The organism is Pseudomonas sp. GW823-FHT01D03 (assembly GCF_058798255.1).
Window position 1 is genome coordinate 3370137 of record NZ_JBXAKK010000001.1, and the last position, 57671, is coordinate 3427807.

At 61.0% G+C, this 57671-nt stretch carries 35 protein-coding genes and 2 riboswitches (2 of these 37 cut by a window edge); of the genes, 12 read left to right on the top strand and 23 right to left on the bottom strand.

The features are described 5' to 3' along the window. On the top strand, nucleotides 1-264 hold the 3' portion of the coding sequence (locus AC1RBR_RS14615) for a thioredoxin family protein (RefSeq protein ID WP_492565154.1). It extends 165 nt beyond the left edge of the window; the window shows 264 of its 429 coding nt (coding positions 166-429); its start codon lies beyond the left edge, outside the window; its stop codon occupies nucleotides 262-264. Between the two features lie 166 nt (nucleotides 265-430). Here AC1RBR_RS14615 and AC1RBR_RS14620 read toward each other — a convergent pair whose 3' ends face one another. The 6 genes from AC1RBR_RS14620 to cobW form a co-directional block, all read right to left on the bottom strand. Then, complete coding sequence (locus AC1RBR_RS14620) at nucleotides 431-1990, bottom strand: TerC family protein (protein WP_492565156.1); 1560 nt, start codon at nucleotides 1988-1990, stop codon at nucleotides 431-433. A 415-nt stretch (nucleotides 1991-2405) separates the two neighbouring features. Continuing rightward, entirely contained in the window at nucleotides 2406-4052 is a 1647-nt protein-coding gene (locus tag AC1RBR_RS14625; protein WP_492565158.1) for a phospholipase D-like domain-containing protein, read from the bottom strand. Between the two features lie 172 nt (nucleotides 4053-4224). Further along, a complete protein-coding gene (locus tag AC1RBR_RS14630) occupies nucleotides 4225-4779 on the bottom strand; it encodes a vWA domain-containing protein (protein WP_460352400.1) in 555 nt (184 codons plus the stop codon). A gap of 104 nt (nucleotides 4780-4883) precedes the next feature. After that, on the bottom strand, nucleotides 4884-5882 hold the full coding sequence (locus AC1RBR_RS14635; protein ID WP_492565160.1) for a magnesium chelatase ATPase subunit I: 999 nt from the start codon (nucleotides 5880-5882) through the stop codon (nucleotides 4884-4886). Between the two features lie 143 nt (nucleotides 5883-6025). Then, nucleotides 6026-9874: a cobaltochelatase subunit CobN gene (gene cobN / locus AC1RBR_RS14640; protein ID WP_492565162.1), complete on the bottom strand. Its 3849-nt coding sequence runs from the start codon at nucleotides 9872-9874 to the stop codon at nucleotides 6026-6028. A 3-nt stretch (nucleotides 9875-9877) separates the two neighbouring features. Beyond that, entirely contained in the window at nucleotides 9878-10948 is a 1071-nt protein-coding gene (gene cobW / locus AC1RBR_RS14645; RefSeq protein WP_095136192.1) for a cobalamin biosynthesis protein CobW, read from the bottom strand. 98 nt (nucleotides 10949-11046) lie between these two features. After that, nucleotides 11047-11259, bottom strand: a riboswitch (cobalamin riboswitch). A 1094-nt stretch (nucleotides 11260-12353) separates the two neighbouring features. Next, nucleotides 12354-12575: riboswitch (cobalamin riboswitch) on the top strand. Between the two features lie 122 nt (nucleotides 12576-12697). Here cobW and AC1RBR_RS14650 point away from each other — a divergent pair. The 4 genes from AC1RBR_RS14650 (at nucleotide 12698) to cobM (ending at nucleotide 14844) form a co-directional block, all read left to right on the top strand. Then, nucleotides 12698-12895, top strand: coding sequence for a CbtB domain-containing protein (locus AC1RBR_RS14650; protein WP_095136197.1), 198 nt, complete (start codon nucleotides 12698-12700; stop codon nucleotides 12893-12895). Nucleotides 12896-12906: 11 nt separating this feature from the next. Next, nucleotides 12907-13605 (top strand): CbtA family protein, encoded by a 699-nt coding sequence (locus AC1RBR_RS14655; RefSeq protein ID WP_027613714.1) that lies wholly within the window; start codon nucleotides 12907-12909, stop codon nucleotides 13603-13605. Further along, nucleotides 13602-14015: a cobalamin biosynthesis protein gene (locus AC1RBR_RS14660; protein WP_041072679.1), complete on the top strand. Its 414-nt coding sequence runs from the start codon at nucleotides 13602-13604 to the stop codon at nucleotides 14013-14015. Before AC1RBR_RS14655 ends, AC1RBR_RS14660 begins: the two co-directional genes overlap by 4 nt. Before the next feature lie 82 nt (nucleotides 14016-14097). Then, complete coding sequence (gene cobM, locus AC1RBR_RS14665; RefSeq protein ID WP_492565165.1) at nucleotides 14098-14844, top strand: precorrin-4 C(11)-methyltransferase; 747 nt, start codon at nucleotides 14098-14100, stop codon at nucleotides 14842-14844. A gap of 173 nt (nucleotides 14845-15017) precedes the next feature. Here the strand turns inward: cobM and nfuA are convergent, their stop codons facing one another. The 3 genes from nfuA to AC1RBR_RS14680 all read right to left on the bottom strand — a co-directional run bounded on the left by nfuA (nucleotide 15018) and on the right by AC1RBR_RS14680 (nucleotide 19164). Beyond that, on the bottom strand, nucleotides 15018-15602 hold the full coding sequence (nfuA, locus tag AC1RBR_RS14670; protein WP_003225494.1) for a Fe-S biogenesis protein NfuA: 585 nt from the start codon (nucleotides 15600-15602) through the stop codon (nucleotides 15018-15020). A gap of 57 nt (nucleotides 15603-15659) precedes the next feature. Beyond that, a complete protein-coding gene (locus AC1RBR_RS14675) occupies nucleotides 15660-16685 on the bottom strand; it encodes an acyltransferase family protein (protein WP_492565167.1) in 1026 nt (341 codons plus the stop codon). A 184-nt stretch (nucleotides 16686-16869) separates the two neighbouring features. Further along, the gene (locus tag AC1RBR_RS14680; protein ID WP_492565169.1) at nucleotides 16870-19164 is read right to left on the bottom strand and encodes a fatty acid cis/trans isomerase; all 2295 of its coding nucleotides are present in this window, start codon (nucleotides 19162-19164) and stop codon (nucleotides 16870-16872) included. Between the two features lie 156 nt (nucleotides 19165-19320). On the opposite strand from AC1RBR_RS14680, the gene metH reads away from it, so the two are divergent. Then, a complete protein-coding gene (gene metH, locus AC1RBR_RS14685; protein WP_492565171.1) occupies nucleotides 19321-23031 on the top strand; it encodes a methionine synthase in 3711 nt (1236 codons plus the stop codon). Between the two features lie 49 nt (nucleotides 23032-23080). On the opposite strand, the gene AC1RBR_RS14690 is transcribed toward metH, so the two are convergent. Continuing rightward, nucleotides 23081-30097, bottom strand: coding sequence for an NEL-type E3 ubiquitin ligase domain-containing protein (locus AC1RBR_RS14690; RefSeq protein WP_492565173.1), 7017 nt, complete (start codon nucleotides 30095-30097; stop codon nucleotides 23081-23083). Nucleotides 30098-30274: 177 nt separating this feature from the next. Here AC1RBR_RS14690 and AC1RBR_RS14695 point away from each other — a divergent pair, with 177 nt between their 5' ends. Then, nucleotides 30275-30493 carry a DUF2970 domain-containing protein gene (locus AC1RBR_RS14695; RefSeq protein WP_095136213.1) on the top strand — a complete coding sequence of 73 codons (219 nt, stop codon included), beginning with the start codon at nucleotides 30275-30277 and terminating at the stop codon, nucleotides 30491-30493. A gap of 6 nt (nucleotides 30494-30499) precedes the next feature. On the opposite strand, the gene AC1RBR_RS14700 is transcribed toward AC1RBR_RS14695, so the two are convergent. Further along, nucleotides 30500-31573: an ABC transporter substrate-binding protein gene (locus AC1RBR_RS14700; RefSeq protein ID WP_492565175.1), complete on the bottom strand. Its 1074-nt coding sequence runs from the start codon at nucleotides 31571-31573 to the stop codon at nucleotides 30500-30502. A gap of 523 nt (nucleotides 31574-32096) precedes the next feature. On the opposite strand from AC1RBR_RS14700, the gene AC1RBR_RS14705 reads away from it, so the two are divergent. Together AC1RBR_RS14705 and AC1RBR_RS14710 are read left to right on the top strand one after the other, a co-directional pair. Further along, complete coding sequence (locus tag AC1RBR_RS14705) at nucleotides 32097-33755, top strand: nitrite/sulfite reductase (protein ID WP_095136217.1); 1659 nt, start codon at nucleotides 32097-32099, stop codon at nucleotides 33753-33755. Further along, nucleotides 33739-34233 carry a DUF934 domain-containing protein gene (locus tag AC1RBR_RS14710; protein ID WP_047598609.1) on the top strand — a complete coding sequence of 165 codons (495 nt, stop codon included), beginning with the start codon at nucleotides 33739-33741 and terminating at the stop codon, nucleotides 34231-34233. The genes AC1RBR_RS14705 and AC1RBR_RS14710 overlap by 17 nt, the downstream gene beginning before the upstream one ends. A gap of 23 nt (nucleotides 34234-34256) precedes the next feature. Here the strand turns inward: AC1RBR_RS14710 and AC1RBR_RS14715 are convergent, their stop codons facing one another. Further along, nucleotides 34257-39023, bottom strand: a complete 4767-nt coding sequence (locus AC1RBR_RS14715; RefSeq protein ID WP_492565177.1) for an NEL-type E3 ubiquitin ligase domain-containing protein — start codon at nucleotides 39021-39023, stop codon at nucleotides 34257-34259. A 244-nt stretch (nucleotides 39024-39267) separates the two neighbouring features. Then, entirely contained in the window at nucleotides 39268-40299 is a 1032-nt protein-coding gene (gene sohB, locus AC1RBR_RS14720) for a protease SohB (protein ID WP_095136223.1), read from the bottom strand. 204 nt (nucleotides 40300-40503) lie between these two features. On the opposite strand from sohB, the gene AC1RBR_RS14725 reads away from it, so the two are divergent. Beyond that, complete coding sequence (locus AC1RBR_RS14725) at nucleotides 40504-41214, top strand: histidine phosphatase family protein (protein ID WP_492565179.1); 711 nt, start codon at nucleotides 40504-40506, stop codon at nucleotides 41212-41214. A gap of 63 nt (nucleotides 41215-41277) precedes the next feature. Continuing rightward, a complete protein-coding gene (locus AC1RBR_RS14730) occupies nucleotides 41278-41595 on the top strand; it encodes an SCP2 sterol-binding domain-containing protein (RefSeq protein WP_108592320.1) in 318 nt (105 codons plus the stop codon). A gap of 234 nt (nucleotides 41596-41829) precedes the next feature. On the opposite strand, the gene AC1RBR_RS14735 is transcribed toward AC1RBR_RS14730, so the two are convergent. The 10 genes from AC1RBR_RS14735 to AC1RBR_RS14780 all read right to left on the bottom strand — a co-directional run bounded on the left by AC1RBR_RS14735 (nucleotide 41830) and on the right by AC1RBR_RS14780 (nucleotide 56024). After that, nucleotides 41830-43404 carry an ABC transporter ATP-binding protein gene (locus AC1RBR_RS14735; protein ID WP_492565182.1) on the bottom strand — a complete coding sequence of 525 codons (1575 nt, stop codon included), beginning with the start codon at nucleotides 43402-43404 and terminating at the stop codon, nucleotides 41830-41832. A 1-nt stretch (nucleotide 43405) separates the two neighbouring features. Beyond that, a complete protein-coding gene (locus AC1RBR_RS14740; protein ID WP_492565183.1) occupies nucleotides 43406-44428 on the bottom strand; it encodes an ABC transporter permease in 1023 nt (340 codons plus the stop codon). After that, the gene (locus AC1RBR_RS14745) at nucleotides 44428-45492 is read right to left on the bottom strand and encodes a microcin C ABC transporter permease YejB (protein ID WP_007967873.1); all 1065 of its coding nucleotides are present in this window, start codon (nucleotides 45490-45492) and stop codon (nucleotides 44428-44430) included. The genes AC1RBR_RS14740 and AC1RBR_RS14745 overlap by 1 nt, the downstream gene beginning before the upstream one ends. Next, entirely contained in the window at nucleotides 45479-47329 is a 1851-nt protein-coding gene (locus tag AC1RBR_RS14750; protein ID WP_492565185.1) for an extracellular solute-binding protein, read from the bottom strand. The genes AC1RBR_RS14745 and AC1RBR_RS14750 overlap by 14 nt, the downstream gene beginning before the upstream one ends. 224 nt (nucleotides 47330-47553) lie before the next feature. Next, nucleotides 47554-50196, bottom strand: coding sequence for a TonB-dependent receptor (locus tag AC1RBR_RS14755; RefSeq protein ID WP_492565187.1), 2643 nt, complete (start codon nucleotides 50194-50196; stop codon nucleotides 47554-47556). A gap of 116 nt (nucleotides 50197-50312) precedes the next feature. Further along, the gene (locus AC1RBR_RS14760) at nucleotides 50313-50816 is read right to left on the bottom strand and encodes an RES family NAD+ phosphorylase (RefSeq protein ID WP_027613695.1); all 504 of its coding nucleotides are present in this window, start codon (nucleotides 50814-50816) and stop codon (nucleotides 50313-50315) included. Further along, nucleotides 50813-51289 (bottom strand): antitoxin Xre/MbcA/ParS toxin-binding domain-containing protein, encoded by a 477-nt coding sequence (locus AC1RBR_RS14765; RefSeq protein ID WP_492565189.1) that lies wholly within the window; start codon nucleotides 51287-51289, stop codon nucleotides 50813-50815. The genes AC1RBR_RS14760 and AC1RBR_RS14765 overlap by 4 nt, the downstream gene beginning before the upstream one ends. A 269-nt stretch (nucleotides 51290-51558) precedes the next feature. Continuing rightward, nucleotides 51559-54480 (bottom strand): TonB-dependent receptor domain-containing protein, encoded by a 2922-nt coding sequence (locus AC1RBR_RS14770; RefSeq protein ID WP_492565190.1) that lies wholly within the window; start codon nucleotides 54478-54480, stop codon nucleotides 51559-51561. 90 nt (nucleotides 54481-54570) lie between these two features. After that, the gene (locus tag AC1RBR_RS14775) at nucleotides 54571-55518 is read right to left on the bottom strand and encodes a FecR domain-containing protein (protein WP_492565192.1); all 948 of its coding nucleotides are present in this window, start codon (nucleotides 55516-55518) and stop codon (nucleotides 54571-54573) included. After that, nucleotides 55515-56024 carry a sigma-70 family RNA polymerase sigma factor gene (locus AC1RBR_RS14780; RefSeq protein WP_492565194.1) on the bottom strand — a complete coding sequence of 170 codons (510 nt, stop codon included), beginning with the start codon at nucleotides 56022-56024 and terminating at the stop codon, nucleotides 55515-55517. Before AC1RBR_RS14780 ends, AC1RBR_RS14775 begins: the two co-directional genes overlap by 4 nt. Before the next feature lie 294 nt (nucleotides 56025-56318). Between AC1RBR_RS14780 and AC1RBR_RS14785 the strand changes: the two genes are divergently transcribed. Then, nucleotides 56319-57671, top strand: partial view of a hydrogenase maturation protein gene (locus tag AC1RBR_RS14785; RefSeq protein ID WP_492565195.1) — the 5' portion only. 366 nt of this gene lie beyond the right edge of the window; 1353 of the gene's 1719 nt are visible here — the first part of the coding sequence; its start codon is at nucleotides 56319-56321; its stop codon lies beyond the right edge, outside the window.

The window sequence follows — 57671 nt, forward strand, 5'->3', positions numbered from 1 at the left end:
ATCTACATGCTTAACACCCGTGAGTCGCCGCGCCATCCGCTGGTTACCGGCACGCCGACGGTGCTGTTCTACAAGAACGGCAGGCTGGTGAAAAAACTCAAGGGCATCGGCACAGAGGAAACACTGGCGGCGGATTTTGCCCGGCATATTGGCAGGACCAGGGCGCCGGTGGTGCAGCAGAAATCACGGCATGACCTGCCGTGGTTGCGCCGCACATTGAGCAGGCTCTGCACAATCACGCGTGCGCATCGGCGGGTGATTTGAGGCAGTGCATTTCCCGTAATCGTTGCGGCGTATGACGCATCGCTTTCGCGGGCAAGTCCGCTCCCACAGGGGGCAACGTTGTTCACACATTTCGTGTACGACGCGTGCACTGTGGGAGCGGGCTTGCCCGCGCAGGGGTCGGCACCGTCAGCGCAAGGCTGCTGCCTTACGCAGAATCGCGCACCAGCAACACCCGCGTCACTCGTCGTTCCTCAACGGCTTTGACGGTCATTTGCCAGCCTTCGTACTGCAGCCGGTCGCCCTTCATCGGCAAGCGATCCAGCAGGCTCATCACCAGTCCGGCCAAGGTCTGATAGTCCTCGGTCGGTTCGGCGCCGAACCCGGTGCGCTGGCGAACACGCGTCAGGTTCAATGCGCCGCTGACGACAAAACCGCCCTGCTCCTCGATCACGTCCGGGCCTTCGATTTCGCTGGCATCGGGCAGTTCGCCGGCAATCGATTCGAGGATGTCGGTCATGGTCAACACGCCGACGAAGTCACCGAATTCGTTGACCACGAAGGCGATGTGAGTCGACGCCGCTCGCATTTGCTCCAGCGCATTGAGGATCGAATAGCTGTCGAGCAGGTTGATGGTCTTGCGCGCCAGGTGCTCCAGATTCGGCTCGGTACCGGCCAGGTACTCCTTGAGCAACTCTTTCTTGTGCACGAAGCCCAACGGTTCATCCACCGCGCCGTTGCGAATCAGCGGCAGACGCGAATACGACGAGTGCATCAATTTTGTGCGAATCGTTTCGGCGTCGTCGGCCAGATCGATGGTGTCGACGTCCGCGCGTACGGTCATCAGATTACGAATCGGCCGCTCGGCCAGTTGCAGCACGCCACTGATCATCACTCGCTCGCGGCGGTCGAACAGCTCCGCACTCGGGGCTTCGCCGTCATCCAGCAGGTCAGAGATTTCCTCGCCGACCTCCTCCGCCTCCAGCCTGCGCCCGCCCAGCAAACGCATCACCGCATGGGCCGTGCGCTCACGTATGGGGCGCAGGCCTTGCATCGAACGTTTGCGTCGGGCCCGGGCGATCTGGTTGAACACCTCGATCAGAATCGAGAAACCAATCGCCGCATACAGATAGCCTTTCGGGATGTGGAAACCCAGGCCTTCGGCCGTCAGGGCGAAACCGATCATCATCAGGAAGCCCAGACATAGCATGATCACCGTCGGGTGCGCATTGACGAAGCGGGTGAGCGGCTTGCTGGCGACGATCATCAGACCGATGGAAATGATCACCGCGATCATCATCACCGCCAGTTCATCAACCATGCCGACGGCGGTGATTACCGCGTCCAGCGAGAACACCGCGTCGAGCACCACGATCTGCGCCACGATCGGCCAGAACAGCGCGTAAGCGGCGTTGGTCGAGCGCTGGCCGACGTGGCCTTCGAGTCGTTCGTGCAGCTCCATGGTGGCCTTGAACAACAGGAACACACCACCGAACAGCATGATCAGGTCACGGCCGGAGAAGCTCTTGTCGAATACCTCGAACAATGGCTGCGTAAGAGTGACCAGCCAGGAAATACTCGCCAACAGGCCCAGGCGCATGATCAACGCCAGCGACAGGCCGATGATTCGCGCACGGTCGCGCTGATGCGGCGGCAGTTTGTCCGCCAGGATCGCGATGAACACCAGGTTGTCGATACCCAGCACCAGTTCCAGCACGATCAGAGTCAACAAGCCTAACCAGGCCGTGGGATCCGCTAACCATTCCATAAAATGTCTCGATCTCTCTTCAGTGAATTCAGGCTGCCGGGCACGGCAAAGTGCAACGCGAAGGCTCTGAAGCCGCGTTGTCAACGATAGACGGGTGTCGGAAAACCGGATGCTGCGAGTGCGTCAAGACCGCGCCATGGCGCGTGGAGAAGGTACGACTGGGAGGCTCCAAGAGGGTGTTCATGCAAATCCTGAATGAAAAATGGCCTTGGAGCGTACAGGCTCAAGGCACATTTTCTACAGCGGCAAATCATTTCAAAATCTGTAAGAGCACAAGAAATGTGATTTTCCTGCAGGCCCTTTCGCGAGCAAGCCCGCTCCCACAGGGGCTATTCGTCGGACGCAGGTTCTGACTTCAAAGAAGGTCCAATGTGGGAGCGGGCTTGCTCGCGAAGGGGTCATCAAACACACCACATCATCGCCCGGCAAAACGCAAGCGCGACAACTGCCGCAGATCCCCCTCTACGTAATAATCATAAGTCCAGCTGTCATCCACCGCCAACGGACTCACCTGTTTCAATTCAAGCTTCTTTGCAAAATAGCGAAAGCGGTAATGCTCGTAGAACCGCAACAATTCCAGGCCATAACGATCAGCCAGATCGGTGTCGCCACGAATGATCAGGAAGTTCTCGTCATTGCCGTTACTGGCCGAGGTGCTGAAGTTGTGGCTACCACTGATAATCGTCGGGGTATCGCTGGTGAAATCGCTGACCACCGCTTTGGTGTGCACCAGCAGGTTACCCTTCTGGCCTTTCATGTTTTCCTTGAGCCAACCTTCCAGACCGGTGTTCAGCAATGCCGTAGCGGCGAATTCGGCGGAGCGATCGGCGTGAAATCCGGTTATACGGCTCGCGGTGTTTTGCAGACCGTAACGCAGGATGTCGTCATGCGGTTTGCCGAGCAGCGCGTTGAGAATCGCATCCGGCAGGCTGAACGCGGTGACGAACAACACGTCCTTTTTCGCCGCCTCGATGATCTCGACGAACTCGCGCAAATCAGCCCCGCCGCGACGTGGCGAGAACCCGGCGAACAGCGGCTGCGCGGAGTCCATCGGATTGTGCTCGGTGATCCAGTTGCGCGTCGCTCCGACGTCGGCGGGATTGGCCCAAACCTCTTCGAACGTTTGCAAATACCGCGTGGCAATCGTCTCATCGTCGAGCGTATGCACCACATTGGCCTGGCGATAAACACCATTGGCGGTGAAATTGGTGCTGCCGCACAGCACGGCCTGCGGTTGACGCTGACCCGCGCCATCGACACGGCTGAGGACGATGAATTTGTTGTGGAAAATATTGTGAGTGACCCGGCCACGTTTGTTCGCCTCAGGCAACCTGGCAAGGTTCGCTTCGTTGAAGGTTGTGCCAGGGTCATCAGGCTGGGCGTGATACAGCACGCGCACCTGAACCCCACGGGCGAACGCAGCGTTCACTGCATCGACAATCGCCTGCAACTGATACTCGTAGATCGCAATGTCCAGCGCCCACTGCGCGTCCACCGCACGTTCGATAAAACCCAGCAATCGCTCCAGCAGTCCGTTCTCCAGCCACAGGCGCGCCGCGTCGGGCCAGGCTTCGATGGGCAGATTTTTGTTGGCGCTGATCTGCGCGTCGAGGTCGGGAAATTTGCGCTGGAAGGCCTGACTGGCGGCCACGGCACGGTTGAAGATCACGCTCTGGTTGGCCGGATGACCGTCGTCACTGGTGATGCTCAGCTCCAGTGATTCGCCAAGTTGTGGCGCGTCTGCCGTGCCGTAGGCCAGATGCACGCGATAGTGCATCGTCGTGCCCGGATTGACCGCGTAATCGGCCCAGCGAAATTTCTGCAGCGGCGCTTTATCGCTGGGCGTGGCGTGATACTGGAGGAACGTGTGTGCCTTGCCGGGAAACGTCAGGCTGTTGAACAGAAACAACCACGGTTTGTCGCCCTGCTGCTTTTCGATGGCAAACCCGAGCAAGCCTTTACGCCGCGGCTCAGCCAGATCCATGGCCAGCAGCACGCCATTGGTGCCGGCGTAGGCTTTGACGCGGAAATCGTCCTGAGGATTGGCGACCAATACCCGCATGGTTCACTCCTTGTGATTGGGCTGGGGTGGAGCATAGAGCAGCGCTGCAAGTTTGGATGATATCCGTTTGAACCGAGGTGACCTCTTCGCGAGCAAGCCCGCTCCCACAGGTAAAGCAGCGTTCACATTCCTTGTGAGAGCGAGACTGCTCGCGAAGAGGCCCGCTCAGACTTCACACATCATCGATATGCCGATATTCCGCATTCAGCGCCGTCGCTAATTCCCGCGCCCGTGCCAGGCGGATCGGCCCGCGCTCAATGTCGATCAACAATCCCGGACACTCCAGCGGCGGTATCGACGGCAAGGCTTTCAAACGCCCATCCGTCACCACCAGCACGCGCTGCTGCTCGGCCGGGAAGCGCTTTTGTCGTTGGGTCAGCCATTGCTGTGCCTGCGTCAAAGCTGCCACTAGCGGCGTTCCACCGCCCGCCCCTAGTGCCTCCAGCCAGGTGCGCAAGCCACTCGACGCCTTCAACCCCTGCACCTGCCATTTCGGCGCGCTGCCGCTGGCGGTCAGCAGGGCCAGTCGCGCCCGTTGCCGATAAGCATCATCGAACAATTGCGCGAGCAAGCCCTTGGCATCGCTCAGCGCCTGATGCCGACGCGTCGAAGCCGAGGCATCGACGATCACCAGCCACAATTCATGGGGAGTACGAGTGCGCAACTGGAACTGCAGATCTTCGCGAGTCTGCGGCCGACCGTTGAGCAGCGTGCCCGGCCAGTTCACCAGACCGCTGCGCACAGCGTGGCGCTGGCCCTGGCGTCCGTGGTCGAGACGTCCGGCGCGGGGTCTGGCATTCGCCCCCGCGTCGGATCGGGGACGAATGCCGGTTACTTTTTTGGCCAGCTCGGAACTTCGCGACGGGCACCGGTGGCCAGTGCCGGGGCGGGCATATCACCCCACTGCCCCTGGCCCTCGCTTGAGTCGGCTTGCGTATTGGCCGAATTCTGCGCGGGTGGCTGCGGACTGGAAGAAGAGGACTCTCTACGGCGATGACGCAGGGCGAATTCCGCGACCGCGTCGATATCCTGCTCGGCAATCGCTGCCGCGCCGCGCCATGCCGCGTGCGCACGGGCCGCACGCAGCCAGACCAGATCGGCACGCAAGCCATCGACACCCGCCGCAAAGCAACGCTCGGTGATGCTCGCCAACGCGTCGTCATCCAGCGCAATGCTCGCTAACAGGATGCGCGCCTGCTCGCAGCGTTCGCGCAGCGCCTGTTGCTGTGCTTCCCACTGCGCGCAGAACGCCTGGGGACCGCTGTCGAAATCCAGTCGGCGGCGGATGATCTGCCCGCGCTCGGATGGCGCGGTGTTGCCGCTGAGGGCGACGTTCAGACCGAACCGGTCAAGCAGTTGCGGACGCAGTTCGCCCTCTTCCGGGTTCATCGTGCCAATCAAGACAAATCGCGCCGAATGCCGATGGGAGATGCCGTCGCGCTCGATCAGGTTGGTGCCGCTGGCTGCCACATCGAGCAGCAGGTCCACCAGATGATCGGGCAGCAGGTTCACTTCATCGACGTAGAGCACACCGCCGTCGGCCTTGGCCAAAACACCGGGAGAAAACTGCGCCCGCCCTTCACTCAGTGCCGCGTCGAGATCGAGGGTGCCGACCAGACGTTCTTCGGTGGCGCCCAGCGGCAGCGTGACGAACTGACCGCTGGCGAGCAGATCGGCCAAGCCACGGGCCAGGGTAGATTTGGCCATGCCGCGTGGGCCTTCGATCAACACGCCACCGATTTTCGGGTCGATGGCGGTGAGGCACAGGGCGAGTTTCAGGTCATCGGCGCCGACCACGGCGGAGAGCGGGAAATGCGGGGTGTCGGTCATCTTCAATACTCGGTCATGGTCGGTGTGAATTCATTTCAATGTAGGAGTGAGCCTGCTCGCGATAGCGGTGGGTCAGCGACAAATAGGTTGGCTGATACACCGCTATCGCGAGCAGGCTCACTCCTACAAAATGTTGTGGTGTGTCAGGTGTCTTCTTCTATATCCAACAGCAGGTTTTCCAGGGCCTCTTTATAGGCCCCGGGTTCCTGCCACATCCCGCGCTGCTGCGCTTCGAGCATGCGCTCGGTCATGTCGCGCAGCGCGTGCGGATTGTGTTCACGAACAAAATCGCGGGTCGCCGGATCAAGCAGATAGGCGTCCGCCAGCAACGCGTACTGATGATCATCGATCAGTTGCGTGGTGGCGTCGAAAGCGAACAGGTTATCGACTGTCGCCGCCAGTTCGAAGGCGCCTTTATAGCCGTGCCGTTTGACCCCGTCGATCCATTTCGGATTGGCCGCCCGCGAGCGGATCACCCGATTGAGCTCTTCTTTCAGGGTGCGGATTTTCGGCAGATCCGGCTGGCTGTGATCGCCGTGATAACTCGCCGCCGCTTCGCCACGCAGGGTTTCCACCGCCGCGAGCATGCCGCCCTGGAACTGGTAATAGTCGTTGGAATCGAGCAGGTCGTGCTCGCGGTTGTCCTGATTCTGCAACACCGCCTGCACCTGGCTCAGGCGCTGAACGAACTGCTCGCGGGCGGCGGTGCCTTCGTCAGAACCGCCGTAAGCGTAGGCACCCCAGTTCAGGTAGACCTCGGCCAGATCTTCGCGGCTCTGCCACAGACGCCCATCGATGGCGCCCTGCACACCCGCGCCGTAAGCACCGGGTTTGGCACCGAAGATCCGCCAGCCGGCCTGGCGCCGCGCCGCGTCGGCATCCAGCCCCGATTGCAAAAGCGCCTCGCGCTCGGCACGCACTTTCGCGGCCAGCGGATTGAGGTCATCCGGTTCGTCCAGCGCCGCCACCGCTTGCACGGCCGCGTCGAACAAGCGAATCAGGTTGGCAAAGGCATCGCGGAAGAAGCCCGAGACCCGCAGCGTGACATCGACCCGTGGTCGGTCGAGCAGGCTCAGCGGCAGAATCTCGAAGTCATCAACGCGCTGACTGCCGGTGGCCCATACAGGACGCACGCCCATCAACGCCATGGCCTGGGCGATGTCATCACCGCCGGTGCGCATGGTCGCGGTGCCCCACACCGAGAGGCCGAGCTGGCGCAGGTGATCGCCGTGATCCTGAAGGTGCCGTTCGAGAATCAGCGTGGCGGACTGGAAACCGATGCGCCACGCGGTGGTGGTCGGCAGGTTACGCACGTCCACCGAGTAGAAATTGCGCCCGGTGGGCAGCACGTCGAGACGACCACGGCTGGGCGCGCCGCTTGGGCCGGCGGGGACGAAGCGGCCGTTCAGGGCGTCGAGCAGGCCACGCATTTCAGCGGGGCCGCAGGCGTCGAGGCGTGGGGCGACGACTTCGCACAGATTTTCAATGATTGCACTGACTTCAGCCCCCCTCGGTTCCTGTAGGAGTGAGCCTGCTCGCGATGGCGTCAGGTCAGGCAATTCAGTGTTGAATGACACACCGCTATCGCGAGCAGGCTCACTCCTACAAGGGGCGTGCAATGTTTCGGAGATCAGGTGGGTGGCGAACAGTTCGAGGCGTTCGCGGGTATCGCCGGCAGTGCGCCAGACTTCGTCGCTGACGCTTTGCAGCTCCGGCGGGCGCGGGCCGTTCCACGGGTCGGCAAGTGCGCAATCCAACGGATCAAACCCCAGCTCGAAGGCCTTGGCCAACGCCCGCAGCAGACTCGACTGCGCGCCCTTGCCGTCGCCACGCGGGATACGCAGCAAGGCCAGTAGCGTGTCGATGCGCAAACGTCCGGTCGGCGACTCGCCAAAGATGTGCAGGCCATCGCGGATCTGCGATTCCTTCAGGTCACACAGATAGGTGTCCAGACGCGGCAGCCAGATCGCGGCATCGGCGTCGCTGTCCAGACCGGCGTCGAGTTGCAGTTCGCGGTCGATCTGCGTCTCGCGCACCAGTTGCAGAATGTCACGCTGCAGCTCTCGCGCACGACGCGGATCGAGCAACTGAGCCTCGTAATATTCGTCGGCCAACAGTTCCAGATTGCGCAGCGGCCCGTAGGTTTCGGCGCGGGTCAGCGGCGGCATCAGGTGGTCGATGATCACCGCTTGCGTGCGCCGTTTGGCCTGGGCGCCCTCGCCCGGGTCGTTGACGATAAACGGATAGATGTTCGGCAGCGGCCCGAGCAATGCGTCCGGCCAGCAATTCTCCGAAAGCCCCACGCCCTTACCCGGCAGCCATTCGAGGTTGCCGTGCTTGCCGACGTGAATCACCGCGTGGGCACCGTAGGTGTTGCGCAGCCAGAAATAGAACGCCAGATAGCCGTGCGGCGGCACCAGATCCGGGTCGTGGTACACCGCACTCGGATCGACCTGATAACCGCGCGCCGGTTGAATGCCGACGAAGGTCAGGCCAAAGCGCAGCCCGGCGATCATCATCCGCCCGTCGCGGCACATCGGATCGTTTTGCGGCGCGCCCCAGCGTTCCAGCACTGCCGCGCGATTGGCCTGCGGCAGCGCATTGAACATCGCCAGATAGGCATCCATCGCCAGGCTTTGCTGGCACGGACGCAGGTCGATGCTGTCGAGGTCGTTGCTGACGCCGCCGAGCAATTGCTGGATCAGCTCAGTGCCGCTGTCCGGCAACTCAGCAGTCAACGGCAAGCCCTCGGTCTGCAACGCGCGCAGGATATTCAACGCCGCCGCCGGCGTATCGAGACCGACGCCATTGCCGATACGACCATCGCGGGTCGGGTAGTTGGCGAGAATCAGCGCGACGCGTTTTTCCGCGTTCGGCAGCCGCGCCAGATCGCTCCAGCGCCGGGCCAGCTCGGCGACAAAATCCATGCGCTCGGGTTGCGCCCGGTAGCAGACCACGTCGGACTGGCTGCGCTCGCTGCGCCAGGCCAGATCCTTGAAGCTGATCGGCCGGCTGATGATGCGCCCGTCGAGTTCCGGCAAAGCGATGTGCATCGCCAGATCTCGCGGGCCAAGGCCCTGCTCGCTGGCGCGCCAACCGGGTTCGTTGTCCTGGGCGCAGATCGCCTGAATCACCGGAATATTGCGCCGGAACGGGCGCAGATGCGGCGCTTCCGGGCTGGATTGCGCGAACCCGGTGGTGTTGAGAATCACCGCTGCCTCGACCTCGTCCAGCCAGTCCTCGACCACACTGAGGCAGCCGGATTCTTTCAGGCTGGCGACGGCAATCGGCAACGGATTGAGCCCTGCCGCCTGCAAGCGCTGGCAGAACACATCGATGAACGCGGTGTTGGCCGCCTGCAAATGCGAGCGATAAAACAACACCGCCGCGACCGGTTGACCGAGCAGCCATTCGGCTTGCCAGTCGCTCAGTGCGGCGGTGTTTTTCTGTGGGTGGTAAATCGCCGTACGCGGCAGCGCTTGCGGTTCGCCCCAGGCGTAGTCGCGCGCCAGCCAGCGGTTGGCCAGACAATGAAAGAAATCCAGCGCATTGCCCATGCCGCCCTGACGCAGGAACTGCCAGAGGCGGTCGCGATCTTCGGTGGGCACAGTGCTCAGGTCGCTGAGTTCCGGATCGGGACGATCATCGCCCGGCACCAGAATCACCTGCACCCCGCGCTCGGCCAACTCCACCAGACGCTCGACGCCATAACGCCAATAGGCAATGCCGCCGTGCAACGAAATCAGAATGACCTTGGCGTGACGCAGCACTTCATCGACATACAAATCGACCGAAGCATGATTCTGCACCTGCATCGGATTGGCCAGACGCAGGCTCGGATAATCCTCGGGCAACTGCTGCGCAGCTTCGGCGAGCAGCGCCAGGCTGGAGTCGCCGCTGCACAGGATCACCAGCTCGGCGGGGGTTTGTCCAAGGTCGGCGATGTTGTCATCCGACACAAAACCGCCGGGCTGGGTCCTGAGCAGGTGCATGGCTTAAACGCTGAGCGCGGCGCGCAGTTGCGCTTCGAGTTGCGCGGCGTCGAGTTCCTGACCGATCAGCACCAGACGGGTGACGCGCGCTTCGTCAGCGCCCCACTGGCGGTCGAAGTGCTTGTCGAAACGCGTGCCCACGCCCTGAATCAACAGGCGCATCGGCTTGTTCGGAATCGCCGCGAAGCCCTTCACGCGCAGGATGCCGTGCTGCACAACCAGTTGCGTCAGCGCGTCGAGCAGCAGGCTTTCGTCGGCTTGCGGCAGTTCGATCGAGATCGAATCGAAGGCGTCGTGATCGTGGTCATCGTGGTCGTCATCACCGTCATGGTGGTGATCGTGATGGCTGTGCCGGCTGTCGATATGTTCTTCGGATCCGGCGCCCAGACCAATCAACACGTCCAGCGGCAGGCGACCGTTGCTGGCTTCGATGATTTTTACTGCCGGCGGCAGTTCTTCGGCGACTTCAGCTCGCACGCGAGCCAGATCTTCGGCGCTGGTCTGGTCGGCCTTGTTGAGGATCACCAGATCGGCGCTGGCCAGTTGATCGGCGAACAGTTCGTGCAGCGGCGATTCGTGATCCAGATTCGGATCGAGTTTGCGCTGGGCATCGACCTGATCCGGGAACGCAGCGAAGGTGCCAGCGGCCACGGCCGGGCTGTCGACCACGGTGATCACCGCATCCACGGTGCAGGCGCTGCGGATTTCCGGCCACTGGAAGGCTTGCACCAATGGTTTTGGCAGAGCCAGACCGGAGGTCTCGATCAGGATGTGATCGAGATCGCCGCGACGGGCGACCAGTTCACGCATCACCGGGAAGAACTCTTCCTGCACCGTGCAGCACAGGCAGCCGTTGGCCAGTTCGTAGACGCGGCCGGTGGCTTCTTCTTCGGTGCAGCCGATGGTGCATTGCTTGAGGATTTCACCGTCGATGCCCAGCTCGCCGAACTCGTTGACGATCACCGCGATGCGACGGCCCTGAGCGTTGTCGAGCATGTGCCGCAGCAAGGTGGTTTTGCCCGAGCCGAGGAAACCGGTGACGATGGTGACGGGGAGTTTGGCCAGTGTTTTCATCGGATGCCCTTTGGCAAGGTGGCGGGCATGCGGGACGAGATCCGCTGCGAGCGTGCGCGCGGAAGAATTCGCCACCGGATCACCCCGCCCGGTTGTAGTGAGAAATCTGTCACGAGGCAGGTCTCCTGGCTGACGGTGTTCAGGCCTTGCGCCTGGCGTTCGTTGCGCCTTCCCGCGGGCTCAGTGGATTGAGCTGGCAGTGGCGTGGCAACGAACTTCACCGTTCACAGTTGCGGGGGCAGCCGCGGCTTTGACCGCGTTCCCTTCTTAGCTTCGGCGTGGGCCGAAGAACCTCGAAAGCGCAAGGCTACGCATCGGTTGGTGACCGGTCAATGGTTGGATTGGGGGCATATCCGTTGCTGCGGGGGTTGCTGATTACGGTTTCGCCATTGCGGCGGGTCACTTTTGCCAGACTTCGGGTTACGGGGTTTGGTTTTTTTGGATTGGGGGCATATCCGTTTCTGCGGGTGTCGCCGCTGGCGGTTTCGCCGTTGCGGCGGGTCACTTTTGCCAGACTTCGGGTTAAGGGGTTTGGTTTTTTTGGATTGGGGGCATATCCGTTTCTGCGGGTGTCGCCGCTGGCGGTTTCGCTCTTACAGCGAGTCACCTTTTCCAAACGCCGAAAAGGTAACCCAAAAGGCTTTGCCCCGGCGTACGGCACTTCGCTGAGGCTCAGTGTTCCCTCGCTACGGTGTCCATCAGGGGGCATCGCCTACGGTTTGCTTCGCTGCACCTCCTCTCGATGTATGCGGCTTCGCCGCATGGCGCTGCGCGCCTGCCCCTGATGGACACCTTCGCTCGGCCTGCCGAAGGGGCAAAAAATCAAAAGCCACATCAAAAGCCAGAGCCAAAGCAGGTCAAAAGATCGCAGCCTTCGGCAGCTCCTACATGGGATTGGGTGTGTTCAGTTGGAGTTTGGTTGGCTGGCAGGCCGCCTTCGCGAGCAAGCCCGCTCCCACAGTTGGAATGGGCGTGTTCAGTTGGAAATTGGTCGGCTCGCAGGCCGCCATCGCCAGCAGGCTGAAAGCGTGCACCCCATGCGGCGAAGCCGCCCCACTCAACACGATGAGCGTTAGCTCGAGTAAAGCTTTTGATCTGAAGGCCCGTCGGCAGGCTGAGTGGAGGGATTTATCCGGGGGTGGGAGCGCAGCGACCGTTTGGCGCAGCCAAACACAGCGAGAGGAGGTGCAGCGAAGCAAACCGTAGGCGCTGCCCCCCGGATGAATCCCGCAGCGAAGGAACCCGAGCCTAGGCGAGGGCCGAACGTCAGGGCAAAGACCTTTTGGTTACTTTTGGGGCGTTTGCCAAAAGTGACCCGCCGTAAGGGCGGAACCCTAAGAGGCCATTACCGCAGCAACGGATATGCCCCCAATCCCAATTGACTCAAATCCTCCCCTCATGCTCTCCTACACAACTTGTTACGGGTGCCCTTCACAGGGTGAAACGGGAAACCGGTGAATCATGTGCTTTACTCAAAGCCATGTCAGTCCGGTGCTGCCCCCGCAACGGTAAGCGAGCGAAGCGTCAAATCCACTGTGCCATTACGGCATGGGAAGGTGATGCTTGCAGGTCGGCCAGACGCCAACCCCTCGTGAGCCCGGAGACCGGCCCGCAACACACAGTGCGCAGTTTGCGTCGCTGAACATAACAAACCCGCGGTGGGCGGGCGCTGTTCGAACCTCTGCGTGCCCGACTCGCAGGGGTTTTCATGCGCTCTGTTGACCCGCTGACACTCCAGAGGGAAGCGCCATGTCGATCATCAGCAGCACCGGCAGCAACACCGATAAAATCTCCAGCACCAGCACATTGAGCCAACGCCTGACCGCCGCGATTTTCGCGTCGATCCTGGGTGCCGGCCTCGTTTACTTCGCCGGTTTCTCGCACATCGAAGCGGTGCACAACGCCGCTCACGATACCCGCCACAGCGCCGCGTTTCCGTGCCACTGAGACCTGCCGACATGATCAAGCGTATCGCGCAAACCGCAGGTTTCACCGGCCTGCTGGCCGCCCTGCTGCTGACCTTGCTGCAAAGCTTCTGGGTCTCGCCGCTGATTCTGCAGGCCGAAACCTTCGAGAAATCCGAACCTGTGGCCGTTCACGAACACGCCGCCGGCACCGCCGCTCACACCCATGACGCCGAAGCCTGGGAGCCAGAAGATGGCTGGCAACGTGTGGTCTCGACCACCGGCGGCAATCTGGTGGTGGCAGTCGGGTTCGCCCTGATGCTCGCCGGCCTGTACACCCTGCGTGCACCGACCAAAACCTCGCAAGGCCTGCTCTGGGGCCTGGCCGGTTACGCGACCTTCGTGCTCGCACCGACCCTGGGCCTGCCGCCTGAACTGCCGGGCACCGCTGCAGCCGATCTGGCGTCGCGGCAAACCTGGTGGATCGGCACCGCCGCTTCCACCGCTGTTGGCCTGGCGTTGATTGTGTTCAGCCGCCACTGGTTGATGAAGCTGCTCGGCGTGGCGATCCTCGCCGTGCCGCACGTGATCGGCGCACCGCAACCGGAAGTGCATTCGATGCTCGCCCCGGAGGCGCTGGAAGCCCAGTTCAAAATCGCTTCGCAGTTGACCAACGTGGCGTTCTGGCTGGCCCTGGGCCTGATCAGCGCCTGGTTGTTCCGCCGCAAAAGCGATGGTCAATACCACGCATGACCGATGACCGCGCAGCGCCGACCTTTGTGGTCGGCCTGGGCTGCCAGCGCGGCTGCCCGGTCAGCACGCTGCGCGCGTTACTCGATCAGGCGTTGCAGGCGCATCGCATCGAGCTGGAAGCGGTCAAGGCCCTGGCCAGCATCGATCTCAAACGCGATGAACCCGGTTTGCAGGAACTGGCCAGCCAGTTGGCGTTGCCGCTGTTGTATTTCAGCAGCGATGAATTGGCCAGTTACCAGCAGCGACTCAGCCATCACTCCCAAATCGCCTATGAGCGCACCGGTTGCTACGGCGTGGCGGAGAGTGCCGCGCTGGCCCTTGCCGAGCAGTTGATTCAGGCACCGGCAAAACTACTGATTTCCCGGCAGAAATACGCTCAGGCGACACTGGCATTGGCCGGCGCTGCGTAAAATCCCGATAATCCCCCCTGTTTGATCATGAGCAATCTTCATCTGAAGTGTTGCCCTGCCCCGTTTTTCACAGGATTTCTTCATGACCGTCTACTTCATCGGCGCCGGCCCAGGCGACCCGGAACTGATCACCGTCAAAGGCCAGCGGTTGATCCGCAGCTGCCCGGTGATCATCTACGCAGGCTCGCTGGTGCCGGCCGCGGTGCTGGAGGGGCATCAGGCCGAAACCGTGGTCAACAGCGCCGAACTGCATCTGGAGCAGATCATTGAATTGATCACAACCGCCCATGCCAATGGCCAGGACGTGGCGCGGGTGCATTCGGGTGATCCGAGCCTGTATGGCGCGATTGGCGAGCAGATTCGTTATCTGCGTGAGCTGAATATTCCGTTTGAGATCATTCCCGGCGTGACCGCGACCGCAGCGTGTGCGGCGTTGCTTGGCGCGGAACTGACACTACCGGACGTGTCGCAAAGCGTGATTCTGACCCGTTATGCGGACAAGACCGCGATGCCGGCGGGTGAGGAACTGAGCAGTCTGGCGCAGCATGGCGCGACCATGGCGATTCATCTGGGGGTCAATCATTTGCAGAAAATCATCGCCGAACTGCTGCCGCATTACGGCGCGGATTGCCCGATTGCGGTGATTCACCGGGCGACATGGCCGGATCAGGACTGGGTAGTGGGGACGCTGGAGGATATTGCCGAGAAGGTAGCGGCCAAAGGGTTTCGGCGTACGGCGTTGATTCTGGTGGGACGGGTGTTGGGCAGTGAGGTGTTTAGCGAGTCGTCGCTGTATCGCGCGGGGCATGCGCACCTCTACAGACCCTGAAGCAATTGTGGCGAGGGAGCTTGCTCCCGCCGGATCGCGGAGCGATCCCAAAATCAGCCAATCCATTCATCACGGGTAAATGCATTATCCGGATTGTGACTGCTTTGCAGTCAAGCGGGAGCAAGCTCCCTCGCCACAGCACCGTTTTTTTATGTTCGCAGTGAACACCTTACTCAGTAGTAGGCATTTTCTTTCTGCGTGTGGTCGGTCACGTCGCGCACACCTTTGAGCTCTGGAATACGTTCGAGCAAGGTGCGCTCGATGCCTTCCTTCAGGGTCACATCGGCCTGGCCGCAGCCTTGGCAACCACCACCGAACTGCAACACGGCGATGCCGTCCTCGACCACATCGATCAGGCTGACCTGACCACCGTGGCTGGCCAGCCCCGGGTTGATTTCGGTTTGCAGGTAGTAATTGATGCGCTCGTTGACCGGGCTGTCGGCATTGACCATCGGCACTTTGGCGTTTGGCGCCTTGATGGTCAGCTGGCCGCCCATGCGGTCGGTGGCGTAGTCGACGACGGCATCGTCGAGAAACGCTTCACTGAACGAGTCGATGTAGGCAGTGAAGCTTTTCAGCCCCAGCGCGGTATCTTCAGGTTTTTCTTCGCCCGGCTTGCAGTAGGCAATGCAGGTTTCGGCGTACTGGGTGCCAGGCTGGGTGATGAAGACGCGGATGCCGATGCCCGGGGTGTTCTGCTTGGAGAGCAGATCGGCCAGGTAATCGTGGGCGGCGTCAGTAATGGTAATAGCGGTCATGGAAACTCCTCGCAGGCTTGGGCGCAGTTTACGCCAATCATTGCGCCGGACAAAGTCCTAGTATTTTTGTCGGGAAAGATTCTCGACAGGTGCGCGCATCGGTTCGCCATCGATCCGCGCTTTAAGCCACTGATAGCTGCGCTTTTCCACCCATTCGTAGCTCAACCATGACCCCACGCCAATGGCCAGCGCACAGATGATGAACATCAGATATGGGTTGATCCCGTAGTGCCGCGCTATAAAACCGCCAACCGACAGTACCAGCACGTGCATCAGGTACACCGAATAAGAACAGTCACCGAGCAGCTTCATCACCCGACTGCACTCGACGTAGCGCTCCAGCGCCATGCAGGCCATCACCAGCACCGCACTCGGCACACCCCAGTTCAACAGCCTTGGCGCTGGCGCCAGGTGATAGATCGCCAACAATGCTGCGCCTATCGCCAACAGCGGCAGCCACAGGCCGGCGCCAATCCAGCCCCGGCGGTAGAGCACGCCGATGCCGATCCCCAGCAAGAACTCGTAGACGATATCGGAACGGTAAAACTCGTTGAGCCAGCCGAACGCCTGACATGCTGAAAACAGCAACGCGGCGACCACCAGCAAGCGCACCTGCCAGCGGAACACCAGCGCACACGCAAACAACACATAGAAGAGCATTTCGTAATTGAGCGTCCAGCCGACATTCAGCGTCGGATAGATCCCATAGCCGCCGGGGTTTTGTGCAGGGATGAATAACAGCGACGCGAGGAAATGCGCCCAGTCCACCGTCTGATCCGGCAACAGCGGCTGGGCGAAGACCACCAGCAACGCCATCAGCAGCGTGTACAGCCAGTACGCGGGGACAATCCGTGACAGCCGATACAACAGGAATTGCCCCGGCCGCAGAATCTTGTCCTCGGTGGACAGGAAAATCACCAGACCGCTGATGACAAAGAAAATATCGACGCCGACCGCGCCTTTATCGATGAAGAACTGCCCGACCGGGCCGCGGGCCTTGAAGTCGAAGAAAATCTGCATGAAGTGGTGGCAAACCACCGTCCACGCGGCAAGCGCCCGCAGGGCCTGCACTGAAATCAACATGATCGGCTCCTGTCCACAACTCTCAAAACCACCACCGCCCCCTTGTAGGAGTGAGCCTGCTCGCGATGACGGCATGTCAGGCGACAACCATTCTGAATGGACTGACGCCATCGCGAGCAGGCTCACTCCTACAGGGAATGTGCGGTGTTGCTTGGAATTGGGACAGCAGGTTGGTCTCAAACGATCAAAGATTCTCGTAGCGGTTCATGTCCAGCACGCCCTCTTCCACCGGGTCGGTTTCGTGGAGGTATTGGCTCAGGTCGTGGAAATAGAACCAGAATTGCGGATGACTGCGACGGATCCCCCAGCGTTCGACGATTTTCTCGAAACGATCGGCATCCTTGGCATTCTCCATGGCATCGACAAATTCCGATACTTGCTCGGCCGGAATGTTGAAGATGAAGTTCGGATAGCTGCTGAGTACGCCCGGGTAAATGGTCAAGGTGTCCAGCCCTGGCTGATAGCGCAGCGACTCGCCCAACAGGAACGCTACGTTGCTGTGCGCGCGATTGCGCAGCAGGCTGTACATCTCGCGTTTGCCGCTGCGAGATTCGATGCGCAGCATGGTTGCTTCCGGCAATTGGTCGATCACCTTCAAACCGGCGGCCGGACGCGAGGTCAGGCGACTCAGCGCCTGCTCGGCGTTCTGTAGCGCCGGGTCGATATTCGGTCGCGAGCAATAGGCGCCGTCACAGCGATTGATCGGATCCGGCCGCGCATTCAGGTCGCCGTAACGCGCCAGCAACTGTATGGCGAAGTCGTATTTCGGGTCCTTCGGATCGAGTTTCAGCGCGGTCGGTTTGTCGTCGTCGATCGCCTCATAGTCGAGCCACATCTTGAACTGGCCGCTGCTTTGGTACCAATCGTCGAGGTAGTCCTCGCGGGAATCGGCCGGCATCAGGCGCAGGAAGTTCTGCTCGGCGCCGTTGCGGATCAGGTCGAAATACAGACGAGTCTGCGCCTGATGGGAGACGTTGCCGAACACATCGAAGTTGACCGCCAACTGATAATAGGTGCGCTCCAGCAGTGGATAGTCGAACAGCCACATGGTCTGTGGCACTTCGCCGATCAGGCCTTTGGTCACCGACGCACTGTCGAAGTGGCGGAAAATGCTCAGCAGCGCGTTGTCGTTGCCGGCCCACAGGGTTGACCAGCTCGGAGCCGGCAGTTCGGCGTAACTGTCGCGGCGCAGGGCTTCGTATTCGTTGCGCTTGTTACGGTAGTTGTGCCACAGGCTCAGCACACTGCCGACGTCGTCGTTCTGCCCGGGCATTGCCAGCAACGGCGTGGCCTGGCCGCGATAGTTGGGATCGGTGATGTACAGATCGTGTTCCGGAGCCTGGAACAGCGCCCAGAAGTTATCGCGGATCACATCCGTCGCAATCTGCCCACGGCACACCGGACCGCGAATAAAGGTGCGGACGAAGTATTCAGCGTTATCGAGCATGAACTGATAACGCGCCTGCGCCGGAATCGCCTCGAAGGTGGCGAACGGGTTGGCCCGGCTCTGCGGGCCGTAACCCGGCAGCGCGTTGACCTGCCAGTTGCCGCTGTAGAACAGACTCCTGACCCGCGCCATCTTCGCCGCACTCAGCGGATAGGTGATGTGGGTCTTGTGCACGATCACCCCTTGCACCGGCCACAAGCGGTAATACACCTGAGTGCCCGGATCGTCATTCGGGCGGCGGGTGGCGATCAGGTCGATCGGCTGCCCTGTCGGCGTGCGCGAACGCACCCACTGGAAGTAGTGCCCCGGCTCACCGTCCTTGAAATAGATATGCGCGAGGAACCAGTGTTCGAACAGCCAGCGCCCGACCAGACTCTGTCGCGCGCCCGGCGCATTGAGCAGGTTTTCCCACTGGACGATTTGCAGCGCTTCCTTGGCGCTCGGCGCCAGCCCCTGCTCGTCGATCGGCGCACCGGACGCCAGCCAGCGCTGCAGGGTCTGGTATTGCTGATCGGTCAGCCCGGTCACCGCCAGCGGCATGCCTTCTTTCGGGTGGGCGCCGGCATAGCCGTCAAACTCGGCGGGCATCGCGCACATGTTTTCCCGTTGCAGGCCGAGGACGATGTCTTCCGGCAGCTTGGCGTTGGGGGTCAGCGGGGTTTTGTGGCCCAGTTCCAGCATCCGCGCCATCAGCGCCGCCTGGCTGCCCTGAGCGTCGAGTACCGAATAAAAGCCCTTCTGCTGCCAGGCACGTTTGCCGAAAGCGTCGTAGAACAGCCGAGTAGTCGGCGCCGCCTGAGTGCGTTCGCCGTCGTAGACCGGCATCTTGCTCGCGCCCCGCCCTGCGCCTTCACCGCTGCCCAGATTGAGCTGGCACGCCGAGTCATAGCAGGCGTGGCAGGCCACACACTTCTCGGTGAAGATTGGCTGGATATCACGCGTATATGAAATAGAAGGTGAGATCGCGGGTTCCTGCGCAACGGCGCCCCAGCTTAAGAACAGCAAGAAAATGCTGATGACGCGGTACGACATGCCCATGATCCCGATCGTGAAAAAAACGCCCGCGATTCTACAGTATGACGCTCGTACCAACATGAACGATATTCATGCAAAAGCAGCACGTGCTCCAAAAGCGCACAGGTTTGTTATGATCCCGGCCCTTCGTCATGGTCTTTTCGAGTAGTCCCAATGTCCGATCGCAGCGTCCGCCTTCAAGCTCTCAAGCAAGCCCTCAAAGAGCGCATCCTGATTCTCGACGGCGGCATGGGCACGATGATCCAGAGCTACAAGCTCGAAGAGCAGGATTATCGCGGCAAACGCTTCGCTGACTGGCCGAGTGATGTCAAGGGCAACAACGACCTGCTGGTGATCACTCGTCCAGACGTGATCGGCGGCATCGAAAAGGCTTATCTGGATGCCGGCGCCGACATTCTGGAAACCAACACCTTCAACGCCACACGCATTTCCATGGCCGATTACGGCATGGAAGAGCTGGCGTACGAATTAAACGTAGAAGGCGCACGCCTGGCGCGCAAGGTGGCCGACGCCAAGACCGCCGAGAACCCGGACAAGCCGCGTTTCGTCGCCGGCGTGCTCGGCCCGACCAGCCGCACCTGCTCGCTGTCGCCAGACGTGAACAACCCCGGCTACCGCAACGTCACTTTCGATGAACTGGTGGAGAACTACACCGAGGCCACCAAAGGCCTGATCGAGGGCGGCGTTGACCTGATCCTGATCGAAACCATCTTCGACACGCTCAACGCCAAAGCCGCGATCTTCGCCGTGCAAGGGGTGTTCGAAGAGCTGCACATCGAACTGCCGATCATGATTTCCGGGACCATCACCGATGCCTCCGGCCGCACCCTGTCGGGCCAGACCACCGAAGCATTCTGGAACTCGGTGGCCCACGCCAAGCCAATCTCGGTCGGTCTCAACTGCGCGCTCGGCGCCAGCGAGCTGCGTCCATACCTGGAAGAGCTGTCGAACAAGGCCAGCACTCACGTTTCCGCGCACCCGAACGCCGGCTTGCCGAACGAGTTCGGCGAGTACGACGAACTGCCGGCGCAAACCGCCAAGGTCATCGAAGAATTCGCCCAGAGCGGGTTCCTCAACATCGTCGGCGGTTGCTGCGGCACCACCCCGGGCCACATCGAAGCCATCGCCAAAGCCGTGGCCGGTTACGCACCGCGGCAGATTCCGGACATCCCCAAGGCCTGCCGCCTGTCCGGTCTCGAGCCGTTCACCATCGATCGCAGCTCGCTGTTCGTCAACGTTGGCGAGCGCACCAACATCACCGGTTCCGCCAAGTTCGCCCGTCTGATCCGTGAAGACAACTACACCGAAGCCCTGGAAGTCGCCCTGCAGCAGGTCGAGGCCGGCGCGCAGGTGATCGACATCAACATGGACGAAGGCATGCTCGATTCGAAGAAGGCCATGGTGACCTTCCTCAATCTGATCGCCGGTGAACCGGACATCTCCCGCGTGCCGATCATGATCGACTCGTCGAAATGGGAAGTCATCGAAGCCGGTCTGAAGTGCATTCAGGGCAAGGGCATCGTCAACTCGATCAGCATGAAAGAAGGCGTCGAGCAGTTCATCCATCACGCCAAACTGTGCAAACGCTACGGCGCGGCGGTGGTGGTGATGGCGTTCGACGAAGCCGGCCAGGCCGACACCGAAGCGCGCAAGAAAGAAATCTGCAAACGCTCCTATGACATTCTGGTCAACGAAGTCGGCTTCCCGCCGGAAGACATCATCTTCGACCCGAACATCTTCGCCGTGGCCACCGGTATCGAAGAACACAACAACTACGCTGTGGACTTCATCAACGCCTGTGCCTACATCCGCGACGAGCTGCCGTATGCGCTGAGCTCCGGCGGCGTGTCCAACGTGTCGTTCTCGTTCCGTGGCAACAACCCGGTGCGCGAGGCGATTCACTCGGTGTTTCTGCTGTACGCGATCCGCGCCGGCCTGACCATGGGCATCGTCAACGCCGGTCAGCTGGAAATCTACGACCAGATCCCGCAGGAGCTGCGCGACGCCGTCGAAGACGTGATCCTCAACCGCACGCCGGAAGGCACCGACGCCCTCCTCGCCATCGCCGACAAATACAAGGGCGACGGCAGCGTCAAGGAAGCCGAGACCGAAGAGTGGCGCAGCTGGGACGTCAACAAGCGTCTGGAGCATGCGCTGGTCAAGGGCATCACCACCCACATCGTCGAAGACACCGAAGAGTCGCGCCAGTCGTTCGCCCGGCCGATCGAAGTCATCGAAGGCCCGCTGATGTCCGGCATGAACATCGTCGGCGACCTGTTCGGCGCCGGCAAAATGTTCCTGCCGCAGGTGGTGAAATCCGCCCGCGTAATGAAGCAGGCCGTGGCGCATTTGATCCCGTTCATCGAACTGGAAAAAGGCGACAAGCCGGAAGCCAAGGGCAAGATCCTGATGGCCACGGTAAAAGGCGACGTGCACGACATCGGCAAGAACATCGTCGGCGTGGTGCTGGGTTGCAACGGCTATGACATCGTCGACCTCGGCGTGATGGTTCCGGCGGAGAAAATCCTCCAGGTCGCCAAGGAAGAAAAGTGCGACATCATCGGCCTGTCTGGCCTGATCACCCCGTCGCTGGACGAGATGGTCCACGTTGCCCGTGAAATGCAGCGTCAGGATTTCCATCTGCCGCTGATGATCGGTGGCGCGACCACGTCCAAGGCGCACACCGCCGTGAAAATCGAGCCGAAGTACAGCAACGATGCAGTGGTCTACGTCACCGACGCCTCGCGCGCGGTGGGCGTGGCGACGCAGTTGCTGTCCAAGGAACTCAAGGCCGGTTTCGTCGAGAAGACCCGTCTGGAATACGTCGATGTACGTGAGCGCACCGCCAACCGCAGCGCCCGTACCGAACGCCTGAGCTACGCGGCGGCGATCGCCAAGAAGCCGCAGTTCGACTGGGCCAGCTACACGCCGGTCAAACCGACCTTCACCGGCACCCGCGTGCTGGACAACATCGACCTCAACGTTCTGGCCGAGTACATCGACTGGACGCCGTTCTTCATCTCCTGGGACCTGGCCGGCAAATTCCCGCGCATCCTCGAAGACGAAGTGGTCGGTGAAGCCGCCACCGCGCTGTACAAGGACGCGCGCGAGATGCTCACCAAGCTGATCGACGAGCAGCTGATCAGCGCCCGTGCGGTGTTCGGTTTCTGGCCGGCCAATCAGGTGCATGACGACGACATCGAACTGTACGACGATGACGGCAAGCCAATGGCGCGCCTGCATCACCTGCGCCAGCAGATCATCAAGACCGACGGCAAACCGAACTTCTCGCTGGCCGACTTCGTCGCACCTAAGGACAGCGAAGTGACCGACTACGTCGGTGGTTTCATCACCACCGCCGGCATCGGCGCCGAAGAAGTCGCCAAGGCCTATCAGGACGCTGGCGACGATTACAACTCGATCATGGTCAAGGCACTGGCCGACCGTCTGGCCGAGGCTTGCGCCGAATGGCTGCACCAGCAAGTGCGCAAAGAGCACTGGGGTTACGCCAAGGATGAGGCGCTGGACAACGACGCGCTGATCAAAGAGCAGTACTCCGGTATCCGTCCGGCACCGGGTTATCCGGCCTGCCCGGATCACACCGAGAAGGCCACGCTGTTCACCCTGCTCGATCCTGAAGCCAGCGAAATGCGTGCGGGCCGCAGCGGCGTGTTCCTCACCGAGCATTACGCGATGTTCCCGGCGGCAGCGGTCAGCGGCTGGTACTTCGCCCATCCGCAGGCGCAATACTTTGCCGTGGGCAAGGTCGACAAGGACCAGGTGCAGAGCTACACCTCGCGCAAAGGTCAGGAGCTGAGTGTGACCGAGCGCTGGCTGGCGCCGAATCTCGGTTACGACGAATGACCGCAACGGTCAGCCCCCGGACCTGCCGGGGACTGACCATTCACCGGGTTTACGCGCCTGACAATTGCCCGGAGGTTCCGGGCAATTGTGCGTTGCCGGCAGACAAACCGATCCGTTCAATCTCCTGTCGCGACAATTCGATGAGCCTGGCATTTCGCGCCGCCGCCTGATCGAACAGCCTGCTCAGATACAGCGGATCGTCAGCACTCAGACCTTCGTCATCGCCCTCCTCCAACAACTGCGTTTCATCCATTTGCCTGAACGCTTCAGGCTGCTGCTCCTTGAGATAATCCAGCCAGAAATCGCGCTGAATCAGGTCCTCCAGAAATCTCTCGGAGCGTTCCGCGCTGACCACCTCGGCCCGCGCATTGACCAACTGCTGCGGGGTGACACCGGAGACAAATTTCATGTTTTTCGGCTGCCCGGGCAACTCCAGTCCATCGTCCCAGCCCCCGGTCAGACCGATCCGGTAACCGAGGCGAACTTCGGCTTCGTCGAAACCACTGCGCGCAGCCGCCGCTTTTGCCAGTTCATCGACCTTGTCCAGCCGGAACAGCTGCCGCGACAGCGACAACAAGGCCTCACCGCGGATGCCCGGGCGGCCGGCCGGTAAATCGAGCAAGGCGTTGTAAGTGAAGACCTTGCTCTCCAGACCACTGAACGTAAGGATGCGCCCGTCCACGCAAGTCCCGTGTGTGGCCGAGCCGGCGAAAATCACCTCGCGCAGCTCACTGTTGGCGGCCGCCGCTTCCATGACCATCCACACGCGTCGGGTCAGATCGGCGTTGGCTACGCGAAACTCCTGGGTGTCCTGCAACCGGTCAAGCAAATGGAAGAATGCCGCGCTATCCGGTTCGGCAGCGAGTTGATCCCAGAGCCTGTCGCGTGCCAACGCCTGATCCGCCGGCAGATTCGCCAGCCACGGCGCTTTCTGTTGCGCATGGGCCTGTTCGCCCGGGAGGGTTTCGTCGGACTCGATGCTGTCGGTGGTTTCACTGAGCCCGCCGGCAACGTCGTCAGCCATTTCCTCCAGATCGGAACTGGAAAAACCGAGCACTCGCAGGCGATTACCCGCAGCCTGATAGGTTCTGAGCCTTTCAAGCGACTCCTCCGACAGGTTGTAGTTGTCAGTCAGGTCGGTGCCGTCCATCAGCTCATCGTGCTGACCGTCCAGCGCCTGCTCGGGGATGGCGGTGATGTCGTTGCGACTGAGGTTGAGTGTCCGCAGGTGCTGCGCATCCAGCGTCCCGGCCGGCCATTCGGCCAGGTTGTTATTACGCAGATCCAGACTTTGCAAATGCTCGAAGTAGCTGGCGTCGAACGCCTCGAGATGGTTGTAGCTCAGGTCCAGTGTTTGCAAATGCTGCAGACCGGACAGCGCGGCATACAGCGGCTCGGTGTCAGTGAAGTTGTTGCTGGCAAGCTCGAGTCGCTCGAGCTGCGGCATTTGCCGGACGCCATCAGGCAGCGCGGTGAGTTCATTGCCACTGAGGGCCAGATCGCGCAGGTGAGTGAAGGACTTGAGAAAGCCGTTGCTGCCTTCGGCCGTCACTCGTGTGCCTGTCAGGTTCAAGCTGCTGACATGCCCGAAGTCCTCGGGCAGCGGCGGCAGATCGCCCAATTGCAGGCCGTTGAGATCCAGCACCGCATCGCCCCCGACAGTCGATAACCTTGCGCGCCAGCACGTCAGAATGCGCCACGCCGCCAGGCTGCGCGATTGCGAGGAGATGACCCAGTCAACGCCACGGGTTTCCCGGGTATACAGCCAGCCATTGAGTCGGCGAACGAGGGTTTCAAAGGTCTGGCTCCAGCCCGCGATCCGCTCGCCGATCTGCACATCAGTCGCACCCTCGGTACGCAGCGCCTCGATCACCTGCATGGCTTGTTCATCGGTAAGGGCCGGCTGCACTCGCTGCAGGTTCTGGCGCATCCGTGTCAGCCCGGTACTGACAGGTGCCTGCGTCAGCGGCAGCAACTGGCGGGCCACTGACAAACCGTTCTCCGCCGGCGGAAAAGTCGCCGGCACCGGCTGCCGGGCAAACGCATCCAGCGCGCCGGCAGGCAGGCCGAGGGTGTGCTCGAGCCGCAGTTGCCCCAGACGCAATTCAGCCGACGCCGCTGCGGTCAGCGGCGCACCGGTCAGGTTGATATTGAGCAGTGCAGTGCTCTCGAGTACGGCAGGCGGCAACGTGCTGATACGGGTATCGCGCAGATCCAGCCACCACAGTTGCGGCAGACCTTCGGCCCCTGTCGGCCACTGTTGCAGGTGCGTTGCCTGCAGGTCGAGGGCCTTTAAACGTTGCAGGCTGTCGACGTTCAGTTCGTTCAGCGGATTGTTCCGCAGATTCAGCTGTTCGAGCGCAGGCAATTCACTCAATCCGCTCTCCAGGCCTGAAGCGTCGGTCAACTGATTGTCGGCCAGATCCAGGTGCACCAGGCGCGAAAGGCTCTGCGACTCGATCGGCCATTCGTGCAAGGCATTGTCACTCAGATCAAGGGTTCGCAATTCGCTGAACGCACTGAGGAAACCGCGCATCTGCGCGGCCGCAACGCGCTGGCCGTTGAGCAGCAGCGTGCGTACATGCGCAAATGCGTCAGCGGGTAACGCCGGCAGGTCGCTGAGCATCAGCCCCGACAAGTCCAGAGTCGAAGCGCTGATGGTCGCGCCATAGCGCTTGAACATGCCCTTGCGCCAACTGGTTTTCAGGACATGGGCCAGGTTTGATCGCGCGACAAGTTCGCGCAGCGATTCTGCCGACACCACCACGCGCTGCTGCCACTGATTGAGTTGGCTATCCAGCGCGGCATATTGATCGCTCAAGGCATTGATGGCGGTGAAACGCTGCTGCTCATCCGGCCATTGCTCGAAGAAGCGATTGAACACCCCCTCCGGCGATTGATTCACGCCCTCGCCCAGGCGCCGCAACTCGCCGCGGCAATAATCCCTGACCATCGTCTCTCGATCGATCAGGTGTTCCGGATGGGTCTTGACGTATTCGTACACGCCAGTGAAGTTTTCCCGGGAGAATCTTGACCAGTCCAGCGACAGCCCCGACCAGAGTTTTTCATGGCCCTGCAGCAGTGCTGCCGGCACGGTGCTGATCCCCGTGTCTCTGAGGTTCAGACGTTCCAGGGCCGGTAACTCCAGCACCCCCGCAGGCCAGTCGAACAATGAGTAGGCGACGATTTCCAGGGTGCGCAGATTACGCATGCCGCTGACATCGAAGGCCAGCGGCTGATAGCTCGAGGTGCTGACGCTCAATGCTTCAAGACGGGTCAGTTGAGCCAGGCGTGCCGGCATGTCAGCGGCAAAGGGCATTGCACTGTAAAGCGTCAGGTCAGTGAACTCCGGCATGTTCTGCAACGCCACCGGCACGTTGGTAAATGTTTCAGCGGTGGCATTGATGCGCAGCGCCTTGAGCCTGGGGAAACTGCCCAACAGTTCATCGACGTTGGCATCGGTGATGCACCGCCCCCTGACTCGCAGATCGCGCACATGCGAGAAGTCCGCCGTCAGCACCGGCAACGGGTCATCGCAGATCAGATCGAGGCGTGCCGCACTCACGTGACTATCGGCCAGCGGCGAATTGCGCCAGCTCTGCTTGAGGCTGCGCACCACGCTGGATCGGCCGCCGATCATCGACTCCAGCGTCGACTCAGGGGCCGGCACACCTTCCCATTGCGCCAGCGACGATTCGAGTTCCTGCCATTCACGCAGGCGCCTTTGCAACAGCTCGTAGATCTGTGCGTCAGTGCGGCCGGTTGCCAGTTGTTTGAGGATGAACCCGCCCGCTTGCTGATCGGTAAGCGCCGGGTACACGTCCTGCACGCGCGTCACCAGCAACGGGTTGACGCCTTCGCCGCGACCGCTGGCGTAATAACCGAGCCCGTGCTGGCGTACCCGCACCGGCGCCTTGAAGCGTTGCTTGTGGCCATGGCGTCTGCTCGCCAGTCGAGCCAGTTCGGCACGGTGTCGGGCCACATACCGGATCAGTGCCCGACGCAGTCCGGCGCTACGCGCAACCTGGGTAAAACCCAGGGCCTGTCGCGACTGGTCGGGCAAGGCATGGAGGATTGAGGCAAAAAAGTTGTCGCCGTGACGCGGAATGCTGTTCAGCTCTTCGGCGCGCTCGTTGTACGCCTGATAGACCGGCCCGCGCTTGACGAGATACTTGGTTTGGCCGGCACTATCGCTGCCGACACTGTCAATCAACGGCCCGTCGAGGCTACCTTCGCGCACCTCAAGACGCACTTCGTCCGACCAGCCCGGCAGTCGTTCCAGGGCGCGCAAGGCCAGCCATTGGCTTTCGCTGCCACCCGAATTCTCCATGTGCAGGCCGGCGACCGCGTGGTTGAAGCGGCGTTGCCGGGCAAATTCACGGGAGATTTCCAGCAGCCGCAACGGCACCCGCTTACCGCTTTGCAGGCGCGCCAGCTCCTCGGCGTTCGCCTCCAGCAGCACGCGGATTGCCGCCGAGCTGCCCAACCCCGGTGTCGCGGCTTGTAGCCTGGCGATTCGCCGGTCGTTCAACGCGGGCTCGTCATAGAGCCTGTCGAACATCGCCGGTTGCCGGGTGCGCAGGTAATCGGCGATCTGTTTGCGCAGTTCCAGCGGCCGGGATGCGACCACACGCGCCGGTTCGGCGCCCAGCAGCCAGCGTGTTTGCGGCTCGTCCAGCGCGGCCAGAATACGCTCAGGCAATTGGCCGTCGAGCACTTCGGCGCGGGTCACCTGGATCGGCGTACGGGTCTGGCCCTCGATCGAGCCTGTCTCCGCGCCGAACAGTCGGCTGGGGCCGGACAGCTGCGCTCCGTCGAAGACTTCCAGAATCAACCCGCTCGGCCAGCGCGGCATTTGCGTGAGCATTGGCAGCGTCAGCAGATACGAATCATCCAGGCTGGCTCCTCGTTCGACCTGATCGATCAGCCGCCCGACCTGCTGATCCGCCTCATACAGACGCAGGGTATCGGCCAGGGCCAGTGGCGCTGGCTGATGATCGAGGTGCATCTGACGCAGAGCATCATCACTGACACCACTGACATCGGCGATTTCGAGCAGTTGCGCATCCGAAAACGCCTCAGTCGAATGCCCGATGCGCCGCAGCAGGGTCAGTCGATCCCAGCTCAGCGGTCGCTCGAGATTGTGGCGCCAGGCCCCCAGTCGATTGTGCTCCAGGATCGGTTGATACGCCGCAGGATCATGCGGGTGGCGGATGCGCCAGCTTTTCAGGGTCTCGTCGTAGTGCGTCTGGTAGACCTTGCCTTGCTGGCGAATGAAGGTCTTGCCATCGAATCGATAAACGCCTTGCGCATCGGGTACGGCAGTCGCTGGCAGGACACTATCGCTGACGTAAGCATCGAGGTCAGGCTTCCACAGGCGGACCGAACCGTCAGGCCGCTCGACCGGGTGCAAGTGCTCGATCGCCGGCTCGGCGGAGGCCGCCTGGAGTCGGCCTGCACCCTTGCCGACCGCGCCCATAACGCCAATCAGCGCCAGGTTCTGCGCCACATCGACCAGATGCGCCTTGGCAGCCTGGCGATCACCTTCCGACCATTCGATGGCGCCTTCGAAGGACTCATAGAGCAGTTGCCCGGCCATCACGGTCATCATGATTTCGCCCAGTACCGGGACGAACATCGACACCATGTTCAAGGCCATCATGCCGAGTTCGAGCAGATGACTGAGTTTTTCTGCGCGTACCCGTGCGTCGACATCCGCTGTGGGGACGGCGTGGGCCCGCGCGTCGGCGATGAATTTGGCCCGGTGCTGTTCGTAGAGGTATTGCCACAGATCGGTGTTGTCGGCCCAGATCCCGGCCACGCCTTTGCGCGTGACAGGCAACGGATCGAGATACGGCTCAGGCTGCGGCTCGCGCTTGCCGGGGGCTTCGGGTGGCAGCTCCTTGATTCGCGCGATGGTCGACAGTGGCGGTATCAGCTGTGCAACCTTGACCCAGATAGAATGCAGCGGGTCACTCGGAGAGTCCGCAGCCTTTTGGGTGAACTGACTGAAATAGTAAGGACGGTCGGCATAAGCCACGAACTGACTGAAAAACTGCTGGTAAGCGGTCGGGCCTGGCCCGGAAGCCGCAGGGTCAGTCGCGGTGAACTTGCCTTTGAACACCTCACGCATCTGCGCCATGGTGTAACGCTTGAGCGGGTGTTGCGGGTCATGGGGAATGTAGACGATGAACTCGTTGGTGTAGCGGTAGCGCTCGCTGATGCTGAACACCACGCAACCGGTCATCCGCCGCTTCATCAGGCTCAAATCACGAAACCACACGGCCTTGCCGCCGAGCTGCGGGTGGATCTGGCCGTCCACCACCGACAGAATCATTCGGTAGTCGGCGGGCTCGATGTCCTGTTTCAGCAGCGCCCATTCAGCGGCGGCACGCAACGCGGTTTTCTGGCTGGCAATGAAGTGCCGGCGCAAGGTGTCGGTTTTCTCGAAAAACGTTTTGATCCGTGCCTGATAACGGGCACCGACGTCCAGCGAACGACACAGCGTCAGAAACTGCCTGACCGTGATGCCGATTTCTGCTGCCTGAAACTCGCCCGGGGTCGCCGTCTCGACCACGAAACCGGATCTGGCGTGATAGGCACCCGCTTCACATTCCGACGCCTCGAAGTTGTGCAATGCCGCTTGCAGCAAGGGCAGCTTCAACACTTCGAACGTGGAAACTTCAACTTCCAGCACCCCGAGTTCGAGGGGCCTTCTGAGGCACAGCAAGGTCTTGTCGAGATCGACCGTGACGTTGAACTGATCCTTGAGTGCCTTGCCGAGCAGCGCCTGGGCAAATGCATCGACGCTTTCAAGGCCGGCCATGGTCTTGTCGAGCCGGGTCTGGGCGATAAAGGCAGCCGTGACCCGGTCTTTCAAGGCTTGTTGCTGATCATTCGGGAAAGGGTGATAGCCGTGCGCTGGACGGGTGCTGGCCGCTTTAATCGCGGCTTGCCGCTCGGGTGAAGCGGCAATCAGCCAATCGGGGATCATCTGCTCCAGCAGCTTGCCGTGAAGGCTGGCGCTGACCGGCGCGCGGGGCAATGTCGGGGGATGAGTGGACATCCTGTCTCTCCTGAAAAATGGAAAGACAGGACACCATATGCGCCGCGCTGATCTGCGGTACATAGTTATCGTATCGGCATGGACTTGTTACCGGACAAGTCATGAGCCCGCGTGCGACCACGGCACAACCCGCTGGATTGACTATGCTGTCGGGACAGCCTTTCGGACGGGGGATTTATGGACGATCCAGTCGACAACAAGCCACCGAGCTTCTGGCAAATGCTGCACAGCGTGATGGCCGCAGCATTCGGTGTGCAAAGCGGGAAGAACCGGGCAAGGGACTTCACCCATGGCAAGCCCAGCCATTTCGTGGTCCTGGGGATCGGCTTCACCGCCGTGTTCGCCTTGACGCTGTTTGCCATTGTCAAACTGGTGCTGCATTTCGCCGGGGTCTGACGGCGCTCAGTGCATCAGGATCTGCAGGCCGAATGGGTAGCGATAGGACGCGGGGCGCCCCTTGGCAGAGAGTTTGCGAAAACTCACGCCGTAATCCGGCGCGGCGCCCATGGCCAGCATTTGCTGCGCCTGATGCTTGTCGATCAGTTGCAGCAGCGACAATTGCCGGTCACGTCCGCCATACCGGTCGAGATCGACGCCCTGATCGTAATCATGCAACTCCACCAGCGCCCAGCCACCCAGCGTGAAGTGCCCGCCCACCAGCGCGCTCAAGCGTCCATCGACCAGCGCCTGCAACGCCTCGGGCGAGGTGTTGACGGCGCTGAACAGCACGTCCTTGCCGGGGGTTTTGCCGGCTTCGGCAAACGCGCGCATGGCGCCGAAGACCATTTCATCGTTGGCCGACCACACCAGCGACACCTCTGGATAGCGGCTGACCAGTTGCCGCGCCTGTTCATAGGCGCGCTGCCGGGTCCAGCCGCTGTACACCAGCTGCCGCAGTCGCACCTTCGGATGCTCGGCCAGAGCGCGTTGCATGCCCTGCTCGCGCAATTGCGCTGACGGGGTGATCTTCAAGCCGGAAAACGCCAGGACTTCGATCTGTTCGCCCCGCGCCACGGGAGGGTGCAGGCGAATCAGCTCCTTCATCATCAGGTAGCCGCCCTCTTCGTCATTCGGCACCAGGCTGCCGATGCGATCGGTACGCTCGCCGACCAGCGCCTGCTGATCGGGGGTCAGCACCGCGTTGACCATGAACAGCTTGACGCCGCTGCCTTGCGCCAGCCGCAGGATCTGTGGTGCAACATACTGCTCGTTGACGAACATCAGATAGTCGGGACGGTTCGGCCCCTGCAGAGCAATTCTGGCCTGGGCCACGGTGAGTTCGGGCTGGCGCTGGGAATAGAGAATCTGCAAATCGACGCCCAGGTCGCGGGCTGCCGCCTGCATGAATTGCGAATAGCTGACCCAGAAGGCTTCCTGAGTTGACCCAGGATTGAGGAACAGCACCGACTCCGCTTTCGCTGCGACGCTGACAGCCGCGCCGAACAGCAGCAGGCTGAGATGGACAAACTTCAACATGAAAAATCCGGGCCCAGGGAAAAATGGCCGCGCATTATAGCCTTCGAACCTACGGCTATTGACGCCTGATCCCGCTTTTGTCCGACAATTGTCGGAAGCGGGCCCGAATCGGTCGTTTACTGATGACTGACCCAGAATACCGCTGTCCCTACGACCAGAATGATCAGGAACAGAATGGCCCAAGCATCGACACTGCTATCGCTTTTTCTTGCCTTGGTCGGATTGCTCATTGCATCGCCTCTTGTCGGTTTTATCGGTGATTGCAGAAAGACTCGATCACAGTTAAGACGATGATTGTCCCCGCGACAAATGTGGATTAATCAACAACTATTCTCGTTAGGCGATTTGGTTCTTTACATATACTCAAACATCACTTTTGCGCATAACTGCAAACGGGTATATTGCCCCGGCTCCGTTAGGGAGTGCGCGGCCGTGCGCGCGTAATTGCCGAGGCACCATCGGACTCCAGCAAGCGAAAACGCAGCGTTTTCCGAGTAGCCCAAAGCCTGAGAACAGGACTTATATGTACGTATACGACGAGTACGATCAGCGGATCATCGAGGACCGCGTCAAGCAGTTCCGTGATCAGACCCGACGCTATCTGGCAGGCGAGCTGAGCGAAGAAGAATTCCGCCCCCTGCGCCTGCAAAATGGCCTCTACATCCAGCGTTTTGCGCCGATGTTGCGCGTGGCGGTGCCTTACGGCCAGCTGACTTCCCGTCAGGTGCGCATGATGGCCAAGATTGCCCGCGACTACGACAAGGGCTACGCCCACATCAGTACCCGGCAGAACGTGCAGTTCAACTGGCCGGCGGTGGAAGACATCCCGGACATCCTCGCGGAACTGGCCACCGTGCAGATGCACGCGATCCAGACCAGCGGCAACTGCCTGCGCAACGTCACCACCGACCAGTTCGCCGGTGTCGCCGCCGATGAACTGATCGACCCGCGCCCATGGTGCGAAATCGTTCGTCAGTGGACTACATTCCACCCGGAATTCGCCTACCTGCCGCGCAAGTTCAAGATCGCCGTCAACGGTTCGACCGCTGACCGTGCGGCCATCGAAGTCCACGATATCGGCCTGGAGCCGGTACACAACGCCGCCGGCGAGCTGGGTTTCCGTGTACTGGTCGGCGGTGGCCTGGGCCGTACCCCGGTGGTCGGCGCGTTCATCAACGAGTTCCTGCCGTGGCAGGACCTGTTGAGCTACCTCGACGCCATCCTGCGGGTGTACAACCGCTATGGCCGTCGCGACAACAAATACAAGGCGCGGATCAAGATCCTCGTCAAGGCGCTGACTCCTGAGGTGTTCGCGCAGAAAGTCGATGCCGAGATGGAGCACCTGCGCGGTGGCCAGACCACGCTGACCGAAGCCGAACTGCATCGTGTCGCCAAACACTTCGTCGATCCGGACTACAAGGCGCTGGAGAATCAGACCGCCGCCCTGACCGAACTCGACAAGGAGCATCCGGGTTTCGCCCGCTGGCGCTCACGCAACACCCTGGCGCACAAGAAGCCGGGCTATGTGGCCGTGACCCTGTCGCTGAAACCGACCGGCGTTGCTCCGGGCGACATCACCGACAAGCAGCTGGACGCCGTCGCCGATCTGGCCGAGCGCTACAGCTTCGGTCAACTGCGCACCTCCCACGAGCAGAACATCATTCTCGCCGACGTCGAGCAGAGCCAGTTGTTCACCCTGTGGGGCGAGCTGCGTGAAAGCGGTTTTGCCACGCCGAACATCGGCCTGCTGACCGACATCATCTGCTGCCCGGGCGGTGATTTCTGCTCGCTGGCCAACGCCAAGTCGATCCCGATCGCCGAATCGATCCAGCGCCGTTTCGACGACCTGGACTATCTGTTCGACATCGGTGAGCTGGACCTGAACATCTCTGGTTGCATGAACGCCTGTGGTCACCACCACGTCGGCCACATCGGCATCCTCGGGGTGGACAAGAAAGGTGAAGAGTTCTACCAGGTGTCCCTCGGCGGCAGCGCCAGCCGTGACGCGAGCCTGGGCAAGATCCTCGGCCCGTCCTTCGCCCAGGACGACATGCCGGATGTGATCTCGAAGCTGATCGACGTGTACGTTGAACAACGTACCGAAGACGAGCGCTTCATCGACACCTACCAGCGTATTGGCATCGACCTCTTCAAGGAACGCGTCTATGCAGCGAATCATTAAGAACAACGAAGTCGTCGACGAAACCTGGCACCTGCTGCCCAAGGACGCGACCCTCGACGGCATCTCCAACTGCGACGACCTGATCGTGCCGCTGGCCCTGTGGCGTGATCATGCTCACGCGCTCAAGGCCCGCGACGGCGGTCTGGGTGTGTGGCTGGACGCCGATGAAGAAGCCGAGGAAATCGGTGACGATGTCGCGCAGTTCCAGGTGATCGCGCTGAATTTTCCGGCCTTCACCGACGGCCGCAACTATTCCAACGCCCGCCTGCTGCGTGACCGTTACGGTTTCAAAGGTGAACTGCGGGCGATTGGCGATGTGCTACGCGATCAGCTGTTCTACATGCGCCGTTGCGGTTTCGATGCGTTCGCCCTGCGCGCCGACAAGGACCCGTACGATGCGCTGGAAAGCCTGAAAGACTTCTCGGTGACCTACCAGGCCGCCACCGACGAACCGCTGCCGCTGTTCCGTCGCCGCTGATCGAATACGCCTTGAGCACCTGCTCAAGGCGTACTCCCCTCCTCTTCTGTATCCGAACTGGCCAGCTCATTGGCCGGATGGCGCACCAGTGCCTGATCGGTGAGCTGGCGAATCAGCACCTGACGTTCATTTCTGAAATTGTCGTGAATCGCATTCATCTGTACCGCTGCCTGGTCGCGCGCCAACTCCGCCTGCTCCTCCAGACGCGCCAAGGCCCGCGAGGTCCGAACATAGACAAGGGCGAAAGCGTCGGGATGCGCCGATTCGAGAAATTCGACCCAGAATCGCTGGCCGATACACCATTCGGGAAACGCCGAAGAGCCTTCGATACGCATGACGGCCTGATAAGCCTGATCCAGTTCTACCTGCGATACCTCGACATTCAACGGGCTGCTCATCGCCCTTGGCTGCCCAGGCAAATTCAGGCGCTCCGCCAGCCCCACCCGATAGGCCAGACTGAATTCGAGCGCATGCTCGTAGACACTCGGTTGGGCGCGGGTGTTGATCTCTGCCAAGGTCTGCTCTTCCAGCGTTTGCAGGCGAAACAAGCCTCTGAGCAAATGCGTCAGTTGCCGCTCCAGCGGCGCGCCATCGATCCCGGCCGCGACCGTGGCTCGATAACACAGCACCTGGACTTCCATCTCACTGAACACCGCAGAATAGCCATCGACACTGGTGGCGACGCGCGCCGTGCGGAACAATTCGCTGCGCAGCCGCGTGTCTTCAGCGGCCGCCTCGACCACATTCCACACACGCTGGCTGAAATACGGGTACAACCGGGTGTAATCGGCCGTGTGGATCAACTGTGAAAGCACATTGAAGAAATCCCGCGAGCCGGGCGCTGCCCGTACAGCCTCCCAGGTAACGCTACGCGGTATCGCTTCGACGGCAGGCCTGCCGGTCAGCCAGCGCGCACTCTGGCCTTCATCCGACACGCCGAGTAGCGGCTGATGTCGATAGACCCGGGCCATTACACCGAAACTGACGCTGTTCGCCTGCTGATACGTCGCAATCTGTCGCAAAGAGTCAGGCGACAAGGGGTTACCCATCAGGCGAACGGCGCGGGTGACCACCAACGGAGCCCTGAGTACCGCCTCCGGCACCGTGCTTATCTGGTTATCGCGCAGATCGATCAGTTGCGGTCGTTGCAAACCGGTGATTCCCTCGGGCCAATGATCGATTGCGCAACCGCGCAGGCGCAGTCTTTCCAGATCCGGCAGCGAGCTGACATCCGGGGCATGCGCAAGATCAACATTGAAGTCCAGGCTCAGCACCCGCAGCTTTTTCAATTGCGCCAGTGACGGCACCGATGCAGAAGATAGTCGAATACGGTTCTCGCTCAGATCCAGATGCGTCAACCAGGGCATGCGTTCCAATGCCACCGGTAACTGGGTCAATTGGTTCCCTCTCAGGGAAAGGCTGCGCAAATTTCTGAAATGACGCAAAAATGCCGTCAGCCCCAGCGGCGTAGTGCCGTCCATGACCAGATGCGTGACGTGGCTGAAATCCCCGACCAGCACTGGCAACTCTCCCAACGGCTCCGGGGCGAAGATCAAGGTGTCGGGTGGCGCGTCGCCCGAGGCCCCCGGTTCTCTGCGCCAGCAGCGGATGATCGCGCGCATGGCACGAGCCTTCGCCGACTGTGGAACATCAAGCAATGCGCCATCGATCCCGTTGTACTGCGTTTGCCGCGTCACCCAACGACTCAGGACTTCGCGAATACCGAGAAACTCCAGGCGCAGCAATTCCAGTTTCATCAGCACCAGGATCTCATTGCGGCCCAAGACGTTGAGTAGCGCATGGATCTGTGCAGGGGAATGGGCCGGGTAGAGTTCCTGAATACGGCGCACCATCACTGAAACGCTCACACCTGAGTTCGCCCAAGGCCCCGCCGGGGGTCGGTCAGCCAGGGCCATCGGCGAATAGTCGCCGGGACGTTCGCCCATGGTCCTCGCAAACGTTGTTCGCCGTTGCATGGCAAGTTCGGTGACTTTCTCCCGTAGCCCGTTCGCCCCGGCCTCCATCGACAGGCCCAACGCGACCTTGCGTTGCGCCGACAACCCATGCCAGAGGGCCTGGAAATAATGCTCGCGGGTGCGCCCGGAAAATGTTTTCAGCGCAGCATCAGTAACCTGCAGAACGCTGATGCGGTCCGCCAACACATTGATGATCACCCGCTCACTGGATGAGCTTGACGCCGTCGTTGCAACACTGCCGTGACTGCCCGACCACTCCTGTATCTCGATCGCTGAAGCCCCTGACCAGCCCGGCAAATGTTCAAGGGTATCGAGCACCAGGCGATTGGTACTGTGACCACCGCCACTCTCCAGGTACAGGCCTTCATAGGCTCGACACACAGCAATCGCCTGTTGATAGCGGCGCACCTCCTGCGCCAGCCGCAATGGTACGCGGGCAGCATCCAGCTCCTGCGCTTCGCCATCCAGGGCACTGCCCGCCAACTCTTCGGCAACACTGGCAGGCAGATCGGCAAAGGTCTTCATCAGCAACGCCACCCGACCATTGCTCGGCGCTTCGTGGCGTCGATAGATTCGCTGGAACAACGGCTCCCGTCGACCTTGTGCCTGCTCGCCGACGATTTGCACCAGCTTGCGCGTCTGAACCGCCGAATCCTGGCTCGTCAGGCCGAGCAAGGTCTTGCGCCGCTGGCTGCCGAGTGCAGCCAGCAGAGAACAGTACAGTTTCCCCCGATGCACATCCTGCTGGGTTATCTTCAGGATCGTGGTGGCGGTGGTAGCGCCATAACGATTGATTGGCGTGCCCGCTGCATCGACGAAGCTGATGGCGCAGTCTGCCGGCCAACTGGCCGATGTCGTCAGCAGGTGCAATTGCAGGTCAGCATCCGCCATGGGGGCCGACAACGGGATCTGCAGTTGCTCGATAAACTCCGTCACCGCTGCATCGGCGCGAAATCTCCACACCGTGTCGAGCAGCAAGGCCGGCGGATGACCGCGATCTACATGGATCTGACGCAACACGCTGTCTTCGATACCGCTGACAGCCAGAGCCTGCAGCGCTCTGGCATCGGACAGCTCCTCGCGGGGATGGCCGAAGCGGCGAAACAGCTTCAATCGATCCCAGTCCTGAACCAGCTCGCTGTCATGACGCCAGGCCCCCCGATCGTTGGTTTCGAGCAGCGGTGAATAGCGGCTCGCCGATTCCGGCGGCGCCTGTACTTCCCACAGCCCGGCCTGAGGCTCGGGGCGCACCGCATAGTGCAGGTCATCGAGCGTCAGGTACGCCTGGCCATCGACCCAACGCAAGCCGCGACCATCGCGACGCACTCCGGCAGGCAAGGCCCGACGCTGTTGATACACGTGCAGGTCAGGCTTCCAGAGGCGAGACTGCCCCGAAGCCATTTTGACCATGCGCAAGCGCTCGATAAAAGCCGATGACCTGACGACTTTGAACGCTGCGCCCACCGCCCTGGTACTCGCAGCGAAAGCCGCCATCAGGATCAGGTTTTCGACGACATCGAAAAAGTAATCCGTCGCCTGCTCCTGCTCGCCTCTGGACCAACTGGCAATCCCTTCATAGACCTGTGAGAGCAACTGCACCGCGGTCACCGCCAACAGAGCCTCTCCTACTACGGGTATGAACGATACAGCGACCAACAGCAGGTCGACCCCGATTGCCTTATAGGTGTCCAGTCGGGCCAGCCGGGTTTTCTCGTCTTCATCGTCCGTTGGGACCACTACGAGCCGAGCGTCGGCCATGGTCTGTTCGGCGTGCTGGCGATACATCAGGCTGAACGGGTCACCCGCAAAATCGATGCCGGACAACGTCACGTAGAACGCGGCACGAGGCAGGATTGAATGACTGTGCGCATACAAACGCCCATCGAGCTCGGTCACCCACGCTGCGCGCTCACTGATCTTGATGTAGCGCATGAAGAATTGGCGAAACGCTGCGCCTTTCAACCGTTGGCTCAACTGTTTCTCGAAATCGCTGAAGGATGAATACTCCTTGAGCGGGTGCAACGGATCACCTGGCAGGTAAACAACGCATCGATAGTCGTCATCGGCGTGCACACTCACCGGGCCGATAAACAGCACACCGTTAAGTGTGACACCCAGCATCTGCAAGGCCTGATAACCCAGGGTGTTGTTGCCCAGTTTGATCGTGTCCTGGTTATCCTTGACTGCCTGCAACATCTCATGCACTTCGACACTGATATGTTTCTTCATCAATGCGACGTGCCGATCCACTTCGAACCGACACCGCAGGTTCGCAGTAAACTTGCCGCGCAACGGATGGGTCTCAGCCTCCACATTGAAGACCGCACGAAGATGAGTCTGATATTGCTTGCCCAAGTCGAGGGTTCGACACAACAGCGCAAACTCGTGGGGCTGGATCGATAATATATTCGCCTCTCGACCGGTTACTTTTTCAGGAATATAGATCAAGGAGGTATCGGTATAATTTGTGGCCTGAGTCTCGCTGAGTTCGAAGTTTTCGCAGGCGGCCGTGAGCAGATCCCGATCAACTGGCAACACCAGTTTCCTGCGCAAGCCCAACAGACTGGAGGTGGAGCGCACGTGCTGAAAAATCACCCCGCCGATATCCAGCGAGTGGCCGAGCTTTTGCGACATGGCGCTGGCCAGTAACGGTGCGCAAAACTCTTCTGGAGACTTGAGGTTCTTCAGAAACGGGTCCACTTCACTCTGGGCGCGGTGGCTGGCAATGATGCTTTGATAAAGTGTTTGACGCAGTTCATCCGATGCTGACAGCAGCCAGCCGGGAGCATTGTTCTTGATCAACTCAAAGAACATGCCTTTTTGTTCGGGCGTTAATACAGGCGTGACAGCCTGAACAGACAAAGAAGACATACTGAACATCTCGAAAGCTGAAAGTAGCAACAGCTTATCGAGCAGGCCTTTTAATAAAAGCGCGAATTACCGATTAAAAATCTTGAATTCAAATCAACTATTCAAACTTAAACCATACATATATACCGCCACCATAAAAAAACCCCTTTTACCGTTACAGTAAAAGGGGTTTTTCTTTGGCCTTTTCTTACCAGAAGCGTTGCTGGGTCAAGCGGCTCCACCAGCTCAGCAGCACGCGATCCACTGAACCGCTGGCGGCCATGCCGATGCGCTCCTGCAGGCTTTTGCGCTCGGCGTAATGCAAGTGGTAAACCTCGGCTTTCTTCGCCCGGTCTGCCAGGTATTCATCGCTGGTCTTGAGCTCGTCCACCAGTTGCTTGTCCAGCGCTGCAACACCAAGCCAGACCTCACCGGTGGCCACTTCGTCGATGGCCAGTTGCGGGCGATAACGGGAAACGAAGTTCTTGAACAACTGATGGGTGATGTCCAGGTCTTCCTGGAACTTCTCCCGGCCCTTTTCGGTGTTTTCGCCGAACACGGTCAGGGTGCGTTTGTACTCACCGGCGGTCAGCACTTCGAAATCGATGTCGTGCTTTTTCAGCAGACGATTGACGTTGGGCAACTGCGCCACCACGCCGATCGAGCCAAGAATCGCGAATGGCGCGCTGATGATCTTCTCGCCAATGCACGCCATCATGTAACCGCCGCTGGCGGCGACCTTGTCGATGCACACCGTCAATGGCACGCCGGCCTCGCGGATACGTGCCAGTTGCGACGACGCCAGACCGTAGCTGTGGACCATGCCGCCGCCGCTTTCCAGGCGCAGCACCACTTCATCCTTTGGCGTCGCGAGGGTCAGCAGAGCGGTGATTTCGTGACGCAGGCTCTCGGTAGCCGAGGCCTTGATATCACCGTCGAAATCGAGCACGAACACCCGGGATTTGCTTTCGGGTTTGTTCTTCTGCTTCTTCTCGGTCTTTTCCGATTTGGCCTGGCCCTTGCGCAAGGCCTTGAGCTGATCCTTATCGAGCAGGGTCTGCTCCAGACGTTCACGCAAGCCTTTATAGAAATCGTTGAGCTTGCTGACCTGCAACTGCCCCGCCGACTTGCGCCGGCCCTTGCTGCGCAATGCAGCAAAACTGGCGAGCACCACCAGGATGGCGACCACCAGCGTTACGGTCTTGGCCAGGAAGCTGGCGTATTCGGTGAAAAACTCCACAGAGACTCCTTAAAACGATGCGCGGATGCAAAACACGCGCGGGATGGTTGCAGCATACCCATGCGTCGCCCCGTCGGCCAGCCGTGAAACCTCTGGCAACAGGCCTGTAACAAGCATTTCAAACAAGCGTATGTTTTTTCATTGACAGCACTCCGTCATCCTCATAACCTCGCCAAACCTTCAACGTACCGGGATGACGCGGACGTGGGCAGCATCTATCTGATTCGACATGGCCAGGCCTCCTTTGGTGCAGACGACTATGACGTCCTGTCGCCCATCGGCGTGCGTCAGGCAGAGATCCTCGGTCAGCACCTCGCCGAGCTGGGAATCCGTTTCGATCGCTGTCTGGCCGGCGACCTGCGCCGCCAGCAACACACGGCCACCAGTGCGCTGGAGCAATTCAGCGCCAAGGGCCTGGCGGTACCGACGCTGGAGACCGATTCGGCGTTCAACGAGTTCGATGCCGACGCCGTGATCCGCGCCCTGATTCCGGCCATGCTCGACGACGAACCGGAAGCCATCGACATTCTGCGCAACGCAGCGCAGAACCGCGCCGAGTTCCAGCGCATCTTCGCTCTGGTGATCGAGCGCTGGCTGGCGGGCACCTACGACACCCCCGGGCTGGAGAGCTGGCTGGGTTTTGTCGAGCGAGTACGGGGCGGATTGCACCGCATCCTCGAACAGGCCGACGGCAACCAGAAAATCGCCGTATTCACCTCCGGCGGCACCATCGCCGCCCTGCTCCACCTGATTACCCAAATGCCTGCCCGGCAGGCCTTTGAACTGAATTGGCAAATCGTCAACACCTCGCTCAACCAGCTGAAGTTCCGCGGTCGCGAGGTGGCTTTGGCCTCCTTCAACAGTCACGCACATCTGCAACTGCTGAAGGCTCCGGAACTCATCACTTTCCGCTGAGTCCGGATAATTGTGACCCTTGCTGTAATCAACCAGCGCTATTACCCAAGAAAGGATCGAACCATGACCTCCGTAGCTGATGCCGTAAAAGCGATGCAAGCCAAGTTCAACCCAGCCGCTGCTGCCGGTCTGGACCTGGTCTTCGGTTTCAACATCACTGACGAAAACAAGCAGTACGCGCTGATCGTCAAAGACGGTACTTGCGACATTCAGGAAGGTGAAAACCCGGACGCCAACTGCACCCTGGTACTGGACAGCGCAACTCTGAAAGACATCGTCAGCGGTGAAACCGACGGCATGCAGGCGTTCATGGGCGGCAAGCTGCGCGTTGAAGGCGACATGATGCTGTCGATGAAACTGTCCGAGCTGTTCCCGTCGTAAGACTTGCGTTCGGTTTGAAGAAAATCCCGCCCCTGTGGCGGGATTTTTGCGTCTGGCTCCCGGGTTTCGTCATAAACAGGTCATAGGTGGGAGGGGGCTTGCTCCCGAAGACGTCGGATCAGCCACAAGTTTTGCCGCCTGTCACACCGCTTTCGGGAGCAAGCCCCCTCCCACATTGGTCACGTGGCGCACCATAAACCGCAGCATGTACCTTCTACTACGTTGGAGCTGTCATCAACCAGCAAATGATGCCGCCAACAGCTCCTGCGTATACGGATGCTGCGCATCGCTGAACAGCGCACTGGTCTCGCCACGCTCCAGTACTTCGCCATCCTTCATCACAATCAGGTCATGGGCCAACGCCCGCACCACCGCCAAGTCATGACTGATGAACAGGTAAGTCAGCCCATGCTCTTCCTGCAGGCGCCGCAATAAAGCAACGATCTGCTTCTGCACCGTGCGATCCAGCGCAGAAGTTGGCTCATCGAGCAGAATCAGCTCCGGCTTGAGCACCAGCGCCCGAGCGATGGCAATCCGTTGGCGCTGACCACCGGAAAACTCGTGCGGATAGCGATGTCGGGTCGCCGGATCGAGACCGACTTCGCGCAGCACATCGATCACCGCCTGCTCACGCTGGGCAGCATTCAAGTCGCTATGTACCTGCAAGCCCTCGGCAATGATCTGCGCCACACAAAGGCGCGGACTGAGGCTGCCGAACGGGTCCTGAAACACCACCTGCAGGCGTTTGCGCAGTGGCCGCAGTTGTTTGCCGCTCAGTTGCTCCAACGCCTCACCGGCAAAGCGAATGCTGCCCTCGGCGTCGATCAGGCGCAAAATCGCCTGACCCAAGGTCGACTTGCCTGAGCCCGACTCTCCAACAATCCCCAGCGTTTTGCCGCGCTGCAGATTCAGATCGATGCCCTTGACCGCCGCCAGCCAAGTCTTCGGCCGCAGCCAACCGCCCCCCAGGCGAAAACGCACATGCAGATCGCGCACCTGCAACAAGTCCTGCGCGACATCCCGGCACAGCGCTTCGCCCCCCGGCTCGGCGTTGAGCAATTCGATGCTGTAGGGATGCTGCGGCGCGCGGAACAATTGCTCGCACGACGCCTGCTCGACGATCCGTCCACCGCGCATCACCGCCACCCGCTGCGCAATGGTGCGCACCAGATTCAGGTCATGGCTGATGATCAGCAGCGCCATGCCCAGGCGCTGTTGCAGCTCTTTAAGCAGCAACAGAATCCTGCGCTGCACCGTCACATCGAGCGCGGTGGTCGGCTCGTCGGCGATCAATAACTGCGGCTCGCAGGCCAGCGCCATGGCGATCATCACCCGCTGGCGCTGGCCGCCGGAGAGCTGATGCGGATAGGCCTTGAGCCGTTCGCGCGGTTTCTGAATGCCGACCAGTTCGAGCAGTTCAAGAATCCTTTCACGGGCCTGCGCGCCGGCCAGGCCTTTGTGCAGCGCCAGGCTCTCACCGAGTTGCCGTTCGATGGTGTGCAGCGGATTCAGCGAGCTCATCGGCTCCTGAAAAATCATCGCAATACGGTTGCCCCGTAACTGGCGCAGATAGCGCTCATGCACGCCGAGCAGCTCTTCGCCGGCATAACGAATGCTGCCGTCGATCCGCGTGATGTTCGGGTCGAGCAATTGCAGGATGCTGTGGGCGGTCACCGATTTGCCCGAGCCGGACTCGCCGACCAGCGCCAGGCATTCGCCGGGACGAATATCGAGGTCGATGCCATGCACCACAGGCTGGCCGTTGAATGCCACACGCAGGTCGCGTATTTCGATCAGGTTATCGCTCATCTCAAGCCCTCGGATCATAAGCATCTCGGCAGGCCTCACCGATGAACACCAATAGAGAAAGAATCAGCGCCAAGGCAAAAAAAGCCGTCAGCCCCAACCACGGCGCTTGCAGATTGCTCTTGCCCTGGCCGATCAGTTCGCCCAGCGAAGCGCTGCCGGCGGGCATGCCGAAACCGAGAAAATCCAGCGCCGACAAGGTCGCGATCGCCCCGGTGAGGATGAACGGCAGATAGGTCAGGGTCGCGCTCATGGCGTTGGGCAGGATGTGCCGACTGATCACCTGCACATCGCCAACCCCCAGCGCCCGCGCGGCTTTCACGTATTCCAGGCCGCGGCTGCGCAGAAACTCGGCGCGCACCACATCGACCAGACTCAGCCAGGAAAACAGCGCCATGATCCCCAGCAACCACCAGAAATTCGGCTCGACGAACCCGGACAGAATGATCAGCAGATACAACACTGGCAGCCCCGACCACACTTCCAGCAACCGCTGCCCGAGCAGATCGACCCAGCCACCGTAATAGCCTTGCAAGGCACCGGCCGCAATGCCGATCAGCGCACTGGCAGCCGTCAGTGCCAAGGCAAACAGCAGCGACACCCGCGTACCGAAGATCACCCGCGCCAGCACATCCCGTGCCTGATCGTCGGTGCCCAGCCAGTTCTCGCCGCTCGGCGCACTCGGCGCCGGTTCAGTCAGGTCATAGTTGACCGTATCGAAACCGAACGGGATCGGCGCAAACCACATCCGCCCGCCCTGCCCCTCAATCAACTGCCGCACCTGCGCGCTGCGATAGTCCGGCTGGAACGGCAGCTCACCGCCGAAATCCTGCTCGGTGTAGCGCTTGAACGCCGGGAAATACCACTGCCCCTGATACTCGACCATTAGCGGTTTGTCATTGGCGATCAGCTCGCCGCCCAGGCTCAGGCCGAACAACAGCAAGAACAGCCACAGCGACCACCAGCCACGCCGATGCGCCTTGAACCGCGCCCAGCGCCGCTGTCCGATGGGAGATAGAGTCAGCATCAGGCAGTCCTCGCGGTAAAGTCGATGCGCGGGTCGACCAGCGTGTAGCACAGGTCGCCGAGCAGTTTTATCAGCAGGCCGAACAGGGTGAAGATGAATAGCGAACCGAACACCACCGGATAGTCGCGCGACACCGCCGCCTCGTAACTGAGACGGCCAAGGCCATCGAGGGAAAAGATCACTTCGATCAGCAACGAGCCGCCGAAAAATACCGTCACCAGCGCCTGCGGTAATCCGGCGACCACCAGCAACATCGCGTTGCGAAACACGTGGCCGTATAACACCTGGCGCTGGCTGAGGCCCTTGGCCCGGGCCGTCACCACGTACAGCCGCGAGATTTCGTTGAGAAAGCTGTTTTTGGTGAGAATCGTCAGCGTGGCGAATCCGCCAATCACCAGCGCGGTGACCGGCAGCACCAGATGCCAGAAGTAATCGGCCACTTTGCCCCACGGTGACAACTCGGCGAAGTTGTCAGAGACCAGCCCGCGCACCGGAAACCAGTCCAGCGCGGAGCCGCCGGCAAACACGATGATCAGCAGTAACGCAAACAGGAATCCCGGCATCGCGTAGCCAATGATGATCGCCACGCTGCTCCAGACATCGAACGCCGAACCGTTGTGCACGGCCTTGCGGATGCCCAGCGGAATCGACACCAGATAGGTGATCAACGTGGCCCACAAGCCCAGCGACAAGGTCACCGGCAGCTTCTGCCAGATCAGCTCGGTGACGCTGGCACCGCGGAAAAAGCTCTGGCCGAAATCCAGTTGCGCGTAGCTTTTGAGCATCAGCCACAGGCGCTCGCCGGCGGGTTTGTCGAAGCCGTACTGACGCTCGATATCGGCCACCAGTTTTGGATCGAGGCCTCGGGTGGCGCGGGATTCGCCGCCGATGGTTTCGACATGACCGCCGCCCACCGCAGCACCGACACCGATGCCCTGCAAGCGCGCAATCGCCTGCTCGACCGGGCCACCCGGCGCAGCCTGCACGATGACGAAATTGACCAGCAGAATAGCGAGCAAAGTCGGCACGATCAGCAGCAGACGCCGCAGGCTATAACCCCACATGCGCATACTCCTTTTGCTGTTGCTGCATCTGTGTGGCGGTCAACGCAGTCGGGCTGATTTCCCACCAGGTATCGAGCCCGGCGTCATACAGCGGCGCCGTCGCCGGGCGACCAAAACGGTTCCACCACACCGTGGAAATCCCCGGCGGGTAATAGTTGGGAATCCAGTAATAGCCCCACTGCAACACCCGATCCAGGGCGTGAGCATGGCGCAGCAGACTTTCGCGGTTGTCGGCCTGTACCAGCCCTTCGAGCAAGTCATCGACCGCAGGATCGCGCAACACCATGTAGTTGTTCGAGCCAGGATCGTCGGCACCGTCGGAGCCGAAGTAATTGAACATCTCGCGCCCCGGTGCCTGACTCACCGGGTAACCGACGACGATCATGTCGTAGTCGCGGTTGCGCACGCGGTTGGTGTACTGCGCGGTGTCGACCTGACGAATATCGAAGCCGATGCCGATCTGCGCCAGGTTGCGTTTGAACGGCAGCAGCAGCCGTTCAAAGCCCTTCTGACCGTTGAGAAAAGTGAACTGCAGCGGCTCGCCATTGGCATTTACCAATTGATGGCCACGGGGTTTCCAGCCGGCGGCTTCCAGCAGTTTCAGGGCTTGCAACTGCTCGGCGCGGATGTTGCCGCTGCCGTCGGTTTTCGGCGCTTCGAAGACTTGGGTGAACACCTCGTCGGGGATCTTGCCGCGCCACGGTTCGAGGATTTTCAGTTCCTCGGCATCCGGCAACTCGGTGGCGGCCAATGCGCTGTGCGAGAAGTAACTGCGCTGGCGCAGGTACATGCTGCGCATCATCTGCCGATTGCTCCATTCGAAATCCCAGAGCATGGCGATCGCCTGCCGCACCCGGCGATCCAGAAACATCGGTTTTTGCAGGTTGAACACGAAACCCTGCGAACCTTGCGCGGCACCCGGCGCCAGATGTTCGCGAAGCAATTTGCCCTGCTCCAGCGCCGCCCCGGCATAGCCGATGGTGTAACTGGTCGCGGAAAACTCGCGGTTGTAATCGAAGCCACCGGCCTTGAGCACTTGCCGGGAAACATCGGTGTCGGCGAAGAACTCCACGCTCAAGTGATCGAAGTTATAGAGCCCGCGAGTGATCGGCAGGTCATTGGCCCACCAGTCGGCAACACGCTGAAATTTCACGCTGCGCCCGGCATCCACCGCGCTGATCCGGTACGGGCCGCTGCCCGGCGGGATCTCGAAACCGGCGCCCTCGGCGAAGTTGCGCATGCGCCACCAGTGTTCCGGCAACACCGGCAGCGTTGCCAAATCCAGTGGCAGGGTGCGGCTGTCATTGTTCTTGAAGTTGAAGCGCACTTGCGTCGGCGACTCCACCACTACGTCGGCGACGTCACGAAACTGCTGGCGATATTTGAGGCTGCCCTGCGTGGTGAACAGTTCGAAGGTATAACGCACGTCTTCGGCAGTGATTGGCGTGCCGTCGTCAAACCGGGCCTTGGGATTGAGGTAGAAGCGCAGCCAGCGACGATCGGCATCCAGTTCCATCTGCTGCGCCACCAGGCCGTAGACGCTATAGGGTTCATCCTTGCTGCGATAGGCCAGCGGCGCGTAGAGCCAGCCGTCGATGTCGGCGACGCCGGTGCCTTTGTCGGTGTACGGAATCAGGTGATCGAACGGGCCGCTTTCCAGTGAGGAGCGGCGCAGCGTCCCGCCCTTGGGGGCGTTTGGATTGGCGTAGGCCAGGTGTTGAAAGTCCGGGGCGTATTTGGGGGCTTCGCCGTAGACCGTCAACGCGGGTTGCGGGGCGGCCCAACTGAATGGGCTTAAGAGCGCAAAAGCGCTGAACAGAATGAGCCTGGATAGCATTGGCAGATCCTTTCACAAGGTGTTGCGACTGGCCTCTTCGCGAGCAAGCCCGCTCCCACAAGGAAGTTGTGCTCACCGCAGATTCCCCGTGGGAGGGCTTGCTCGCGAAGAGGCCAGTACAGTCACCAAACCTTCTGCCTACCTGTGATGTGCAACAGGCCGGCGATTTTTATAGGGCAGGCTTAGATCAATAAGTGACTAAAACCCGCCGCGTCTGGGCAATCTCAGAACTTGTAATTGACCCGCGTGTACAACGTCCGCCCGAACGGGTCGCCGTATTTCGGGTCGTAGCCGCTCTGGAAGGTGTAGGTCTGGTTGCTGAAAGGTGGCTCGCGGTCGAACAGGTTCTTCGCGCCGAGGGTCACGCTCAGGGTTTTGCGCCAGGTGTAGGTGCCGGCCAGATCCCAGACGTTGTACGAGCCGACGTAATCGTGGGTCTCACGGTCGGAGTCGTGGTAGCCGCTGGTGTAGCGGTTGGTCAGTGCCACACCGTAGGGGCCGTAGTTCCAGCTGCCGGTCAGGCTGTGGCGCCAGCGGGCCACGGCGCCGGCCGAGGAAAAGTCGCCGCCACGGAAATCGCCGAGCTTGTCGATGTAGTCGCCCTTGAGCTGCTGCTGGTACTCGTAGCGGCTGACATAGGTGCCTTGCAGGCCGATGCCGAAGTTGCCGTACGGGGTGCTCGGCAAGCGGTAATCAAAGCTGACATCGACACCACTGGTCTTGATCTTGCCGAGGTTGGCCAGCCCGGTGACGATGTGATCGATCGAGCCATCAGGCTTGCGCACCAGGCGATCCGGATACAGCTCCGGGTTCTCGAACACCGCCGACTCGGGGAATTCGGCGATCTGGTTGGCGATGTTGATCCACCAGAAATCCAGCCCGGTGCTCAGGCGCTCGAATGGTTGATAGACGAAACCGAGGGTAACGTTGCGCGCGGTTTCCGGACTGAGGTCAGTGTTGCCGCCGGTGCGGCTGTAGAACTGCTGGGCGCAGTCGCGGTTGGCGATCCCGCCGTTGCTCGGGTTGCCACCGGCACACAGTCGCGGGTCGTTGTAGTTGGCGACGGTGAACGTGGTGAAGTTCGGGTTGTACAGCTCATACAACGACGGCGCGCGAAAACCTTCACTGTAGGCGCCGCGCACCACCAGTTCCTTGAACGGCTGGAAGCGGAACGAGTACTTCGGGTTGGTGGTGCTGCCGAAGTCGCTGTACTTGTCGTGGCGCACGGCGGCGGACAATTCCAGGCTGTCGAGCACCGGCACGTTGACCTCGGCATATTGCGCCGAAACGCTGCGATCCCCGGCAACGCTGGCATTCGGGTCGACACCGAGGCTCTGCACATCGGCGGCGAACTGGGCGAAGTCCTGATGGAAATCTTCCTTGCGGTATTCGCCACCCAGCGCCAGTGCCGAAGGGCCGGCGCCGAACCAGTCACCGATCTCGCGACTGACACGTCCATCAATCGCCTTCACCCGCCCTACCGCCGTCGAGTAATCGCCGTCCACCGCGTTGGCTGCCAGCAGCGCCTGCCCAGCGGCGGTCTGCGCGCCAAACGGGTTGATGATGCCGTTGGCAATACCGGCGCTGACGGCGCGGTCGTTGACATAGCCGGCCTCGATGGCATTGACCACTTTGTTCTGGTTGTACGAAGCGCCGACGTTGTAGTCCCACCCAACCACGCTGCCATCGAAGCTCAACAGCAAACGCTGGCCGGTGTTGTCGTCTTCGTGCTGGCGCGCGCCGACGGCGGTTTCGCGCCAGTTCACATCCACCGGTTGCGTCGGGTCGAGGGCGAAACCGTTGGGGCCGGGGGTAATGCCGTTACCGGGATAGAACGTCGTGCCAGGATTGACCTGATTACCCATCAGCGTACCGGGGCCGATCTGCGTGCGGTTTTCGTTGCGCGCCCAGAAGTATTCGAGGCTGACGTTGTGATCATCCGCAAGCTTGCCGGTGGCTTTGGCGAAAGCCGAGGTCTTCTCGGTTTCCGGCACCAGATCGAGATAGTTCCACAGGCTCTGGCGGCAGATGCCATTGCGCGCCAGCAGGCCCGGGGCGTTGCAGCCGGAACCGGCCAACGGGTTGGTGGCGTTGCTGCCCTGACTCCAGTTGGCCGGCGATGCGGTGCCGGAGGTGTAATCGAGACCACGTCCGGGCTGATAGTTGTAGGTGTAACCACGGTCTTCGGCAGCCAGGCGTTGCTGCTTGTCATGACTGACTACGCCGAACACGTTGAAACGATCATCCTGCAAATCGCCGAAGCCCCAACTGCCGCTGAAGTTACGACTTTCACCACCGCCGGCATGGGTCGGCGTGTCGTAGTGGGTGCTGAGCTGGCCTTCGGTGAGGCTGGCCTTGGTGATGAAGTTGATCACCCCGCCGATCGCATCGGTGCCGTACAGCGCCGAGGCGCCATCACGCAGCACTTCGACACGGTCGATGGCGGCGAACGGAATGGTGTTCAGGTCAACCCCGGAGCCATTGATCGCATTGGTCGCGTTGTTGCTCAGCCGCCGACCATTGAGCAGCACCAGCGTCTTGTTCGGGCCGATTCCGCGCAAATCGGCATACGACGCCCCGCCGCTGCTCGAACCCACCGAACGCCCCGAGCCGACTGATGACTGGTTGGCGGAAATCCGGCTGACCAGTTCTTCGGTGGTGCTCACCCCCTGCTCGCGCAATTCTTCAACTCGCAGAATGGTGACGGGTACTGCTGTTTCCGCATCGACCCGGCGAATCGCCGTGCCGGTAACTTCGACCCGTTGCAACTGGGTCGTGGGTTCGTCGGCAGCGACTGCCGGCAAGGTATTGATCGCCAGCAGCAAGGCCAGGCTCAAACGGGATCTAACGGGTGAAAAATGGATCATGAACAGCCATCCCTGCGTTTTGGTTTATGCAGGGATGTGCAATGGACAGCAGCGTTTTATAGAGCCCGATTTAGACCGTTGGGTGATGAGGTTATGCAAAAAATGGCACGTGTGGATCAGGCCAGCTCCATCTCCCTCAGCAACCGTGTATCCAGCCCGAACCGCTCCTGGGAAACCATCCTGAACTGCCCCTCCGCCAATTCGCAGCTCACCAGCAGATTCCACGAATGCCGGGTTGCCGCCGAGGGGATCAGTACAAACGGATGCTCTGCCAATAACGCATCGGCGAACAATTGTTGATTGGGAGAAGGCTTGGCGGGGCTCAACCAATAAGGATTCGGCACATCCTCCGGCTGGACGATTTTCACTTTTGCTTCGCTGACGACCTCAAAACACGTGAGCACATAAGGTTCACTGTCCAGCGCATCAAAGCTGTGATTGGCTGCCACCTCCAGAATGGCCGAAGACGGATCGACTGATGCATAAACGACTCGCCGCCCGGGTATGTTCCATCGGCCACCATTGAGATTCGAACCCATGCCGCTGTCCCACGTCCCGCCATAAACCTCGGGGTCCAGCCGCCAGGCATACCAGTGCTCGTCCCAGGGCAAGGGATTCATGTGTAAACCCCGTATATCAGTTGCCCCAGATATTGCTCCACCATCTGAAAACCCAGTGAATGCCGGATCAACTCCACCGGTACGCGTCGGTTCAGGTAGGTGCTGGGTTTGCGCAGCCACTCCTCGGCCCGGGACTGGCGTCCGAAGGCGCGAGTGGCCTTTTCCAGCACCAACGCATATTGGTAGGCGACGACGCTCTGCTGCGGGTCAAGCCGTACCGTTTTACCTTCCTTCAGTAATCGCCGTACGGTGCTGACCGACTTGCCGGTGATGCGTTTGACCATGTCGCCTTGCAGATAAAGCTCAGAGGTTGAAAGCATGTTGACGACATCGCTCAGCTCAAAACCTTCGTCGGTCAGGTCGACGATCAGAAAGGCATCGTCACCTATGTTCCGGCCATTCACGAGCAAATCGACAGGTCTGCCCTCGGCCCTCTTCACCCCCGTCAGCCGGGGCACCTTGACGCTGGGCATCGCGACCTCCTCCATGGGGCATCTGGCACGATCGGTGCGCCAGTGAAGGCGATGGGAATAAGCAGGCGTTTCGTATTCGAGGTGGGGAGTTCGCATAATCCATCCGTTATCAGAGGCCTGAGCGTCCAAGCCGTTTACGACTTCAATGTCAGCTCCGATGCTATAGATCGCGCTTCCGACGACCAACCTGAGAATGTCGTCGGAAATATCCCCGTTTCTGCAAAAAACTCCCCCGTTTCCGTAGGACGTTACTCACAAATTCCGCGCACTCAACTGCCGAAGTGATAACTCACATCCAGCCACCACTGCCGCCCGTACGGGTCATAGTTGCCGGTCGGGTAATACGGCCAGCCGGCCGAGTCATCGTGTTTGATCTGGTTGAGCACGTTGTTCACGGTCAGGCCGACACTGGCGCGGTCGTTGAGTTTGTAGCGGGCGCTGGCGTTGAACACCGTCCAGGGCGACAGACGCCCGTCACCCGCGCCGTTTGTCACGGAGCCGTAACGAATGCCCATCAGCGTCGCCGTGGCCTTCTGGTAGTCCCAGGTCAGACTGGCGTTGACCTTGCTGCGCCAGTCGTAATTGGTCCGCGACGTGCGCCAGTCCTGAGTCGGCGCTTCGTCCGACTCCTTGTAGAAATGCGAAAGCACCAAGGTATAACCCAGCGCCGAGCTGAACGCGCCGTACTCACCAGCACCCCAGCGGATGTTGCTCTTGAAATCCAGACCGCTGACCCGCTCGCTGGCGGCGTTGATCGCATTGACCCGCACCCGTTGCAACTGGTTGGGGTCAATCGCCGCATTGCCCGGGTTGCGGTCGATGCGTGCCAGGGTCGATTGGCAGTTGGCCGAATTGATGTCCTGGGTGCCGTTGCGGCATTCGTTCTCTTGCTGCAACAGGCGGTTCTCGTCGACGGTGGTCAGCAGGTCGTCGATCTCGACCCGCCAGAAATCGGTGGAGAAATCGAAATTGCGCGACGGCGACCAGACAAAACCATAGGTCCAGGATTTGCCGCGTTCGGACTCAAGATCCGGGGTGCCGCTCTGGGTGTAGTCGACCCGCCCACGATCACACGCGCCCTGCACGCCCTGGCTGCAACCGTAGTAGTCGATCTGCGCCGGGTAGTAACCGTTGCTGTCGGACTGGTAGATGTAGTTCAGATCCGGCGCGCGGAAACTGGTGCCGTAACTGCCGCGCAGCAACAGGCTGGTGATCGGGCGCCATTCGAGGCCGAGGTTATAGGTTTTCTGTTGCTCGCTACGGCCGCTGAATTTGTACTGGTCCCAACGCCCGGCGGCGGTGGCCAACACGGTGTCGGTGACCGGAATGCTGAACTCGCCGCCCGCCGCGTAGCGCTTGCGCGAACCGCCGGAGCTTTGCGCCGGGCTCACGCCATAAAAAGTGCCGTCATTCAGACCGTCGTCCGGGTCGACGCGATATTCCTGTTTGCCCGCTTCCAGCACGCCGGCAAACCCGACCGGGCCGGCCGGCAGGTCAAACAAGTCGCCATTGATCGAGGCGTTATAGCTGGTGGAAACCGACTTGCTGCGCTGGGTCAGGTTGCTGCGAAACTGCTCCCACTCTTGTGGCGTCAGCGGGCGATCGAGACGCGAGGCGTCCGGGGCGAACACCGGATAACCGCCACTCACGCCCAATTGCGGGCCGAGGTAGAAATCCTGAATCGATGACAGAGGCGTGTAGCGCGTGGTTCTGACGCTGCGATATTCCGAACGGTTGGCCGCCAGATCGTAACTCCAGCCAGTGTCGGCGATCTTGTCCGAGAGGCCGAGGGTGCCGGTCCATGAAGTGTCGGTCCACTTGCTGTTGTTGCTGGTGCGGCCACCGATTTCCTCTTCACCGTAACGGCGATACCAGCGCTCCAGATTGCCGCTGTTCTGGTTGATGAAGTCCGGCGAAGTAAAAGTCGGGCCACGGGTGTTGTTCTGGATGTGATCGAGGCCATACATCAAGTCGGCAAACACCTGACCGCTGTCGCTGAAGTGCCAGGTGCCGCGGGTGTAGCCGTCGTAGTTTTCCTTTTGCGTCTGGATCGTCCAGTAATCGTTGTACATCTGATCGGTGCGGCAACGACCCGCGTTGTTCAGCAGCTTGTTGTCGAAAGTGCCTTGATAGGCGCCGCAACCGGGGCCGAGGTAGCGATTGTTGCTCAGGTCGCGACGGTAACCGACATCCGCCAGCGGGCCGCTCTGCATGAAGCCGCGATCGTCGGCCCAGATCGGATCGCGGTTGGTCAGCTCCAGGCCGAACAGGCCGTCGAAGTCGCCCCAACTGCCGCCGCCGCTGATTTGCAGGCGCTGATTGTCGCCACCGCCACGCTCGCTGGTGCCGCCCTTGAGATTGACGTCGATGCCATTGATCTGTTTCTTGAGGATGATGTTGACCACCCCGGCAATCGCGTCCGAACCGTAGATCGCCGAGGCGCCGCTGCTGAGAATTTCGATACGCTCGATGACTGCCGAAGGAATATTCGCCAGGTTGGTGAAGTTGACCTTGCCATCGTATGGCGTCGGATAATCGGCGACGCGCCGGCCGTTGATCAGCACCAGCGTGTGGTTGGGGCCGAGGCCACGCAGGTTGATCGCGCTGGCCGCCGGCTGCCAGGTGTTGCCGTAGTCCTCGCCTTGGGTCATGCCGGTGTTTTGCGTCTGCGTCGCCAGCGCGTCATAGACGTTCTTGTAGCCGCGCGCTTCCATCTCTTCGTGGGTGATGACGTTGACCGGGGTCGCGCCATCGCTCTGCGCGCGGGCGATTCGCGAGCCGGTGACGGTGACCTTTTCCATGCGGTAATCGGCGCTGGTGGCTGGGGCCACAGCGGTGACTTTGGCCGCCACCGGCGTACTCGCCGCGCCTTCGCGCACGCTCAGGCCCTGGGCACTTTGCTCGACTTGCAAGCCGCTGCCGCGCAATGCCTTCTCGACAGCCTGACGCCCGTCCAGCGCGCCGCGCACCGCACTGCTGCGCTTGCCCTGCACCAGATTCTGGCTGAAGGAAATTGGTACGCCGGTCTGGCGCGAGATATCCAGCAAGACCTCGTCGAGCGGGCCGCTGGCGATGTCGAAGGTGTAGACCTGGGCCGCAGAATCCTGCGCATACACCGCGATCGGCCCTAGCCCCATCGCCAGTGCGGCGGCGAGGGTCAGGTGCGGTAATTGTTGTTTGAATGAAATCATCAAGGGCTTCCCTGTTGAAGGCGTCTGCAGGGAATGAGCAGCGGGCCGGCGCTTTTTATAGGGCGGCGATTAGGCCAAGAAGTTATGACGCTATAACCGCGCGCCGATGCTGACCCAATAGGGGTTGTGCCAGGTGACGCGGATCGGCAGCGAACGCTCCAGCAATTGCAGGGTGCGGTCACTGTCGTCCAGCGGATAGAGGCCGCTCAGGCGCAGATCGGCCACTTCGGGACTCAGGTGCAGAATGCCCCGGCGATAGCGGCGCAGGCTGTCGATCACCTCGCTCAGCGGCCGGTCGCGTACTTCCAGTCGACCTTGCACCCAGGCACTTTCCTGACCGGTGCTGCGCTCCAGAGCCAGAATGTCCTGAGCGTTGAACAGCAGACTTTCCCCCGCCTCCACCACTTGCCGCGCACCGCCGGCGGTGAGCACTTCGACCTGCGAGTGCAGCATCACCAGCCGGGTAGCATCGTCGCCCTGTTGCACGAGGAATTTGGTGCCCAGCGCCCGCATCCGTCCGTGTTCGGTCGCGACCACGAACGGCCGCGCGGGATCCTTGGCCACATCCACCAGCAACTCACCCGAGCGCAACGCCAGCAAGCGTTGAGTCGCATCGAATTGCGTCACCACCCGCGTACGTGCATTCAGGCTCAGCGCAGTGCCATCCTCCAGGGTGAAATCGCGTCGCTCGCCGGTGCCGGTCGCCAACTCCCCCGCTTCCGGTAGCCAGCCATAGCGGCGCCCGAGCAACGCGGCCAGCACCGCGACACCGAGCACGCTCAAGCTGCCACTGACAAAGCGCCGCCGGCTCGACGGCGCATTCAGGCTATGCAGCAGACTGTTGCGCGGCAGCTCGCGCAAGGTCGGGTTGCGCAGCAGGTTCAGGCCGCCGCCCATTTGTTCGATGATCCGCTGATGGCGCGGGTCAGCCGCGCGCCACGCTTCGAACGCGGCGCGCTCGCCGGCGCTGGCTTCCCCGGACTGCAACAGCGCCATCCACTGCGCCGCCTCATCGATCACCGCCTCGTCCGGCCTCATGCCTGCATCGCCTGATAGCAACGTTTGAAGGCTAAGACCATGTACTGCTGCACACGGCTGGTGGAAACCCCGAGCCGTTTGCCGATTTCGCTGTAGGTCAAACCGTCGAGCTGATGGTAGAGAAACGCGGCTTTGGCCTTGGCCGACAAGCCATTGAGCAAGCGATCGACCGCCAGTAACGCCTCGATCACCAGCGCGCGTTCTTCCGGCGATGGATGCACCGGTTCCGGCGCCAGCGCCAGGCTCTCCAGATAAGCGCGCTCCAGATCCTGGCGGCGCCAGCCTTCATAGACCAGCCGCCGGGCGATAGTGGTCAGCAGCGCCCGCGGCTCGCGAATGGCGCTCGGGTCCGGCAGGGCCAGCACCCGTAAAAAGGTTTCCGAGGCGATGTCCTGTGCGCTGTGCGGGCAACCCAGCGTGCGGCCAACGGCAGCGCACAGCCAGCGATAGTCCTTTTGGAACATGTGCCCAATCATCCGGTAATGCGGGTTCTGAACATCACCCATGCCTTGCTCCCTGAAACGGGTCCCACCCGCTGCGAAAAACCATCGTTCTGCCGGGATCGTCCGGCTCTTGATCAGGCGCGACTGTGCAATAGCGCTGCGGACATTTGAAGTAATAAAAAATCAGGATAAGCAAACCTTTGAGAATAAGACGTTCCGTCGCCGCAGAAATATTGACTGACACAACGTTGACCCGGATCAGTTGCCAGCGCGCAACCACTCTCTAATCTGCGCGCTTCATCGAAAGCCAAGGACGGCTCACCGGAGCCCGCGGCTATCCCTTCAAGGAAGAAAACCATGCGATCACTGAAGATTATTCTGCTGTCCTCGGCCTTCAATGGCCTGACTCAACGTGCCTGGCTCGAACTGCGTCAGGCCGGGCACTCGCCCAGCGTCGTGGTGTTCACCGACGAAGCGTCGGTGTGCGAACAGATCGAACACAGCGGCGCCGATCTGGTGATCTGCCCGTTCCTCAAAGACCGCGTGCCGCAGGCGCTGTGGAGCAATGTGCGGCGCCCGGTGGTGATCATCCACCCGGGCATCGTCGGCGATCGTGGCGCCAGCGCGCTGGACTGGGCGATCACCAACGAACTCACACGCTGGGGCGTGACCGCGCTGCAAGCGGTGGAAGAAATGGACGCCGGCCCGGTCTGGGCCACCTGCGAATTCAATCTGCCGTCGGGCTTGCGCAAGTCCGAGCTGTACAACGGTCGGGTCAGCGATGCGGCGATTCGCTGCATTCGCGAAGTGGTCGAGAAATTCATCGACGGCGTGCAACCGGTGCCACTGGATTACACCGACCCAAAAGTCCGGGGTCGCTTGCAGCCAAACATGAAGCAGGACGACCGCACCTTCAGCTGGCACGACTGCTCGCGCTTCATCAAACGCTGCATCGACGCCGCGGACGGCCAGCCCGGGGTCTTGGCGAGTCTGGCCGGCGGGCAGTATTACGTGTACGACGCGCACCTTGATCAGCGCACCGGCATTCCCGGCAAAATCCTCGCGGTGCATGACGACGCGGTGCTGGTCGCCACTGGCGATCACAGCCTGTGGATCGGCTCGTTGCGACGCAAACCACTGCCCGGCGAAGAGACCTTCAAGCAACCGGCGCGGCATGTGCTGGCCGGGCAACTGGCAGGCGTGCCGATCCTCGACTGGTCGATCGCCAGCGAGCCGTTCAACGACGAGGCGTATCAGCCGATCCGCTACCGTGAATCCGGGCATGTCGGGGAGCTGACGTTCGAGTTCTACAACGGTGCGATGAGCACCGAACAGTGTCAGCGCATGGTCGAAGCGCTGCGCTGGGCCAAGTCTCGGGACACTCGGGTGCTGTTGATCAAGGGCGGGCGCGGCAGCTTTTCCAACGGCGTGCACCTGAACGTGATCCAGGCCGCGTCGGATCCGGGCGCTGAAGCCTGGGCAAATATTCAGGCGATCGACGATGTCTGCGCCGAACTGCTCAGCGCGCGGCAACTGGTGGTCAGCGGCGTGACCGGCAATGCCGGGGCCGGCGGCGTGATGCTGGCGCTGGCCGCCGACATCGTGTTTGCCCGCGCCGACATCGTGCTCAATCCGCACTACAAGAGCATGGGCCTGTATGGCTCGGAATACTGGACCTACAGCCTGCCGCGCGCCGTCGGCCCGGCGATG

Excerpts from the sequence above, each read along its gene's own strand:
- AC1RBR_RS14620 (WP_492565156.1), bottom strand. The coding sequence starts at position 1,990 with ATGGAATGGTTAGCGGATCCCACGGCCTGGTTAGGCTTGTTGACTCTG.
- AC1RBR_RS14625 (WP_492565158.1), bottom strand. The coding sequence starts at position 4,052 with ATGCGGGTATTGGTCGCCAATCCTCAGGACGATTTCCGCGTCAAAGCC.
- AC1RBR_RS14635 (WP_492565160.1), bottom strand. The coding sequence starts at position 5,882 with ATGACCGACACCCCGCATTTCCCGCTCTCCGCCGTGGTCGGCGCCGAT.
- cobN (WP_492565162.1), bottom strand. The coding sequence starts at position 9,874 with ATGCACCTGCTCAGGACCCAGCCCGGCGGTTTTGTGTCGGATGACAAC.
- cobW (WP_095136192.1), bottom strand. The coding sequence starts at position 10,948 with ATGAAAACACTGGCCAAACTCCCCGTCACCATCGTCACCGGTTTCCTC.
- AC1RBR_RS14650 (WP_095136197.1), top strand. The coding sequence starts at position 12,698 with ATGTCGATCATCAGCAGCACCGGCAGCAACACCGATAAAATCTCCAGC.
- AC1RBR_RS14655 (WP_027613714.1), top strand. The coding sequence starts at position 12,907 with ATGATCAAGCGTATCGCGCAAACCGCAGGTTTCACCGGCCTGCTGGCC.
- AC1RBR_RS14660 (WP_041072679.1), top strand. The coding sequence starts at position 13,602 with ATGACCGATGACCGCGCAGCGCCGACCTTTGTGGTCGGCCTGGGCTGC.
- cobM (WP_492565165.1), top strand. The coding sequence starts at position 14,098 with ATGACCGTCTACTTCATCGGCGCCGGCCCAGGCGACCCGGAACTGATC.
- nfuA (WP_003225494.1), bottom strand. The coding sequence starts at position 15,602 with ATGACCGCTATTACCATTACTGACGCCGCCCACGATTACCTGGCCGAT.
- AC1RBR_RS14675 (WP_492565167.1), bottom strand. The coding sequence starts at position 16,685 with ATGTTGATTTCAGTGCAGGCCCTGCGGGCGCTTGCCGCGTGGACGGTG.
- AC1RBR_RS14680 (WP_492565169.1), bottom strand. The coding sequence starts at position 19,164 with ATGTCGTACCGCGTCATCAGCATTTTCTTGCTGTTCTTAAGCTGGGGC.
- metH (WP_492565171.1), top strand. The coding sequence starts at position 19,321 with ATGTCCGATCGCAGCGTCCGCCTTCAAGCTCTCAAGCAAGCCCTCAAA.
- AC1RBR_RS14690 (WP_492565173.1), bottom strand. The coding sequence starts at position 30,097 with ATGTCCACTCATCCCCCGACATTGCCCCGCGCGCCGGTCAGCGCCAGC.
- AC1RBR_RS14695 (WP_095136213.1), top strand. The coding sequence starts at position 30,275 with ATGGACGATCCAGTCGACAACAAGCCACCGAGCTTCTGGCAAATGCTG.
- AC1RBR_RS14700 (WP_492565175.1), bottom strand. The coding sequence starts at position 31,573 with ATGTTGAAGTTTGTCCATCTCAGCCTGCTGCTGTTCGGCGCGGCTGTC.
- AC1RBR_RS14705 (WP_095136217.1), top strand. The coding sequence starts at position 32,097 with ATGTACGTATACGACGAGTACGATCAGCGGATCATCGAGGACCGCGTC.
- AC1RBR_RS14710 (WP_047598609.1), top strand. The coding sequence starts at position 33,739 with ATGCAGCGAATCATTAAGAACAACGAAGTCGTCGACGAAACCTGGCAC.
- AC1RBR_RS14715 (WP_492565177.1), bottom strand. The coding sequence starts at position 39,023 with ATGTTCTTTGAGTTGATCAAGAACAATGCTCCCGGCTGGCTGCTGTCA.
- AC1RBR_RS14730 (WP_108592320.1), top strand. The coding sequence starts at position 41,278 with ATGACCTCCGTAGCTGATGCCGTAAAAGCGATGCAAGCCAAGTTCAAC.
- AC1RBR_RS14735 (WP_492565182.1), bottom strand. The coding sequence starts at position 43,404 with ATGAGCGATAACCTGATCGAAATACGCGACCTGCGTGTGGCATTCAAC.
- AC1RBR_RS14740 (WP_492565183.1), bottom strand. The coding sequence starts at position 44,428 with ATGCTGACTCTATCTCCCATCGGACAGCGGCGCTGGGCGCGGTTCAAG.
- AC1RBR_RS14745 (WP_007967873.1), bottom strand. The coding sequence starts at position 45,492 with ATGTGGGGTTATAGCCTGCGGCGTCTGCTGCTGATCGTGCCGACTTTG.
- AC1RBR_RS14750 (WP_492565185.1), bottom strand. The coding sequence starts at position 47,329 with ATGCTATCCAGGCTCATTCTGTTCAGCGCTTTTGCGCTCTTAAGCCCA.
- AC1RBR_RS14755 (WP_492565187.1), bottom strand. The coding sequence starts at position 50,196 with ATGATCCATTTTTCACCCGTTAGATCCCGTTTGAGCCTGGCCTTGCTG.
- AC1RBR_RS14760 (WP_027613695.1), bottom strand. The coding sequence starts at position 50,816 with ATGAATCCCTTGCCCTGGGACGAGCACTGGTATGCCTGGCGGCTGGAC.
- AC1RBR_RS14765 (WP_492565189.1), bottom strand. The coding sequence starts at position 51,289 with ATGCCCAGCGTCAAGGTGCCCCGGCTGACGGGGGTGAAGAGGGCCGAG.
- AC1RBR_RS14770 (WP_492565190.1), bottom strand. The coding sequence starts at position 54,480 with ATGATTTCATTCAAACAACAATTACCGCACCTGACCCTCGCCGCCGCA.
- AC1RBR_RS14775 (WP_492565192.1), bottom strand. The coding sequence starts at position 55,518 with ATGAGGCCGGACGAGGCGGTGATCGATGAGGCGGCGCAGTGGATGGCG.
- AC1RBR_RS14780 (WP_492565194.1), bottom strand. The coding sequence starts at position 56,024 with ATGGGTGATGTTCAGAACCCGCATTACCGGATGATTGGGCACATGTTC.